At 63.5% G+C, this 57,671-nt stretch carries 50 protein-coding genes and 1 tRNA gene (2 of these 51 running past the window's edge); 42 read left to right on the top strand and 9 right to left on the bottom strand.

Going from position 1 to position 57,671, the window contains the following annotated elements:
• Positions 1–974, bottom strand: partial view of an NADPH:quinone oxidoreductase family protein gene (locus PI87_RS02350; protein WP_039596059.1) — the 5' portion only. It extends 1 nt beyond the left edge of the window; the window shows 974 of its 975 coding nt (coding positions 1–974); its start codon is at positions 972–974; the stop codon is cut by the window's left edge — 2 of its three bases fall inside, at positions 1–2.
• A gap of 222 nt (positions 975–1,196) precedes the next feature.
• On the opposite strand from PI87_RS02350, the gene surE reads away from it, so the two are divergent.
• The 4 genes from surE to rpoS are packed head-to-tail and all read left to right on the top strand — an operon-like array spanning position 1,197 to position 4,874.
• The gene (gene surE / locus PI87_RS02345) at positions 1,197–1,952 is read left to right on the top strand and encodes a 5'/3'-nucleotidase SurE (RefSeq protein WP_039596058.1); all 756 of its coding nucleotides are present in this window, start codon (positions 1,197–1,199) and stop codon (positions 1,950–1,952) included.
• 15 nt (positions 1,953–1,967) lie between these two features.
• Complete coding sequence (locus tag PI87_RS02340; RefSeq protein WP_039596057.1) at positions 1,968–2,915, top strand: protein-L-isoaspartate(D-aspartate) O-methyltransferase; 948 nt, start codon at positions 1,968–1,970, stop codon at positions 2,913–2,915.
• Between the two features lies 1 nt (position 2,916).
• Complete coding sequence (locus PI87_RS02335; RefSeq protein ID WP_052321364.1) at positions 2,917–3,732, top strand: peptidoglycan DD-metalloendopeptidase family protein; 816 nt, start codon at positions 2,917–2,919, stop codon at positions 3,730–3,732.
• An 8-nt stretch (positions 3,733–3,740) separates the two neighbouring features.
• The gene (rpoS, locus tag PI87_RS02330) at positions 3,741–4,874 is read left to right on the top strand and encodes an RNA polymerase sigma factor RpoS (RefSeq protein ID WP_039596055.1); all 1,134 of its coding nucleotides are present in this window, start codon (positions 3,741–3,743) and stop codon (positions 4,872–4,874) included.
• A 27-nt stretch (positions 4,875–4,901) separates the two neighbouring features.
• On the opposite strand, the gene PI87_RS02325 is transcribed toward rpoS, so the two are convergent.
• A complete protein-coding gene (locus PI87_RS02325; protein WP_039596054.1) occupies positions 4,902–5,768 on the bottom strand; it encodes an endonuclease/exonuclease/phosphatase family protein in 867 nt (288 codons plus the stop codon).
• A 151-nt stretch (positions 5,769–5,919) separates the two neighbouring features.
• Between PI87_RS02325 and rlmD the strand changes: the two genes are divergently transcribed.
• Positions 5,920–7,272 carry a 23S rRNA (uracil(1939)-C(5))-methyltransferase RlmD gene (gene rlmD, locus PI87_RS02320; RefSeq protein ID WP_039596053.1) on the top strand — a complete coding sequence of 451 codons (1,353 nt, stop codon included), beginning with the start codon at positions 5,920–5,922 and terminating at the stop codon, positions 7,270–7,272.
• 94 nt (positions 7,273–7,366) lie between these two features.
• Here the strand turns inward: rlmD and PI87_RS02315 are convergent, their stop codons facing one another.
• On the bottom strand, positions 7,367–8,071 hold the full coding sequence (locus PI87_RS02315) for a Bax inhibitor-1/YccA family protein (RefSeq protein WP_039596052.1): 705 nt from the start codon (positions 8,069–8,071) through the stop codon (positions 7,367–7,369).
• Between the two features lie 369 nt (positions 8,072–8,440).
• Here PI87_RS02315 and ndk point away from each other — a divergent pair, with 369 nt between their 5' ends.
• The 17 genes from ndk (at position 8,441) to PI87_RS02230 (ending at position 25,952) form a co-directional block, all read left to right on the top strand.
• Complete coding sequence (gene ndk, locus PI87_RS02310) at positions 8,441–8,866, top strand: nucleoside-diphosphate kinase (RefSeq protein WP_039596051.1); 426 nt, start codon at positions 8,441–8,443, stop codon at positions 8,864–8,866.
• Between the two features lie 43 nt (positions 8,867–8,909).
• On the top strand, positions 8,910–10,061 hold the full coding sequence (gene rlmN / locus PI87_RS02305) for a 23S rRNA (adenine(2503)-C(2))-methyltransferase RlmN (RefSeq protein ID WP_039596050.1): 1,152 nt from the start codon (positions 8,910–8,912) through the stop codon (positions 10,059–10,061).
• Positions 10,058–10,855, top strand: a complete 798-nt coding sequence (gene pilW, locus PI87_RS02300; protein WP_039596049.1) for a type IV pilus biogenesis/stability protein PilW — start codon at positions 10,058–10,060, stop codon at positions 10,853–10,855. Before rlmN ends, pilW begins: the two co-directional genes overlap by 4 nt.
• The gene (locus tag PI87_RS02295; RefSeq protein ID WP_039596048.1) at positions 10,848–11,936 is read left to right on the top strand and encodes a RodZ domain-containing protein; all 1,089 of its coding nucleotides are present in this window, start codon (positions 10,848–10,850) and stop codon (positions 11,934–11,936) included. The genes pilW and PI87_RS02295 overlap by 8 nt, the downstream gene beginning before the upstream one ends.
• A gap of 54 nt (positions 11,937–11,990) precedes the next feature.
• Entirely contained in the window at positions 11,991–13,274 is a 1,284-nt protein-coding gene (gene ispG / locus PI87_RS02290; RefSeq protein ID WP_039596438.1) for a flavodoxin-dependent (E)-4-hydroxy-3-methylbut-2-enyl-diphosphate synthase, read from the top strand.
• Positions 13,275–13,335: 61 nt separating this feature from the next.
• Positions 13,336–14,658: a histidine--tRNA ligase gene (hisS, locus tag PI87_RS02285; RefSeq protein ID WP_039596047.1), complete on the top strand. Its 1,323-nt coding sequence runs from the start codon at positions 13,336–13,338 to the stop codon at positions 14,656–14,658.
• A gap of 25 nt (positions 14,659–14,683) precedes the next feature.
• Positions 14,684–15,319 (top strand): YfgM family protein, encoded by a 636-nt coding sequence (locus PI87_RS02280; RefSeq protein WP_039596046.1) that lies wholly within the window; start codon positions 14,684–14,686, stop codon positions 15,317–15,319.
• Between the two features lie 51 nt (positions 15,320–15,370).
• Positions 15,371–16,537 (top strand): outer membrane protein assembly factor BamB, encoded by a 1,167-nt coding sequence (bamB, locus tag PI87_RS02275; RefSeq protein ID WP_039596045.1) that lies wholly within the window; start codon positions 15,371–15,373, stop codon positions 16,535–16,537.
• A 194-nt stretch (positions 16,538–16,731) separates the two neighbouring features.
• A complete protein-coding gene (der, locus tag PI87_RS02270; protein WP_039596044.1) occupies positions 16,732–18,075 on the top strand; it encodes a ribosome biogenesis GTPase Der in 1,344 nt (447 codons plus the stop codon).
• A gap of 290 nt (positions 18,076–18,365) precedes the next feature.
• The gene (gene hfq, locus PI87_RS02265) at positions 18,366–18,605 is read left to right on the top strand and encodes an RNA chaperone Hfq (protein WP_003263868.1); all 240 of its coding nucleotides are present in this window, start codon (positions 18,366–18,368) and stop codon (positions 18,603–18,605) included.
• Positions 18,606–18,680: 75 nt separating this feature from the next.
• Positions 18,681–19,934 carry a GTPase HflX gene (hflX, locus tag PI87_RS02260; protein WP_039596043.1) on the top strand — a complete coding sequence of 418 codons (1,254 nt, stop codon included), beginning with the start codon at positions 18,681–18,683 and terminating at the stop codon, positions 19,932–19,934.
• 56 nt (positions 19,935–19,990) lie between these two features.
• Positions 19,991–21,373 (top strand): FtsH protease activity modulator HflK, encoded by a 1,383-nt coding sequence (hflK, locus tag PI87_RS02255; protein ID WP_039596042.1) that lies wholly within the window; start codon positions 19,991–19,993, stop codon positions 21,371–21,373.
• A gap of 10 nt (positions 21,374–21,383) precedes the next feature.
• Complete coding sequence (gene hflC, locus PI87_RS02250; protein ID WP_039596041.1) at positions 21,384–22,301, top strand: protease modulator HflC; 918 nt, start codon at positions 21,384–21,386, stop codon at positions 22,299–22,301.
• Positions 22,302–22,379: 78 nt separating this feature from the next.
• A complete protein-coding gene (locus PI87_RS02245) occupies positions 22,380–22,580 on the top strand; it encodes a DUF2065 domain-containing protein (protein WP_039596040.1) in 201 nt (66 codons plus the stop codon).
• Between the two features lie 67 nt (positions 22,581–22,647).
• A complete protein-coding gene (locus tag PI87_RS02240) occupies positions 22,648–23,811 on the top strand; it encodes an ATP phosphoribosyltransferase regulatory subunit (protein ID WP_039596039.1) in 1,164 nt (387 codons plus the stop codon).
• Positions 23,812–23,906: 95 nt separating this feature from the next.
• The gene (locus PI87_RS02235) at positions 23,907–25,247 is read left to right on the top strand and encodes an adenylosuccinate synthase (protein ID WP_039596038.1); all 1,341 of its coding nucleotides are present in this window, start codon (positions 23,907–23,909) and stop codon (positions 25,245–25,247) included.
• A 129-nt stretch (positions 25,248–25,376) separates the two neighbouring features.
• Complete coding sequence (locus tag PI87_RS02230; RefSeq protein ID WP_039596037.1) at positions 25,377–25,952, top strand: phosphoribosyltransferase; 576 nt, start codon at positions 25,377–25,379, stop codon at positions 25,950–25,952.
• Positions 25,953–26,309: 357 nt separating this feature from the next.
• On the opposite strand, the gene PI87_RS02225 is transcribed toward PI87_RS02230, so the two are convergent.
• Positions 26,310–26,394, bottom strand: a tRNA-Leu gene (locus tag PI87_RS02225).
• A 70-nt stretch (positions 26,395–26,464) separates the two neighbouring features.
• Between PI87_RS02225 and rnr the strand changes: the two genes are divergently transcribed.
• The 3 genes from rnr to PI87_RS02210 are packed head-to-tail and all read left to right on the top strand — an operon-like array spanning position 26,465 to position 30,618.
• Positions 26,465–29,068 (top strand): ribonuclease R, encoded by a 2,604-nt coding sequence (gene rnr, locus PI87_RS02220; RefSeq protein WP_039596036.1) that lies wholly within the window; start codon positions 26,465–26,467, stop codon positions 29,066–29,068.
• A gap of 48 nt (positions 29,069–29,116) precedes the next feature.
• A complete protein-coding gene (gene rlmB, locus PI87_RS02215; protein WP_039596035.1) occupies positions 29,117–29,872 on the top strand; it encodes a 23S rRNA (guanosine(2251)-2'-O)-methyltransferase RlmB in 756 nt (251 codons plus the stop codon).
• Positions 29,869–30,618, top strand: a complete 750-nt coding sequence (locus tag PI87_RS02210) for an SIR2 family NAD-dependent protein deacylase (protein WP_039596034.1) — start codon at positions 29,869–29,871, stop codon at positions 30,616–30,618. The genes rlmB and PI87_RS02210 overlap by 4 nt, the downstream gene beginning before the upstream one ends.
• A 14-nt stretch (positions 30,619–30,632) precedes the next feature.
• On the opposite strand, the gene tal is transcribed toward PI87_RS02210, so the two are convergent.
• Positions 30,633–31,592, bottom strand: coding sequence for a transaldolase (gene tal, locus PI87_RS02205; RefSeq protein ID WP_039596033.1), 960 nt, complete (start codon positions 31,590–31,592; stop codon positions 30,633–30,635).
• A gap of 150 nt (positions 31,593–31,742) precedes the next feature.
• Here tal and rpiA point away from each other — a divergent pair, with 150 nt between their 5' ends.
• Complete coding sequence (gene rpiA, locus PI87_RS02200; RefSeq protein WP_039596437.1) at positions 31,743–32,429, top strand: ribose-5-phosphate isomerase RpiA; 687 nt, start codon at positions 31,743–31,745, stop codon at positions 32,427–32,429.
• Positions 32,430–32,516: 87 nt separating this feature from the next.
• Here the strand turns inward: rpiA and PI87_RS02195 are convergent, their stop codons facing one another.
• A complete protein-coding gene (locus tag PI87_RS02195) occupies positions 32,517–33,215 on the bottom strand; it encodes a TetR/AcrR family transcriptional regulator (protein WP_039596436.1) in 699 nt (232 codons plus the stop codon).
• A 349-nt stretch (positions 33,216–33,564) separates the two neighbouring features.
• Between PI87_RS02195 and PI87_RS02190 the strand changes: the two genes are divergently transcribed.
• The 6 genes from PI87_RS02190 to PI87_RS02165 all read left to right on the top strand — a co-directional run bounded on the left by PI87_RS02190 (position 33,565) and on the right by PI87_RS02165 (position 42,549).
• Entirely contained in the window at positions 33,565–34,845 is a 1,281-nt protein-coding gene (locus tag PI87_RS02190; protein ID WP_039596032.1) for a Zn-dependent hydrolase, read from the top strand.
• A 109-nt stretch (positions 34,846–34,954) separates the two neighbouring features.
• Complete coding sequence (locus PI87_RS02185) at positions 34,955–36,301, top strand: NAD(P)-dependent oxidoreductase (protein WP_039596031.1); 1,347 nt, start codon at positions 34,955–34,957, stop codon at positions 36,299–36,301.
• Between the two features lie 35 nt (positions 36,302–36,336).
• Complete coding sequence (gene preA, locus PI87_RS02180) at positions 36,337–37,644, top strand: NAD-dependent dihydropyrimidine dehydrogenase subunit PreA (protein WP_039596030.1); 1,308 nt, start codon at positions 36,337–36,339, stop codon at positions 37,642–37,644.
• 105 nt (positions 37,645–37,749) lie between these two features.
• The gene (locus PI87_RS02175; protein WP_039596029.1) at positions 37,750–39,249 is read left to right on the top strand and encodes an NCS1 family nucleobase:cation symporter-1; all 1,500 of its coding nucleotides are present in this window, start codon (positions 37,750–37,752) and stop codon (positions 39,247–39,249) included.
• Positions 39,250–39,280: 31 nt separating this feature from the next.
• Positions 39,281–40,759, top strand: a complete 1,479-nt coding sequence (gene hydA / locus PI87_RS02170; protein WP_039596028.1) for a dihydropyrimidinase — start codon at positions 39,281–39,283, stop codon at positions 40,757–40,759.
• Between the two features lie 245 nt (positions 40,760–41,004).
• Positions 41,005–42,549, top strand: coding sequence for a methyl-accepting chemotaxis protein (locus PI87_RS02165; protein ID WP_039596027.1), 1,545 nt, complete (start codon positions 41,005–41,007; stop codon positions 42,547–42,549).
• A 74-nt stretch (positions 42,550–42,623) separates the two neighbouring features.
• On the opposite strand, the gene PI87_RS02160 is transcribed toward PI87_RS02165, so the two are convergent.
• Together PI87_RS02160 and argA are read right to left on the bottom strand one after the other, a co-directional pair.
• A complete protein-coding gene (locus tag PI87_RS02160) occupies positions 42,624–42,896 on the bottom strand; it encodes an oxidative damage protection protein (RefSeq protein WP_039596026.1) in 273 nt (90 codons plus the stop codon).
• A gap of 107 nt (positions 42,897–43,003) precedes the next feature.
• Positions 43,004–44,359, bottom strand: a complete 1,356-nt coding sequence (gene argA, locus PI87_RS02155) for an amino-acid N-acetyltransferase (RefSeq protein ID WP_232313936.1) — start codon at positions 44,357–44,359, stop codon at positions 43,004–43,006.
• 122 nt (positions 44,360–44,481) lie between these two features.
• On the opposite strand from argA, the gene hrpA reads away from it, so the two are divergent.
• The 6 genes from hrpA to PI87_RS02125 all read left to right on the top strand — a co-directional run bounded on the left by hrpA (position 44,482) and on the right by PI87_RS02125 (position 53,164).
• Positions 44,482–48,471: an ATP-dependent RNA helicase HrpA gene (gene hrpA / locus PI87_RS02150; RefSeq protein ID WP_039596024.1), complete on the top strand. Its 3,990-nt coding sequence runs from the start codon at positions 44,482–44,484 to the stop codon at positions 48,469–48,471.
• A gap of 116 nt (positions 48,472–48,587) precedes the next feature.
• Positions 48,588–49,583: a YVTN family beta-propeller repeat protein gene (locus tag PI87_RS02145; protein ID WP_039596023.1), complete on the top strand. Its 996-nt coding sequence runs from the start codon at positions 48,588–48,590 to the stop codon at positions 49,581–49,583.
• Between the two features lie 12 nt (positions 49,584–49,595).
• Positions 49,596–50,429 carry a polysaccharide deacetylase family protein gene (locus tag PI87_RS02140; protein WP_039596022.1) on the top strand — a complete coding sequence of 278 codons (834 nt, stop codon included), beginning with the start codon at positions 49,596–49,598 and terminating at the stop codon, positions 50,427–50,429.
• A 1-nt stretch (position 50,430) separates the two neighbouring features.
• Positions 50,431–51,405 (top strand): sterol desaturase family protein, encoded by a 975-nt coding sequence (locus PI87_RS02135; protein ID WP_039596021.1) that lies wholly within the window; start codon positions 50,431–50,433, stop codon positions 51,403–51,405.
• Positions 51,406–51,468: 63 nt separating this feature from the next.
• Positions 51,469–52,326, top strand: a complete 858-nt coding sequence (locus PI87_RS02130) for an EI24 domain-containing protein (RefSeq protein ID WP_039596020.1) — start codon at positions 51,469–51,471, stop codon at positions 52,324–52,326.
• Positions 52,327–52,345: 19 nt separating this feature from the next.
• The gene (locus tag PI87_RS02125) at positions 52,346–53,164 is read left to right on the top strand and encodes a competence/damage-inducible protein A (protein ID WP_039596019.1); all 819 of its coding nucleotides are present in this window, start codon (positions 52,346–52,348) and stop codon (positions 53,162–53,164) included.
• 27 nt (positions 53,165–53,191) lie between these two features.
• On the opposite strand, the gene PI87_RS02120 is transcribed toward PI87_RS02125, so the two are convergent.
• Entirely contained in the window at positions 53,192–53,668 is a 477-nt protein-coding gene (locus PI87_RS02120) for a rhodanese-like domain-containing protein (RefSeq protein ID WP_039596018.1), read from the bottom strand.
• Between the two features lie 454 nt (positions 53,669–54,122).
• On the opposite strand from PI87_RS02120, the gene PI87_RS02110 reads away from it, so the two are divergent.
• The 4 genes from PI87_RS02110 to ntrC all read left to right on the top strand — a co-directional run.
• Entirely contained in the window at positions 54,123–55,538 is a 1,416-nt protein-coding gene (locus PI87_RS02110; RefSeq protein ID WP_039596016.1) for a 3-hydroxylaminophenol mutase, read from the top strand.
• A gap of 159 nt (positions 55,539–55,697) precedes the next feature.
• Entirely contained in the window at positions 55,698–56,219 is a 522-nt protein-coding gene (locus tag PI87_RS02105) for a hypothetical protein (RefSeq protein ID WP_039596015.1), read from the top strand.
• A gap of 7 nt (positions 56,220–56,226) precedes the next feature.
• A complete protein-coding gene (gene glnL / locus PI87_RS02100) occupies positions 56,227–57,426 on the top strand; it encodes a nitrogen regulation protein NR(II) (RefSeq protein WP_039596014.1) in 1,200 nt (399 codons plus the stop codon).
• Positions 57,427–57,503: 77 nt separating this feature from the next.
• On the top strand, positions 57,504–57,671 hold the beginning of the coding sequence (gene ntrC, locus PI87_RS02095) for a nitrogen regulation protein NR(I) (RefSeq protein ID WP_039596013.1). It continues 1,344 nt past the right edge of the window; the window shows 168 of its 1,512 coding nt (coding positions 1–168); its start codon is at positions 57,504–57,506; the stop codon falls past the right edge of the window.

Raw genomic sequence — 57,671 nt, 5'->3', positions numbered from 1 at the left:
TACGGCTGGATCACCACCTTGCCCGTCACCTTGCGCGCCGCCATGTCCAGCAGCGCTTGCGTAGTCTGCTCCAGCGGATAGCGCGCCGAAATATGCGGGCGGATCTTGCCCTCCTGCATCCAGCCAAGCATCTGCATCATGTTGGCCAGATTCGCCTTCGGCTCGCGGCGGGCGAATTCGCCCCAGAACACGCCCACCAGCGATGCGCCTTTGAGCAACGCCAGGTTCAGCGGCATCTTCGGGATTTCACCGTTGGCAAAGCCCACCACCAGATAGCGACCGCGCCAGGCGATCGAGCGGAACGCGGGCTCGGCATAAATGCCACCCACCGGGTCATAGATGACGTCCGGGCCCTTGCCGTCGGTCAGTTCCTTGATGCGCTCGCGCAGGTCTTCGGTCGAATAGTTGATCAGCGCATCGGCGCCGTGGTCCTTGCAGACAGCGAGCTTTTCATCGCTCGACGCCGCAGCAACTACGCGCGCACCGAGAGCCTTGCCGATTTCGATGGCAGCGAGCCCGACGCCACCAGCCGCGCCCAGCACCAGCATCGTCTCACCGGCCTTGAGTTGCCCACGATCGACCACCGCATGATGCGACGTACCGTAGGTGAGGGTGAATGCCGCAGCCGTATCGAACGCCATGCCCGGCGGCATCGGCATCACCACCTTGGCCGATGCCTTCACCTGCGAGGCAAACGCGCCCTGGCCGAGGAAGGCGATCACATGGTCGCCCACCTTCACGTGCGACACGCCTTCGCCCACCGCATTGACCACGCCCGCCACTTCCGAGCCCGGCGTGAACGGCAGTTCCGGCTTGAACTGGTACTTGTTCTGGATGATCAGCACGTCGGGAAAATTCACCCCCGCGGCCTTCACGTCGATGACGACTTCACCGGCGCCAGGCGACAGGTCCGGCAGCGTTTCAATCACCAGCGATTCGGGCGGGCCCCAGGTCTTGCAGACGACGGCTTTCATCTTGTGTCTCCTGATCGGTCTTGCGTTGGATTGTTGGCCATCTCGCATGCTTCGTGCGCGATTTCGTCAGGCAGTGTAACCGAATAAAAGCACGGTCGTTCGATTCGATCGTGGGCGATTTTGTGGGCGATGAGATGGGCGGTTTGTCGAGCGATTTTTGTAAGCGTGTACAACGCGCTGGTGAGCACGATTCGTTAACGTTGCTCGGTTACAATCCGCGCCATGCATATTCTTATCGCCAACGACGACGGATACCTCGCACCGGGCCTCGCCGCGCTTCACCGTGCACTCAGTCCGCTGGGGCGCGTGACGGTGGTGGCGCCCGAGCAGAACCACAGCGGCGCATCCAACTCACTCACGCTGCAGCGTCCGCTGTCGGTGTTTGAAGCTACCGATGGTGCCCAGAAGGGTTTCCGCTTCGTCAATGGCACGCCGACGGACTGCGTACACATCGCCCTGACCGGCATGATCGAGGAGAAACCTGACCTGGTGGTCTCCGGTATCAATCAGGGTCAGAACATGGGCGAAGACGTGCTGTATTCCGGCACCGTCGCCGCCGCCATCGAGGGTTATCTGTTCGGCATTCCGTCGATTGCGTTTTCGCAAGTCGACAAGGGCTGGACGCACCTGGACGCCGCCGAGCGCGTCGTCCGCGAGGTGGTGGAGCGTTACCTGTCCGATCCGCTCGAGGGGCAGATGCTCCTCAATGTGAATATTCCGAATCTGCCGTATGGCGAACTGGCTGGCTGGCGTGCCACGCGCCTGGGCAAGCGGCACCAGTCGCAGCCGGTGATCCGCCAGGCCAATCCGCGCGGCGAGCCGATCTTCTGGGTCGGCGCTGCCGGCGATGCCAAGGACGCCAGCGAAGGCACCGATTTCCATGCGGTCGCGCACAGCTTCGTCTCGCTGACGCCGCTGCAGCTCGATCTGACCGACACGGCGCAACTGCGCACTGTGCGCCGTTGGCAGACCCCATGATCGCCACGGCAGCCCATGTCTGAACGTTCGCGCGGCCAGCGCTTTCCCCTGACGCTCGATGCGGTGGTCGAGCGCAAGCCCGTGGAGCGCCAGCGCGAGACGCGCATTTCGTCCGGTGTGAGTGCCGTGTCGAAGCCAACGCCTGCACGCGTGGCGTCGGTCGAGCGCGTGCAGCCTGCGTCGGCACCCGCACCTGCGCCGCAGCGTGTGGCCGGTGTCGATGCTGCGGTCGGTGCCGTCGCGGCGAGCGCCGTACAGGCGCGTACGGCTGCGGCGCATGCTGCTGCGGGGGGGATGGCGTCAGACCGCGCGCGTCAGGCATTGGTCGGCCGTGTACAAGCGGCAGGCGTGAGCGACAAGCGTGTGCTTGCCGCGATCGGCACGGTGCCGCGCCATTTGTTCGTTGACGCCGGCCTGGCCTCGCAGGCCTATGAAGATTCCGCGCTGCCAATCGGTCATCAGCAAACGATCTCGAAGCCTTCGGTGGTCGGTCGGATGATTGAATTGCTGCTGCGCGAGCGCCCCGCGCGTGCACAAAACTTGCCGCTTGCGCGCGTGCTCGAAATTGGAACCGGTTGCGGCTACCAGGCCGCCGTGCTGTCGCAGGTGGCCGACGAGGTGTATTCGATCGAACGCATCCGTCCGCTGCACGAGAAAGCCAAAGCGAACTTGCGGCCACTCCGCGTGCCAAACATCCGTCTGCACTATGGCGACGGCATGTTGGGGCTGCCGAAGGCGGCGCCGTTTGATGCCATCATCCTGGCCGCGGCTGGGATGGAGGTGCCGCAGGCGCTGCTCGACCAGTTGACCATTGGCGGTCGGCTGATCGCCCCGGTGGCGACCGATCGTAGTAGCGGCCCGGCGCAACAGCTCGTGCTGATCGAGCGCCGTAGCCGCTTCCAGTTTCACAGTACCGCGCTTGAAGGCGTTTTCTTTGTCCCTTTAAAATCAGGAACTGTTTAGCATGTTCATTTCCCGGAGTTCCATGAACCCTCCAAGCCCCGCACGCGCCGGCCGGCTTGCCGTGGCGATGGTGTCGGCCGCATTCCTGGCGGCTTGCGCATCCTCCGGCAACCAGGCGCCCGTTCTCGACCGCACCTCGCGTGCCGGTACCACCTCCACCGCCTCGCAAGAGCCGCCGCCCCCTGGCTACTATCGAGTCAAGCGCGGCGATACGCTGTACAGCATCGCCTTGCGCAACGGCCAGGCGCCGCGTGATCTCGTGGCGTGGAACAACATCCCCAATGCGAATCAGATCGAAGTTGATCAGCTGATACGTGTGGTGCCGCCCAACGCCGATGTCAGCAGCAGCGGTGCGGTTGTCACGCCGGTCCGCCCGGGCAACACGAGCGCGCAACCGGTTGATTCCACGTCGACCGCGGCTTCGTCGGGCGCCTCTGCCGGGGCAAGCGATAGCGCAATTGCGCTGGCTTGGCCGGCACGCGGCGCGCTGCTCAATCGCTTCGATGACAAGGCCAACAAGGGCATTGACATCGGTGGCAAACGTGGTGACGCCGTGGTCGCTGCCGACGACGGAAAAGTGATCCACGTCGGACCCTTGCGTGGGTACGGGAATCTTGTCATCATCAAGCACAACGACACGTTCCTGACCGCCTACGGCAACAACGACAAGGTTCTGGTCACCGAGCAATCCACGGTTAAGAAAGGGCAAAAGATCGCCGAAATGGGCAGTACCGATGCGGATCGCGTGAAGCTTCACTTTGAAGTGCGCCGCAACGGTAAGCCGGTCGATCCGATGCGCTACTTGCCGCCTCAATAGAGGAATGCATGCCGCGTCAGAAAGCCGCCACTCCCGCCACCCCCGCCGATGACAACATCGACGCTGCAGATGGCAAGAGCACCCAAAATGGGCGCGCGGGGCGGCGTGCGCGCGGCGCGGCGCAACCTCAGGCGGAAGAGATCGAGGTTGTCGACACGCTGATCGACGACCTGCCAGTCTCCGAGTCTGCAGATGCCAACGACGCTTCTGATAGCGCCGACGAGCCTGACGAAGACGAGGAAGACGCCGAGGAGGCTGAAGAGGCCGCACCGGAAGAGGATTTCCGCAAGGTGCTGCAGGCCGAACTGGCTGCCGATACCGTCCAGCACTATCTCAATCGCATCAGCATCAAGCCGCTGCTGACCCCGGCCGAGGAGTTGCATTTCTCGACGCTGGCCAAGGCGGGCGAGTTTGCCGCGCGGCAGGTGATGATCGAGCGCAACTTGCGCCTCGTTGTCAGCATTGCAAAGGGCTATCTGAACCGCGGCGTGCCGCTACTCGATCTGATCGAAGAGGGTAACCTCGGCCTGATGCACGCGATCGAGAAGTTCGATCCGGAGCGTGGCTTCCGTTTCTCGACCTACGCTACGTGGTGGATCCGGCAGAGCATCGAGCGCGCCATCATGAACCAGGCGCGTACGGTACGTTTGCCCGTGCACGTGATCCGCGAACTCAATCAAGTGCTGCGCGCCAAGCGCCATCTGGAAAAGAGCGGGGTGGACGGACGTGATGCGAGCCTCGAAGACATTGCACATCTGCTCGGCAAGACCACGGATGAAGTGCAGGATGTGCTCTCGCTCAATGAGCACACAACCTCTCTGGATACGCCGTTCGATCTTGATCCGGGCACCAGCCTGCTCGATTTCTTGTCGGACGAACACGGCGCCTCGCCGGATCAGGAAGTCGCGCATCGGGAGCTGTCGCAACTGATGAAGTCGTGGCTGGCGCGCTTGTCTGACAAGCATCGCTACGTGGTCGAGCGCCGTTTCGGCCTCAACCATATCGAACCCGCTACGCTCGAGGAGCTGGCCGCCGAGATGGGCCTGACGCGTGAACGCGTGCGCCAGATCCAGCAAGAGGCGCTGGTCAAGCTCAAGCGCCATTTTGCCTCGCAGGGCGTGCGCAAGGACGCGGTGCTGTAAGGCGCAGCTGTCCCGTCTCTTCGATTTCTAATCGTCGTTACACAGTTCCAGCAGCATCGGTTGATGATCCGATGCCTGCGTGGCGCTGTTTACCTCTACGCGTAGCACGCGCGCTTTCAATGGTTCGCTGATCAGCATGTAATCGCATGCGTAGGCCGGCTCGATCCAATCAGTGCGGTCGTGTACGCCGAAGGTTGGCGGCTGCGGTGTCGAGCCGTGTGCAATTTCCCATGCATCATGCAACGCCGGTTCTCGCGAAAACGGAACGGTGGCCAGGCGCTTGGGCGTGGAATCTGGCTTGCAGTTGAGGTCGCCACAGATGATTGTTGCGGTGGTTTGCACGAGTGGGCGGAACGGTCCGGTGTCCGGTTCAGGACCGAGCACGGGTGGATGAATCGCGCGGGCGCAACCTTCTGCATGAATTGCCCGCAGCGCATCGATCTGCGCCAATCGCTGGACTTCGGAGTAATACTCCAGATGTGTCGTGACGACGCGCAGTGGCCCGAATACGGCCTGCACGATCGCCTCGATGGCCATGCGTGGCATGACCGGCGTGGCATCAGGCGGGCAGGGCAGCGCGTGGCGCATGATGTGGAGCACAGGCAAGCGTGTGGCGATGGCGTTGCCGAAGCGCTGCACGTGTGCGCCGTCGTGGCGCTCCAGCGCAAAACCGCCGATGACGCTGTACTCCGAGCCGAGCGCGTCAGCGAGTTCACCCCACTGGTCGGCGCCCGGATAGCCTGGCAGGTTGCCAAAGCCGGAGGTGACTTCCTGCAGGCAGAGCACATCGAAGTCCGCCATGGCGCGTGCTTCGGCAAGTTGGCGTGCAAGGTCGACGCTCCCATCCGCGCCGCGGCCCCACTGGATGTTCCACGTAAGAATGACGGTGCCCATGCAGGTTCTCCGGTGTCTTACAATGCCGCCCTTGTCCCCAATTTACCCAGGCTCGCCCGTGTCTCAAGCTGCACCCAACGCCATGCCGTCGTCTCCTGATTCCGCAACTGCTGCGCCGGCCAAGGCCCCGCGTGGGCGAAGGAAGCCGGAGATGCCTGTGGCCGGCCCGCTGGAGATCGTCTCGCTAGACGGCGAGGCGCGCGGTATCGGTCGCTTGGCCAACGAGGATGGCACGCCGGGTAAGGTCGTCTTTGTGGAGGGCGCGCTGCCGGGCGAGCTGGTGATGTATCGCAGCCATCGTGTCAAGCCTTCGTACGAGCAGGCGAGCGTGGTGAACATTCTGCGCCAGTCCGCCTCGCGCGTGACGCCGCAGTGCGAGTTCTTTGGCGTGTGCGGTGGCTGCTCGATGCAGCATCTGGATTCGCGCGCGCAGGTCGCCATCAAGCAGCGCGTGCTGGAAGATGATCTGTGGCATCTCGCCAAACTGCGCCCGGACGTTGTATTCCGACCCATTGCCGGGCCGGATTGGGGCTACCGCTACCGTGCTCGTCTGACAGTGCGCCACGTGGCAGCCAAGGGAGGTGTGCTGGTGGGCTTCCACGAGCGCAAGAGCAGTTACGTGGTCGATATGACCTCATGCGAGGTGTTGCCGCCGCACGTGTCCGCGCTGTTGGTGCCGCTGCGGGGGCTAGTGGGGCGTCTTTCGATCTTCCAGCGCATGCCGCAGATCGAACTTGCTGTCGGCCAAGATGTGACGGTGCTGGTGCTGCGCAACCTGGAGCCGCTCACCCCGGAAGACGAGGCTGAATTGCGTGCATTCGCTGATCAGCACAACGTGCAGTTCTGGCTGCAGCCCAAGGGGCCGGACACGGTGTATCCGTTCTACCCGCTGGATCGCGCGCTGACGTACACGCTGCCTGAATTCGGCATCACCATGCCGTTCAAGCCGACGGATTTCACGCAGGTCAATCACCATATCAACCGTGTGCTGATGTCGCGGGCGCTGAAGCTGCTGGGCGCGCAACCCGGCGATCGCTTGCTCGATCTGTTCTGCGGTATCGGCAACTTCACACTGCCGATGGCCACGCGCGCCCGTGAAGTCATGGGTATCGAGGGCAGCGAGGCGTTGACTACGCGCGCGCTCGCCAATGCTCAGCACAATGGGCTGGATGCGAAGACGACGTTCGCTTGCCGCAACCTGTTCGAAGTGACGGCAGACGATATTGCCGCGCTGGGCAAGTTTGACCGCTGGCTGGTCGATCCGCCGCGCGAAGGGGCGCTGGCGGTTTCCAAGGCGCTGGCGGAACTGTCGCAGCGCGGTGGCGAAGCGGCCGATCTACTGCCCAAGCGCATCGTCTACGTATCGTGTAATCCAGCGACGCTGGCGCGCGACGCCGGCTTGCTGGTGCATGAGGCCGGTTACCGGCTGGCAGGCGCGGGCGTGGTGAACATGTTCCCGCACACGTCGCACGTCGAATCGATCGCGGTATTCGAGCGCGACTGATCCGTTATCGCGCGACTCTCACGGGCAAAGAAAAACCGGCGCACCAGGCGCCGGTTTTTTTTTCGCTGCGCTGTCGCCAGCGCGGTGCGGATGCTCAGTTACGATTGCCGCCGAAGATCCCCAGGATCGCCAGCAGGTTCGTGAAGATGTTGTAGACGTCCAGGTAGATTGCCAGCGTGGCGGTCACATAGTTGGTCTCGCCACCGTTCACGATGCGCTGCACATCAAACAGGATGTAGGCCGAGAAGATCGCGATGGCCAGCACCGAGACCGTCAGCATCATCGCGGGCATCTGCAGCCAGATATTGGCCACCGATGCAACGATCAGCACCAGCACGCCCATGAACAGCCACTTGCCCAGGCCCGAGAAGTCACGCTTGCTGACCGTGGCCACCGTCGCCATCACGCCGAAGATGATCGCCGTGCCACCGAACGCCGTCATGATGAGCGCGGCGCCGTTCGAGTAACTGCCCAGCGTGAAGCCGATCAGGCGCGACAGCATCAGCCCCATGAAGAACGTGAAGCCGAGCAGCAAAGCCACACCCAAGCCGCTGTTCTTGAAGCGCTCGATGGCGTAGAAGAAGCCAAAGGCCACCGCCATGAAGATGATGAAGCCCATCAGCGGGCGACCACCCATCAGGTTGAAGCCGGTGGTGACGCCGATCCACGCACCGAGAATGGTGGGGATCATCGAAAGCGCGAGCAGCCAATAGGTATTGCGCAGCACGCGATTGCGGACGGCCAACGCGCCGGCGGTGCCGGAAGCGCCAAAGCCGTACGAGTTGAGTTGGTTGTCCATGCGAACTCCTTGGGTGAATGACATTGCAGACAATACGACGACGCTCCGAATGTGACATCCGAAGTGCGCTTTTGCAAGTCGCATCGTCCTTACTTTGAGGAGGCAGGATGCCATGCGGTTCCAGCGATCAGACGGGAATTGCGCGTAAAAATGCCCATCAGGGGTGACTTCTTGTGCTCCCGGTAAGGCAATCCTAAGGCCCTTGTCCTTGCTGTGTCGCGGGCGGCAGGCAGAGTGATGCATGGGTCGCCTTGCGTCGCAATCGGAAGTCAAGGTGGGTTGCACCGCTTGACATCCAATCCGGCTGCTCCCCGTGTTAGAATCTAACGTTTATCTTTCACGTAACACCTTCATTTTTTGGAGTTTTTAATGGCGATCGAACGCACCCTCTCGATTATCAAACCGGACGCAGTGGCCAAGAATGTCATCGGTCAGATCTACGCCCGTTTCGAAGGCGCAGGCCTGAAGGTCGTCGCGGCCAAGATGATCCACCTGTCGCGCGGCGAAGCCGAGCAGTTCTACGCTGTGCACAAGGAGCGCCCGTTCTTCAAGGATCTGGTTGACTTCATGATCTCGGGCCCGGTGATGGTGCAGGCGCTGGAAGGCGAAAGCGCAATCGCCAAGAACCGTGACCTGATGGGTGCAACCGACCCGAAGAAGGCTGAGAAGGGCACGATCCGCGCTGACTTTGCAGACAGCATCGACGCCAACGCCGTGCACGGTTCGGACGCAGCTGAAACGGCAGCCGTGGAAGTCGCTTTCTTCTTCCCGGGCCTGAACATTTACAGCCGCTAAGCGTCAACACTAGACTGGGATTGGTAGTTTTGGGTTGCAAGTCATGAGCGATGTGGTGAATCTTCTCGATTTCGACGCACAGGGTCTTCTCGCGTACTGCGAGAGCCTGGGGGAGAAGTCGTTCCGCGCCAAGCAATTGCAGCGCTGGATTCACCAGTCGGGCGCGTCCGATTTTGGCGAGATGACTGATCTCGCCAAGTCGCTGCGCGAAAAGCTCGCGACCCGCGCCAACATCCAGGCGCCGGCGGTCATTTCCGATCACCTTTCGTCGGACGGCACGCGCAAGTGGCTGGTCGATGTGGGGCAGGGTAATGCCGTCGAGACGGTCTACATCCCCGAAGAGACGCGCGGCACGCTGTGCGTGTCGTCTCAGGCGGGATGTGCCGTCAACTGCCGGTTCTGTTCGACCGGCAAACAGGGTTTCTCGCGCAATCTCGGCGTGGGCGAGATCATTGGTCAGCTCTGGATGGCCGAATTCGCCATGCGCCAGCAGCTCGGTCGCGGCCCCAAGGACGACCGCGTCATTACCAACGTGGTGATGATGGGCATGGGTGAACCGCTGCTGAATTACGACGCTGTGGTGCCGGCTTTGCGTCTGATGCTGGACGACAACGCGTATGGTCTGTCGCGCCGTCGTGTGACGGTGTCCACTTCCGGCGTGGTGCCGATGATGGATCGTCTCGCGCGTGATGTGCCCGTGGCATTGGCTGTGTCGCTGCATGCGTCCAACGATGCGCTGCGCGATGTGCTCGTGCCACTGAACAAGAAGTACCCGCTGGCCGAGCTGATGGCAGCCTGCCGCCGCTATCTCGAGTTCGCGCCGCGCGATTTCATCACTTTCGAATATTGCATGCTGGATGGCGTCAATGACACCGTCGAGCACGCCCGTGAACTGCTGCGCGTCGTGGCCGACGTGCCGTGCAAGTTCAACCTGATCCCGTTCAACCCGTTCCCCGAGTCCGGGTTGAAGCGCTCAAACAACGAGCAGATCCGCCGTTTCTCGCAAGTGCTGCTGGACGCCGGCATCGTCACCACCATCCGCAAGACGCGCGGTGATGACATCGATGCAGCCTGCGGCCAGTTGGCTGGCGAGGTCAAGGATCGCACGCGCCTGGCCGAGCGCGGCAAGTTTGGCAAGATCGTCGAGATCCCCGTGGTCGGGGCCGACTCCACTCACCGTATGGGTACCGCATGAAGCGTTGGTCGACTGCTGTCAGTCTGGTCTTCACGCTGGCAGCCGCCGGGTGCGCATTGCCGCCGCCGGCTCAGACACAGACACGAGAAGTTACGACAGCCCCCGATCAAAAGGCCGACACCGGCCGCCGGGCTGCGATCCGATTGCAGCTCGCGACGCAGTACCTGGAAGCTGGCCAGGCCGCAACGGCGCTTGAGGAAATCAAGAACGCCATCACGATCGACCCGAACGTGCCGGGTGCGTATCACATCCGTGCGCTGGCTTACATGAGCCTGGGGCAACGCGAGCAGGCCGACGACAGTTTTCGCAGCGCACTGGCGGCAACGCCGCAAGATGGCGATCTGCTGAACAATTACGGCTGGTTCCTGTGCTCGCAGGGTGGCAAGCCTGATCAAGGCATGACAATGCTGCGTCAGGCCATTGAGGCGCCGGCAGCCGGCAGCCCGGCCAAGCCGTGGACCAACCTGGGTGTTTGCCAGATGCGCCAGGGCGATCTGGATGGTGCAGAGAAGAGCCTGACGCGCGCCACCTACATCGACGCGAACAATCCGCTGACCAACATGACGTTGGCGCAGCTCTACTACAAGCGCCGCGAATATTCGCGCGCCATGCCGTTTGTTGAGCGTGTCAACGGTCGCGGCAATCCGACGGCCGAGAGCCTGTGGTTGGGCGCACGCATTGCGCGCCGCGTGGGCGATGTCTCGCAACAGAATGCATGGAGCGCGCAACTGCAGCGCCGTTTCCCCAATGCGCCCGAAGAGGCGGCTTTCGAACGAGGAGCGTGGGATGACTGACCGCGACGTGGCAAGCGCCGCTGACCTTTCTCAAGGTGCCGCGCCTGCCTCGGGTTCGCCCGCGGCCGCATCGCCGGAGCGCGACGATGCGCTGCGCGAGATTGCTGAACGCCTGCGTGCCGGCCGTGAGCGCCAGCGCTTGACGGTCGAAGATCTTGCCACGCGCCTGAAGGTGGCGCCGGGCAAGCTGTTGGCTGTGGAAGCTGCCGATGTGAGCGCGTTGCCTGACATGACGTTCACCAAGGGGCTGATCCGCGCCTATGCGCGTGCTTTGCAGGTGGATGTCGACGACCAGCTTGTCCGACTGAACGTGCGCGCTCAGGTCACCAATATTGGTTTGCGTCCTGAAGGTGGGCTGGGTGAGTCGTTCTCCGACAAGCCGAGCTTTGGCAAGCGTCGCGGTGGCAGCGGTTGGCTCATCGGTGCCTTGGTGGCTGTGGTTGTGGCTGGTGGTGCACTGGCTGGCATGGATCGCCTGAAGCAGTGGTTTGCCGCGCAGACGGCCGCTACGCAGGCCACCGAACCTGCCGCGAAGGAAGTCGCGCCGGCTCAACCGCAACCGGCGCCGGCCGAGGCCGTGCAAGCACCCGCCCCGGCCCAGACAGAAACGCCGGCTGCCTCGATGCCGACGCCGTTGACGCCTGTGGCACCGGTTGCTCCGGCCTCTGGTGTGGTGACCGCGCCGCTGGCGCCGCCGCCCACGCTGCCGCGTTCCGACAACAGCGCTGCACCGGCACCTGTGGCTGATGCTGTTAGCACCAAGCCCGCCGTGATCAACGTCGATGCGCCTGTCGCTGCCGTGCCAAACGCAACCACCAAGCCGGCTGAGTCGGCAACCGGTAGTGGTACGGTCTCGGTGCGTTTTTCGGGCGCGTCGTGGTTCGAGATCAAGGATAAGTCTGGTAAGACGCTTGCTAGCGGCCTGGCCAAGGAAGGTGACGCACGCGACCTGACCGGCACCCCGCCGTTCAAGGTGACCTTCGGCAATGCCGAGGCCGTCGAGTCGCTGACTGTGGGTGGCGCATCGGTCGACATCCAGAAGTACGCCCGCAATCGCGTGGCACGGGCTACGTTGCCCTGAACCGTTTTTGTTGAGCGGCGCGGCGTCTGATTGGGCGCCGTGCCTCGCCTGATCATGGAAACCTTCACGCCTCTCGATTGCGCTCCCGCTTTGCCTGGCCCGCTGCCGCGCCGGAACTCGCGTGCGGCGGAGATCCGCTGGGGTGACCGCATCGTTCACGTGGGCGGCGCTGCGCCGGTCTGCGTGCAATCGATGACGAATACCGACACGTCGGACGCCATCGGCACGGCGATCCAGGTGAAAGAGTTAGCGCGGGCCGGTTCTGAACTGGTGCGGATCACCGTTGATACGCCGGCTGCAGCTGCAGCCGTGCCCGCCATCCGTGAGCAGCTCGACCGCATGGGCGTGGACGTGCCGCTGGTCGGCGATTTTCACTACAACGGCCACAAGCTGCTGCAGGACTATCCCGAGTGCGCGCAGGCGCTGTCCAAATACCGCATCAACCCCGGCAACGTGGGGCAGGGCGCGAAGCGTGACACGCAGTTTGCGCAGATGATCGAGATCGCCTGCCGCTACGACAAACCGGTGCGCATCGGCGTGAACTGGGGCAGCCTGGACCAGGACCTGCTCGCGCGCATCATGGACGAGAACGCCCAGCGTGCAACCCCGTGGGATGCACGCACGGTGATGGTCGAGGCGTTGATCACCTCGGCGATCCAATCGGCGCAGAAGGCGGAAGAGATTGGTCTGCCGGGTAGTCAGATCATCCTGTCGTGCAAAGTGTCGGCGGTGCAGGATTTGATCGCGGTGTACCGCGAACTGGCGCGCCGCTGCAACTACGCGCTGCACCTCGGCTTGACCGAGGCAGGTATGGGTAGCAAGGGGATCGTTGCCTCGACGGCGGCACTGTCGGTGCTGCTGCAGGAAGGCATCGGCGACACGATCCGCATTTCGTTGACGCCAGAGCCCGGTGCGCCGCGCGAGAAGGAAGTGATCGTCGCGCAAGAGATCTTGCAGACCATGGGCCTGCGCAATTTCACGCCAATGGTCATTGCCTGCCCCGGTTGTGGTCGCACGACCAGCACGGTGTTCCAGGAGTTGGCAGCGCGTATCCAGTCATACCTGCGCGAGCAGATGCCGACGTGGAAAGTGACGCACCCTGGCGTTGAAGAGATGAACGTGGCCGTGATGGGGTGCATCGTCAACGGGCCGGGTGAGAGCAAGCACGCCAACATCGGCATTTCGTTGCCGGGTACGGGCGAGTCGCCGGCGGCGCCAGTGTTCGTCGACGGCGTGAAGGTGAAGACGCTGCGCGGCGAGCGCATCGCAGAAGAATTCCAGACGATCGTCGACGAGTATGTGCGCACGCATTACGGCGCGCAAACCGAGACGGCATAAGGCTTCACAGCAAGAAACGACAAGTCGGCCCACAGAATAGGCCGGCTTTTAACGTGACATCATGAGCGAACCCAAACAACAACGCGCGCAGAAGATCGCGGGCGTCAAGGGCATGAACGACCTGCTGCCCAGCGACGCCCCGCTGTGGGAGCACTTCGACAACGCCGTGCGCAGCATGCTGCGCGCCTACGGCTACCAGCAGATCCGCACGCCGATCGTCGAGCAGACACAACTGTTCGTGCGCGGCATCGGCGAGGTAACGGACATCGTCGAGAAGGAGATGTACACCTTCACCGACGCCCTGAACGGCGAGCAACTGACGATGCGCCCGGAAGGTACTGCTGCCGCTGTGCGCGCTGTGATCGAACACAACTTGCTGTATGACGGCCCGAAGCGGCTGTGGTACACGGGCCCGATGTTCCGCCACGAGCGTCCGCAGCGCGGCCGCTACCGCCAGTTCCATCAGGTGGGCGTGGAAGCGCTGGGCTTTGCCGGCCCGGACATCGATGCGGAAGTCATCCTGATGTGCCAGCGCCTGTGGGACGACCTCGGTCTGGTCGGCCTGAAGCTCGAGCTGAACTCGCTCGGCCAGGCGGACGAGCGCGCGGCGCACCGTGCCGATCTCATCAAGTACTTGGAAGGCTTCCAGGACATCCTTGACGAAGACGGCAAGCGTCGCCTGTATACCAACCCGCTGCGCGTGCTCGACACGAAGAATCCTGCGCTGCAGGAGATGGCAGCCGGCGCGCCCAAGCTGATCGACTATCTGGGCGAAGAATCGCGCGCGCACTTCGAGGGCGTGCAGAAGCTGCTCAAGGCCAACAACATCCCGTTCACGATCAACCCGCGTCTGGTGCGCGGGCTGGACTACTACAACCTCACCGTGTTCGAGTGGACGACCGACAAGCTCGGCGCGCAAGGTACGGTGGCTGGTGGCGGCCGCTATGATCCGCTGATCGAGCAGATCGGCGGCAAGCCGGCCCCAGCATGCGGTTGGGCGATGGGCGTGGAGCGCATCATCGAGTTGCTGCGTGAAGAAAAGCTGGAGCCGGAGGCGCAAGGCTGCGACGTCTACATCGTTCACCAAGGCGATGACGCACAGGTGCAGGCGCTGGTGGCCGCCGAGCGTCTGCGTGATGCAGGCCTTGACGTCATTCTTCACGCCTCGGCGGAAGGGCGCAACGGCAGCTTCAAGTCGCAGTTCAAGCGTGCCGACGCAAGTGGCGCATCCTATGCGGTTATCATTGGCGACGATGAAGTCGCCCAAGGTGTGGCGCAGATCAAGCCGCTGCGTGGCGACCCGAGCGCCGACGCCCAGCAGACCGTGCCGGCTGACCAATTGGTCGACCGTCTGATTGATGCCATGGTGGCAAACAGCGACTAACTCCCAACCTCAAGCTCTGCAAAGCATGGCCTACGATCTCGAAGAACAGGAACAACTAGAGAGCCTCAAGCACTGGTGGCGCGACAACGGCAACGTGGTGACGTGGATCGCCATCGTGGTGCTGCTGGCCGTAGCCGGTTGGTTTGGCTGGAAGAACTGGCAACGCAAGCAGGCGGGCGAAGCGTCTGTGCTGTATGAGCAGGTGCAGAAGGCTGTCGAAGGCAAGGATGCTGAGAAGATCAAGCGCGCCGCTACCGACATGGAAGACAAGTTCGGCCGCACCGCTTATGCGCAGATGACAGCACTGGCTGCTGCCAAGGCACTCTACGAGGCGAACGATGCAGCCAGCGCGAAGGCGCAGTTGCAATGGACGATCGACCACGCACGTGATGACGAATACAAAGCCCTCGCCAAGCTGCGCCTGGCGGGTCTGCTGCTCGATGAGAAAGCCTACGATCAGGGCCTCGCGCTAGTCTCCGGCGACGTTGCGCCGGCGTTCACGGCTTTGTTTGCTGACCGTCGCGGCGACCTGCTTGCGGCACAGAACAAGACCGAAGACGCGCGTACCGCCTACAAGCTGGCGCTGGAGAAGTTCGGCTCGGCAGACGCTTCGGCTCGCCAGATCGTGCAGTTCAAGCTGGATGCTCTGGGCGGCGCCTGATCGGCAACGCTTGGGTAGCACTTCAACGCATAACAAAAGGATCCCGATTTCATGATTCACGCACTTGAGCAGGGTGGTCTCGCGCGCGCAGCGCGTGTCGCGGTGCTGGCACTGGCGGCGACGGCCGTTCTGGGCGGTTGCTCGCTGTTCAGCAGCAAGAGCAAGCATGAGCCCGCCAAGCTGAAGGAAGTTCAGCAGGCGCTGGCCGTGAGCCAGGCGTGGAGCGTGAGCGTTGGCAAGAGCGGCCGCTACGTGATGCAGCCGTTCGTCTGGGGTAACAACGTCTACGTGTCGGCCGCCAACGGCGGTGTGACGGCGTTGGATGGCACAACCGGCCGCACCGTATGGCAAGGCAAGGCGGATGTCGATCTGACGTCCGGTCCGGGCAGCGACGGCACGCTTACCGCCGTGGCCGGCGAGAAGGGTACCGTCGTCGCATTTGATGAAAAGGGTGCGCAAAAGTGGAAGGCCACCGTCAACGGTGAAGTGCTGACCGCGCCGCTGGTTGGTCAGGGGCTGGTGATCGTGCGTACGACTGACGGCCGTATTCTGGGCCTGGACGGCGGCAACGGCGATCGCAAGTGGATCTACCAACGCTCGCCGTCGGCGTTGAACCTGCGCAGCAGCCTGCCGATGATTTTCGCTGGTGACAATGTCATCCTGGGTTTTGCGGGCGGCAAGCTGGGTGCACTGGCGGCTAACAACGGGGCGCTGCGCTGGGAAGCGGCGGTATCGTATCCGCGTGGCGTGTCGGAAATTGAGCGCCTGAATGACGTGACAGGTGCGCCGTCGATCGACGGCCAACAGGTTTGCGCAGCCAGCTTCCAGGGGCGCGTGGCGTGCTTCGACGTCAGCACCGGTGCTCCGCGCTGGGGCCGCGATTTCTCCTCGCCGACCGGCGTGACGCAGGATGGTGGTTCGCTGTTCGCGGCGGATGAGAAGTCGGTCGTCTATGGTTTCAATGCCCAGAATGGCGCAGACCTTTGGAAGAACGACGCGCTGTTGTGGCGTGATCTGGGCGCGCCGCTGGCATTCGGTCACGCGGTCATCGTCGGCGACGCCGAGGGCTGGCTGCACTTCCTGGCGAGCGACAGCGGTAAGTTCGTTGCCCGCGTGAAGGCGGACAGCAGCGCCATCAGCGCGGCGCCGGTAGTGGTCGGCCAGACGCTCGTCGTGCAGACGAGCGGCGGTGGCGTCTACGGCTACCTGCCGAAGTAACACCAGCCGTCGCGGGCAGATAACGCCGCGACGGCAAGCGAATCACTCGGGGCGGCAGGCGGTTGCCGGCGCCTCGAACCTGCGCCCGCGTATCCCGCGGGCGTCTTGCATCTGTTCGGTAGGCCGTGCGGGTGCCAACTGCAGTTGCAACAACCGGAATTTGCCGTGACGCCATTCGCGTGCGGTACACAAGCATGAAACCAGTCATTGCCCTCGTGGGGCGGCCGAATGTCGGCAAATCGACCCTGTTCAACCGCCTGACGCGCTCGCGCGACGCGCTGGTCGCGGACATCCCCGGCCTGACCCGCGACCGTCACTATGGTGAGGGTCGCATCGGCGAGCGTCCGTTCATCGTCATCGACACCGGCGGTTTTGAGCCCGTCGCCAAAGAAGGCATCGTCGCCGAGATGGCCAAGCAGACGCGCCAGGCCGTGGTTGAGGCCGACGTGGTTATCTTCATCGTCGATGGCCGCCTGGGGCTGGCGCCGCAGGATCGCGTGATTGCCGATTATCTGCGCAAGACCGGGCGCCGCATTCTCCTGGCCGTCAACAAGGCTGAGGGCATGCGCTACACCTCGGTCGCCTCCGATTTCTACGAGCTTGGATTGGGCGATCCAGCCGCCATTTCGGCTGCGCACGGCGATGGCGTCAACGATTTGGTGGCGGAAGCGCTCGACCTCGCATTTGCCGAGCGTCCGGAGCTTGCCGAGGCAGCCGATGCGCACGACCACGGCACGCGCATTGCTATCGTCGGCCGTCCGAACGTAGGCAAGTCGACGCTGGTGAACGCGCTGATCGGCGAGGAGCGTGTGATCGCGTTTGACATGCCGGGCACCACGCGCGACTCCATCTACGTGGATTTCGAGCGCAACGGCAAGCCCTATACGCTCATCGACACGGCGGGCCTGCGCAAGCGCGGCAAGGTGTTCGAGGCGATCGAGAAATTCTCGGTGGTCAAGACGCTGCAGTCGATTGCGGATGCCAACGTGGTGGTGCTGCTGCTCGACGCGCAGCAGGATATTTCCGACCAGGATGCGCATATCGCCGGCTTCATCGTCGAGTCGGGCCGCGCGTTGGTGGTCGGCGTGAACAAGTGGGATGGGCTCACGGGCCACGCGCGTGACCGTATCAAACACGATCTGGAGCGCAAGCTGCAGTTCCTGTCGTTCGCCAACGTGCACTACGTGTCGGCCAAGGAAAAGACGGGTATCGGCGCGCTGCTGAAGTCGGTGGACGCGGCTTACGCTGCCGCCATGGTCAAGCTGCCGACGCCCAAGCTCACCCGCGTGTTGCAGGAAGCGGTTGAGTTCCAGCAGCCGCGTCGCGCAGGCGTTTCCCGTCCGAAGCTGCGCTATGCGCACCAGGGTGGTTCCAACCCGCCGATTGTGGTGATCCACGGCAATGCGCTGTCGAACATTCCCGACACCTACCGTCGCTTCTTGGAAGGGCGTTTCCGCGAGGCTTTCCAGTTGAAGGGCACCCCGCTGCGAATCGAATTTCGTACGAACAAAAACCCGTACGCCCAATCCAACGAGTGAGCGCTGCGTAAGTCGCGCTCAACCGAGGGCACGGGCGACGCAGGGCATTCGAACGGGGGATCACCAGAAGGCTGAGCTAGCTATTTCGTATAGCGAAGTCAGCGCAGTTTTCCGTTTGCTTTCCCAGATTTCTAAGGCTAAATTCACGAAACATGGCGCCTCGTGCGCCATTGGTGTCGTTTAGATTCACCTGGCGGACTCTTTTGACGAACTTTTTTTGCGTCGCCTGCTTGAACCCGGGCTTCCCAGCCCCATAACCCATCACTAAACCTATAAATCTGGAGTGTGCCATGAGCAACAAAGGGCAATTGCTACAAGACCCGTTTCTGAATGCGCTGCGTAAGGAGCATGTGCCGGTGTCGATCTACCTCGTCAACGGCATCAAGCTGCAAGGCAATATCGAGTCGTTCGACCAGTACGTCGTGCTTCTGCGCAATACCGTTACGCAGATGGTGTACAAGCACGCAATCTCCACCGTGGTGCCGGCTCGTGCCGTGAATTTCCGCGTGGACGAAGCGTCCGACGCCTGATTCTGCCTCGCTCCCGCCGCCCTCTGCGCGGCGGGACGCACCCACCCTGGTTTCACCCCTTCTTCATTTCCCCGCTTGGCATCTCATCCCACCTCCAACCCGGAGCCGACACGCGCCATTCTGGTTGCGGTCGATTTCGGCAAACACGATTTTCAGGAAAGCCTGAGTGAACTGGCGTTGCTGGCTTCTACTGCCGGCTCCGAACCTGTGCGTGCAGTCACTGGCAAACGTTCCCGGCCGGACGCATCGCTGTTCATCGGCTCGGGCAAGGCGGAGGAGGTGAAGATCGCCGCGGACGAGGAAGACGCCGAGATCGTCATCTTCAACCACGCGCTGAGCCCTGCGCAGCAGCGTAACCTCGAGCGCTTCTTCGGCCGCCACGTGGTGGACCGGACGGGCCTCATCCTCGACATCTTCAGCCAGCGCGCGCAGAGCCACGTCGGCAAGGTGCAGGTGGAGCTTGCGCGTGTGCGCTATCAGGCGGCACGCCTGGTGCGGGCGTGGAGCCATCTGGAGCGTCAGAAGGGCGGGGTCGGCTTGCGTGGTGGCCCGGGTGAGCGCCAGCTCGAACTGGATCGCCGGATGCTGGACGAACGCGCCAAGCGCCTGTCGTCCGAGCTGGACAAGCTCCAGCGCCAGCACGATACGCAACGCCGTTCGCGCAGTCGCAACGATGCATTCTCCGTCTCGCTGGTCGGTTATACGAACGCGGGCAAGTCCACCCTGTTCAACGCGCTGACCAAGGCGCGTACCTACGCTGCCAACCAGCTGTTCGCCACGCTGGACACCACCTCCCGCCGGTTGTACCTGGAAGGCTTGGGCAACGTGGTGCTGTCGGACACGGTCGGCTTCATCCGCGATCTGCCGACGCAACTGGTGGCCGCTTTCCGCGCCACATTGGAAGAAACCGTGCACGCCGATGTGTTGCTGCACGTGGTGGACGCTGCCAGCACTGTCAAGCATGAACAGATGGAGCAGGTTGACCGCGTGCTCGATGAAATTGACGCCAGCGGCATCCCGCAGATTCTGGTGATGAACAAGATCGACGCTGCCGAGGAGCTGCGTGCGCAGGGCCCGCGTATCGAGCGTGACGAAAACGGTGCCGTGCGGCGCGTGTTCGTGTCTGCGATCGAAGGCGTCGGGCTGGATCTGCTGCGTGAGGCGCTGGTCGAAACAGCGACTCGCCTGCGCGAGAACCCGGCGTCGCATGGCGGCGACTTCGATCCGCGCTTCGATACCCGTCGGGATCACCTCTCTGTGCAACGTGACGAACTGTCGCAGAACTTGCCTGGCAGCGGCTCTTCCGCCGAAGGTGACGAAGAGGGCTGATAGAATCACCCGTTACTTCTTTTGCAGTCAGACAATCAGGACAAGCCCAACCGCTCATGCCCGAGATTTCGACCCAGTCTTCTTCCATGGCCTCGCCCCGTCCGGCGCGGGGCATGTGGCACCGCCTGCGCGTGCTGCTTTCACTGAACGATCCGCGCTGGGGTCGCGGCGATGACAACAACGCCGAGCGCGAAGACAAAGATGAGCCGAAGCGCCAAAGCAAGCCGCCCCAGGATGGTCCGCCCGATCTCGATGAGCTCTGGCGCGACTTCAACCGTCGTCTGAACAACCTGTTCGGCCGCAAGGAGGGTGGTGACGGCGGCAACGGTGGTCCGACGCCGCTGCGGCCGGGCACCGGCCGCGGTGGCTCCGGTCTCGGTGTCGGCGTGTTGTTGGCTGTGCTGGCGGGCCTGTGGCAGGCCAGCGGCTTCTTTATCGTCCAGGAAGGGCAGACCGGTGTGATCCTGCAGTTCGGTCGCTTCAAGTACTTGGCTACGCCGGGTATCAACTGGCGTCTGCCGTATCCGATCGAATCGCATGAGATCGTTAACCTGTCGGGCGTGCGTACGCTGGAAATCGGCCGCACCACGCAGATCAAGGACACGAACCTGAAAGATTCGTCGATGCTCACGCAGGACGAGAACATCGTCGACGTGCGTTTCTCGGTCCAGTACAACATTGCCGATCCGGTCAAGTACCTGTTCTTCAACCGCACGGACCGTGGTGGTGACGAAGAGCTCGTGACGCAAGCCGCTGAGACCTCGGTGCGCGAGATCGTCGGCCGCAACAAGATGGACTCCGTGCTGTACGAAGGGCGCGATGCTGTCGGCCGTAACCTGGCTGAATCGATCCAGCGCATTTTGACGGCGTACAACACTGGCATCCGCATTCTCAGTGTGAACGTGCAGAGCGTGCAGCCGCCCGAGCAGGTGCAGGCCGCATTCGACGACGTGACCAAGGCGGGCCAGGATCGCGAGCGCGCGATTTCCGAAGGTCAGGCCTACGCCAATGACGTGGTGCCGCGTGCCAAGGGTACGGCTGCGCGCTTGGTTGAAGAGGCGCAAGGTTACAAGGCGCGTGTCACGGCACGTGCAGAAGGTGACGCGGCCCGTTTCGCCTCGGTGCAGCGCGAGTACGCGAAGGCGCCGCAGGTGACGCGCGACCGTATCTATCTGGAGACCATGCAGGACATCTACGCCAACGCAAACAAGGTGCTGGTCGATCAGAGCGGCAATGGCAGTCTGCTGTATCTGCCGCTGGACAAGCTGATCGCGCAGACGCAGGGCGATACGTCTCGCCCTGCGCCCACGCCCGGCGCTTCGCCGCAGGACAGCGGGTCGGCGCAAGGCGCACCCACGCCCTCCAACCCGTCGTCGATGAGTGACGCCGACTCGCGTTCGCGCGAGGCGCTGCGTAACCGTGACCGCGATTCCCGCTAAAGGAGGGCATATGAATCGTCTGATTTCCGCCCTCGTGGCGCTGGTAATTGCCCTGGCGGTGTTCTCGTCGGTGGTGTTCGTGGTGGATCAGCGGCAGTACGCCGTGGTGTTCGCCTTTGGTGAGATCAAACAGGTCATCAAAGAGCCGGGGCTGCACTTCAAGTTGCCGCCGCCGCTGCAGAACGTGGTGTTCATGGACAAGCGCCTGCAGACCATTGATGTGGCCGGCGCAGACCGCTTCATCACGGCCGAGAAGAAGAACCTGCTGGTCGACTGGTTCGTGAAGTGGAAGATTGCCGATCCGCGTCTGTTCTACGTGAGCTTCAAGGGCGACAACCGCCTCGCGCAGGACAGCATGACGCAGAAAATCAACTCCATTGCCCGCGATGAGTTTGCACGCCGCACTGTCTCCGATGTGGTTTCCACTGACCGTGAGGCCGCGATGCAGAGCATCCTCAAGGGCGTGCAGGAGTACGGCAAGTCGGTTGGTGTGGACATCATCGACGTGCGTCTGAAGCGCGTGGACCTGCTGGCCAGCGTGACCGAATCGGTCTACCGCCGTATGGAAGCCGAGCGCAAGCGCGTGGCCAACGAGCTGCGTTCGACCGGCGCCGCCGAAGGTGAAAAGATCCGCGCTGATGCCGACCGCCAACGCGAAGTCGTGCTGGCCGATGCCTACCGCGATGCGCAGAAGATCAAAGGTGAGGGCGATGCCCGTGCCGCTGATATCTACGCCGACGCGTTTGGCCGCGACCCGCAGTTCGCCGCGTTCTGGCGCAGCATGGAGGCCTATCGCGCCTCGTTCCGCGACCGCAAGGATGTGATGGTGTTGCAGCCGAATAGCGATTTCTTCAAGTACATGCGCAGCCCGAACGGTGGCGGCTCGGCCGCAGCGCCAGCAGCTACCCAGACGGGGCGCCATCGCTAGTACAATGCGTCGTTGATCGTATTTGAGGCGGACAGACCCCGGCTTGCCGGGGTTTTGTTCGTTCGCCACTCGCATCTCATGGAAGAGTCACTCCCCACCGTTTTGCTGGCTGCGTGCGCGCTGGTGCTCGTGTTCGAGGGCATCCTGCCGTTTGTCGCCCCGCAGGCCTGGCGCCGTGCCTTCCAGGCGCTGATCGAGCTGCCCGATGAAAAGCTGCGCGTGATCGGCCTGGTGTCGATGGCGGTGGGGCTGATCCTGCTGCGTCTGCTGCATCACTGAGCCACCGCTCCACTTTTCCTCAGCTTTCCGAATTTCCGCTGTCCCTCGATTTCTGACCGAGACCGCCATGCCGACCAATTGGCTGCTGCCTGAATCCATTGCCGACGTGCTGCCTTCCGAGGCGCGCAAGATTGAAGAGTTGCGCCGCCGCATGCTCGACCTGTTCCGTACCTATGGCTACGAACTGGTCATGCCGCCGATGCTGGAGTACATCGAATCGCTGCTCTCCGGCACTGGCCACGATCTGGATCTGAAGACCTTCAAGCTAGTCGATCAGCTCTCCGGCCGCACCATTGGCCTGCGTGCCGACATCACCCCGCAGGTCGCCCGCATTGACGCCCACCTGCTCAATCGGGCTGGCGTGACGCGCCTGTGCTACGCAGGTTCGGTGTTGCACACGCGACCGAGTGGTTTCCACGTCACGCGCGAGCCGCTGCAGATTGGCGCCGAAATCTACGGCCACGCCGGTCTGGAAGCCGATCTGGAAATCCAGGACCTCATGCTGGCCGCGCTATCGGCGGCAGGCTTGGCCGATGTGCGCCTCGATCTGTGTCACGTTGGCGTGCTGGCCGCGTTGCTGGAGCAGGCGCCGGTCGCGTTGAGCGTCCAGGACGAATTGTTTGCGGCGCTGGCGTCCAAGGACGTGCCGGCGCTTCGTGTGTTGACGGCTGATCTGCCCACGACCCAGCGCGATGCGATTAACCTGCTGCCGTCGTTGTATGGCGGTGTCGATGTGCTTGCCCGTGCCCGCGCGCAACTGCCGGCGCTGCCAGCTATCGGCCGTGCGCTGGACGACCTTTCCAGCCTGGCCGAACGTGCAGGCGGCGCCGCAGTCAACATCGACCTTGCCGACTTGCGTGGCTATCACTACCACAGTGGTGTGATGTTTACGGCCTACGTGGCGGGCGTACCCAATGCCGTGGCGCGCGGCGGCCGGTACGACAAGGTCGGTGAGGCCTTCGGTCGTGCCCGCCCGGCGACTGGCTTCTCGCTGGACCTGCGCGAGGTGGCCGGCATATCACCGGTGGAGGCACGCGCTGCCGCCATCCACGCACCGTGGTCGGGTGACGCCAAGCTGCGCGAGGCGATTGCCGCCCTGCGCGCTGCCGGCGAGATCGTCATCCAATCGTTGCCAGGCCACCCGGAAGATCTCGAAGAATTCGCCTACGACCGCCAGCTCGTGGAAGAGGGCGGAAGCTGGATCGTCAAGCCACGCAAGGCTTTGGCCTGAGCGTGTTGCATAACGTTCTGTAAATACCCGGTAATTTCAGGGAAGACCCTGATAACAAGGGTAGAATACGTTTTTAACCCATCTGCAAATTCAACATGTCCGCACCAGCAGTGAGCCAAGGACGCAATGTCGTCGTCATCGGCACCCAGTGGGGTGACGAAGGTAAAGGGAAAATCGTCGATTGGCTGACCGATCACGCGCAAGGCGTGGTTCGTTTCCAGGGCGGACATAACGCAGGCCATACCCTCATCATCGGCGGCAAAAAGACGATCCTGCGTCTGATCCCGTCGGGCATCATGCGCGACGGCGTCGCGTGCTACATCGGCAACGGTGTGGTGCTCTCGCCCGAGGCACTGTTCAAGGAAATCGACGAGCTGGAATCGGCCGGCGTGCAGGTGCAGAATCGCCTGCGTATCTCGGAAGCCGCCACGCTCATCCTCCCGTACCACGTTGCCATCGACAAGGCGCGCGAACTCAAGCGCGGCGCCGCCAAGATCGGCACCACTGGCCGCGGTATTGGCCCGGCGTACGAAGACAAGGTGGCTCGCCGCGCGCTGCGCGTGCAAGACCTGTTCGACCCGGCGTATTTTGCCGAGCGCCTGCGTGAGAACCTGGACTTCCACAACTTCGTCCTGACGCAGTACCTGAACCATCCTGCGCTGGATTTCCAGCAAGTGCTGGACGAGATGCTGCCGTACGGCGAGCGTCTCGCACCGATGGTGACGGACGTGTCGGCCGAACTGTTTGCCGTGAACGCCGCGGGCAAGAACCTGATGTTCGAGGGCGCGCAAGGTACGCTGCTTGACATCGACCACGGCACTTATCCGTTCGTGACGTCGAGCAACTGCGTGGCCGGCAACGCCGCAGCAGGTGCGGGCGTGGGCCCGGGTCAACTGCACTACATCCTGGGTATCACCAAGGCATACTGCACGCGCGTGGGCTCCGGCCCGTTCCCGAGCGAGCTGTACGACGCGGACAATCCCGCGCGTCAGGACCCGACCGGCGTGCGTCTGGCCAACGTTGGTAAGGAGTTTGGTTCGGTCACGGGTCGTCCGCGCCGCACCGGCTGGTTGGATGCCGCTGCACTGCGTCGCGCGATCCAGATCAACGGTGTGTCGGGCCTGTGCATCACCAAGCTCGACGTGCTCGATGGCCTGGAAACCATCAAGCTGTGCGTCGGCTACAAGCTCGACGGCAAGGAAGTCGACATCCTGCCGCGTGGCTCTGACGCCGTGGCGCGCTGCCAGCCGATCTACGAAGAATTCCCGGGCTGGAACACGTCGACCTTCGGCCTGAAGGAGTGGGACGCGCTGCCCGAGACCGCGCAGGCGTATCTCAAGCGTGTGGAGGAAGTGGCCGGTATTCCGATCGCTATGATCTCGACCGGTCCCGACCGAGATGAGACCATCCTGCTGCGTCATCCGTACAAGGGCTGACGCGTAGCAGACCACGCAGTTGACTTGCTCGCCCGGTGATTCGCCGGGCGAATTTGTATTCAGCAGCGCTTTTTACAGAACAAGACAGCGGCAACCCACGCCGCATTCATGATCAAGACGAGGAACACCATGAACCAGCCGATCAACGATGACTCGCACCTGTGGGTGTCCTGGGATGACTATCACAGCCTGATCGAGCGCCTGGCGCTGGTTGTGCATGAGTCGGGCTGGAAGTTCGACAAGATTCTGTGCCTGGCGCGCGGCGGTCTGCGCGTCGGTGATCAGCTCTCGCGCATCTACGATTTGCCGCTGGCGATTCTGGCGACCAGCAGCTATCGCGAAGCTGCCGGTACGCAACAGGGTGATCTCGATATCGCGCAGTACATCACCATGACGCGTGGCGAGTTGTCGGGTCGTGTGCTGTTGGTTGATGATCTGGTGGATTCGGGCATTACGCTGGAGCGAGTAGGGCGCCACCTGAAGGAGCGCTATCCCGCCGTCACCGACGTGCGTACCGCTGTGCTGTGGCACAAGGGGTGCTCGAAGATCAAGCCAGACTACGCCGTGCAGTTCCTGCCGACCAACCCGTGGATCCACCAGCCGTTCGAGGAGTACGACACGCTGCGTCCGCACAATCTCTCGGCGTGGATCAAGCGCGGTAAGGCGCGTGCAGCCGGCAACGGCGAAGCCCCGGCAGCAGTTTGATTCGTTGGTGGATTGCGTCGAAGCAAGAGGGCGGTGGCGTGTGCGGCTTGCGCCGTGCGTGCCACTTCGGTAACCTCACGTGACGGGTCGCAATACGGGCCCGAAACCCGCGTACGGACTGGCTTTGCGGTTCCTCTGCGCGGATGATCGAAGCGCGGCGTGTCTTGATGGATGCGTCGGGCATCGAGCCCACCCAGCGCTTGGGATGTGCGAGCCGGTGATCCTGGCCCAGCCCCGGTGCGATAGTCGAGACACAATGCCTGTCGTCCTTCGCGGAATGTCGCGTCAACAACGGATCAATAATCCGGTCGCAGAAAAGAAAAACGGCGCAACTTGCGTTGCGCCGTTCCTAAACTCTGGTGCCCAGGAGAGGACTCGAACCTCCACGGAGTTACCCGCTAGTACCTGAAACTAGTGCGTCTACCAATTCCGCCACCTGGGCAGGTGTGCGTGTACCGAAGCTGTGATTATTACGTTATCCAGCGAACTTGTCAATACTCTAGAAGAAAAAATTGAATCAGCCGACTTATCCGATCCCGAGCCGCGAGGAAATCCTTGGCGTGCTGCGCACTTCGGGGTCTCCGCTGTCTGCCACCGATATCGCCAAGGCGCTGTCGGTCACCCGTAAAGAGCACGACGGCTTCATCAAGCGTCTGACCGCCATGGAGCGGGATGGTCAGATCGAACTCAACCGCAAGGGGCGCTACGAACTGGCGCACCAACCTAACTTCATCGAAGGCCGCGTGATCGGCCACCGCGATGGCTTCGGCTTCTTCGTCCGCGATGACGGCGAGCCCGACATCTTCCTGCCCGAGCGCGAGATGCAGAAGGCCATGCACGGCGACCGCGCCTTGGTGCGTGCCGTCGGATACGACCGCCGCGGGCGCTCGGAAGGCCAGATCGTCGAGATCCTGCAGCGTGCCAACAAACGCATCATCGGCCGCCTGCTCTCGGAGAGCGGCACGCTGGTGGTGGCGCCCGAAGACAAGCGCCTGGGTCGCGACATCCTGATTGCGCCCAAGGGGCAGGGCAAGGCCAAGGTTGGCCAGGTGGTGAGCGTGGAGATCCTGGAGTATCCGGATCGCTACGTGCAGCCGATCGGCCGCGTGGTCGAAGTGCTGGGCGAGATCGACGACCCTGGCATGGAGATCGAGATTGCCGTGCGCAAGTACGGTGTGCCGCATGAGTTCTCCCAGCCGACGCAGCGCGAGGCCGAGGCGTTGCCGGATGCCGTGCGTGATGCCGATCTGGCGGGCCGCATCGATTTGCGCGATGTGCCGCTCGTCACCATCGACGGTGAAGACGCACGCGACTTCGACGACGCGGTGTATGCCGAGCCCGTGAAGATCGGGCGTAGTAAAGGCTGGCGTCTGATCGTGGCGATTGCCGACGTGTCGCATTACGTCAGGCCGGGGCATCCGCTCGATGCAGATGCGATTGACCGTGCCACCTCGGTTTACTTCCCGCGCCGCGTGATCCCGATGCTGCCGGAGAAGCTCTCCAACGGCCTGTGCTCGCTGAATCCGGAAGTGGATCGCCTGTGCATGGTCTGCGACGCCGTCATCAGCGCGAAGGGCGAGATCAAGGCCTACCAGTTCTATCCGGCCGTTATGCATTCGAAGGCGCGCCTGACCTACAACGAGGTCTGGTCGATTCTGTCGAATGTGAAGGGCCCGGAGGCTGCCAAGCGCGCGCCGCTGGTGCCGCATCTGCAAGACCTGTACGAGCTGTACCAGACATTGCTGAAGGCGCGCCGCGAGCGTGGCGCGATCGACTTCGATACCACCGAGACGTACATCGTCTGCAATGCGCAAGGCAAGATCGAGCAGATCCTGCCGCGCACGCGCAACGATGCACACCGGTTGATTGAGGAGTGCATGTTGACGGCCAACGTCTGCGCGGCCGAGATGTTGGAGAAGTACAAGCATCCGGCGCTGTACCGCGTGCATGCGGGCCCGACGGAAGAAAAGCTGCAGGCGCTGCGCGCTTTCCTGAAGACCAGCGGCCTGACGCTGGGCGGCGGCGACAAGCCGCAGGCGTCCGACTACGCGGAGGTGATGGAAAAGATCGCCGCGCGCCCTGATGCACCGATGCTGCAGACCATGCTGCTGCGCTCGATGCAGCAGGCGGTCTACAGCCCGGACAACATCGGCCACTTCGGTCTGGCGTATCCGGCGTATGCACACTTCACCAGCCCGATCCGCCGCTACCCGGACTTGCTGGTCCATCGCTCCATCAAGGCGATCCTGCATCACACGCGCTATGTGCCGGCGCTGGCGCCGGGCGTGCAGCTGAACAGCGCGCTGTCGCCCAAGGCACGCCGTTTGCAGGCGGAAGCCGAAAAGGGCGTGCCGGCAGCCATCGTCAACAAGGCCAAGGTCGAGGCGATCTGGCATGAGCTGGGCGTGCATTGCTCGGCCAACGAGCGTCGTGCCGACGAAGCCTCGCGTGACGTCGAGGCCTGGCTCAAGTGCTACTTCATGCGCGACAAGCTCGGCAACGAGTTCTCGGGCACCGTCAGCGCGGTCACCTCGTTCGGCATCTTCGTGCAGCTCGACGAGTTGTATGTGGAAGGTCTGGTGCACGTGACCGAACTCGGCAGCGACTACTTCCAGTACGACGAAGCCCGCAACGAACTGCGCGGCGAGCGCACCGGCATCCGCTACCGTCTGACCGACCGTGTGCGCGTGCAGTTGCTGCGTGTGGATCTGGATGCGCGCAAGATGGATTTCCGTCTGATTCAGGAGCCGTCGGCCAAGGCGTTGCGCCCGACCAAGGTGACGGGTGCACCGGAAGCCACAGCGGGTCGTCAGCCGGCCGTGGCCACATCTGCACCGCCGGTTGGCCGCAAGAAGCCCCGCCAACTGGCCGCGCTGTTGGGTGGTACCGCCAAGCCCGAGGAGTCGTTCGACGAGACGCTCGATCGCGTTTTCGAAGAGCAGCCGGTGTTTGAGCCGGGCTCGCGCGCTCAACCGCCGGGCCATGCGCACGGTAAGCCGGCCCGCAAGAAGCAGGCAACGCGCGCGCCTAAGCCAAAGGGCGGTGCGAAGACCACGGCACGCAAGACGATGGGCAAGGCGCCGACCAAGGCGCCGCGCAAGCCCAAGGGCCGGTAAAGCCTGGAAAACCGCTGAGGAGCGAGGGCAGACGGGTACAATCGCGCCATGTCCAAGTCCAAGCTCCTCATCGGCTTCCATGCCGTTACCGCCCGACTGCGCCACGACGCGAAGTCGATCGACGAAATCTATTTCGAGGCTAACCGCCGCGACCGCCGCATGCAGGATTTCCTGAAAGCGGCGGAAGCAGCGGGCGTGCGCCTGATTCCGGCTGACAACAACCGCCTGCACGGCATTGCCGGCACCGATCGCCACCAGGGCGTGGTCGCCAAGGCAGAGTCGCTGTCGCTGGCGCTCAACCTGGATGAGCTGCTCGACAGCATCGAGGGCACGCCGTTGTTGCTGGTGCTCGACGGTGTGACCGATCCGCACAACCTGGGCGCCTGCCTGCGTGTGGCCGATGCGGCCGGTGCGCATGCGGTGATTGCTCCCAAGGATCGCAGCGTCGGTATCAACACCACGGTTGCCAAGGTGGCGAGTGGCGCCGCCGAGACCGTTCCCTACATCACCGTGACCAACCTGGCGCGCACGCTGCGCGAGCTGCAGGAGCGTGGCGTATGGGTGATCGGCACGGCGGACGAAGCCGAGCAGGATCTCTATCAGGCCGACTTCAAGGGCCCGATCGCCATCGTGATGGGCGCCGAAGGCGAAGGCATGCGCCGCCTCACGCGTGAGACGTGCGACGGGCTGGTCAGCATTCCGATGGCGGGCAGCGTGGAAAGCCTGAACGTGTCGGTGGCCAGCGGCGTGTGCCTGTTCGAGGCCGTGCGCCAGCGCGCCGCGGCGCCAGCCAAGAAGGGATGAGCACCGAACCGACGGCCGCATCCGATGCGGCTGCGTTTGCCCAGGCGCACGCCTGGATCGACGCCGCCGAGCGCATCATGGTGCTCACCGGTGCGGGTGTCTCGGCAGAATCCGGTGTGCCGACCTTCCGTGATGCGCTGACCGGCCTCTGGTCGCGCTTCAACCCGGAAGACATGGCCACCGAGGCCGCATACCGCAAGCACCCGCGCATGGTGTGGGACTGGTATCTGGAGCGTCGCGAGCGCGTGCTGCAAGCCCAGCCGAATCCGGCGCACGTTGCCATTGCCGCGCTGGCCAAGCGCAAGACGGTGACGCTGGTCACGCAGAACGTCGATGGCTTGCATCAGCGTGCCGGCAGTGAAGGCGTGATTGAATTGCACGGCAACCTGTTCGTCGACAAGTGGCTTGGCGGTTGCGGCAAATGTGATGTTGCGACGGCCGAGCCGGGCCGGCCGCCGCGTTGTGCGACATGCGGCGCAATGCTGCGTCCGGGTGTGGTGTGGTTTGGCGAGCAGCTTCCGCTGGTAGCGAATTACCGGGCCGAAGAAGCGGCCAACACGTGTGACGTATGCCTAGTGGTGGGCACGTCCGGCATGGTGTATCCAGCGGCCGGGTTGCCGGGTCTGGCGAAGGACCACGGCGCCAAGGTGATCGTCGTGAATCCGGAGCCGAGTGCGCTGGACACGACGGCGGATCTGGTGATCCACCAGCCGGCGGGCGTGTGCTTGCCCGCCATGCTGGGGTAGGGCACTACCCTTTCTTACGCTGCCACGCGCAGCGGCTCAATCAACGCTTCGAGCTTGACCGCATCCGCCGCAAACAGGCGGATGCCTTCGGCCAGCTTTTCCGTGGCCATGGCGTCGGCGTTCATGTGCCAGCGGAACGATTTCTCATCAGCGGGCAGGCGCACGATGTTGGCGGCATTGGCGTTGTCCGGCGACAGCTTGCGCTCGACGGGCGCGTCCGATTGCTGCAGTTGGGCGAGCAAATCCGGGCTGATGGTCAGCAGGTCGCAACCGGCCAGTTCGACGATCTGCGAGGTATTGCGGAAGCTCGCGCCCATCACCTCGGTCGTGTAGTCGAACTTCTTGTAGTAGTTGTAGATGCGCAGGACAGACTGCACGCCCGGGTCGCTCGCGCCGCCTTGCGCGACCGGGTCCCAGTTGGCGCCGGCGTCCTTCTTGTACCAGTCGTAGATGCGGCCGACGAAGGGCGAGATGAGCTGCACGCCCGCTTCCGCGCACGCCACGGCCTGGGCCAGTGAGAACAACAGCGTCATGTTGCAGCGGATGCCTTCGGCGCGAAGCTGGTCCGCCGCACGAATGCCTTCCCACGTCGATGCGATCTTGATCAGCACACGCTCGCGCGCTACGCCGCGCGCCTCGTATAGCGAGATCAGATGCTTGGCCTTGGCGACCGTCGCCTCGGTGTCGAACGACAGGCGCGCATCGACTTCAGTCGACACGCGGCCCGGGATGATCGACAGGATCTCGCAGCCGAAGGCCACGAGCACGGCATCGATGATGTCTTCCACACTGTCGCTGCGCGCATCGCGCACGGCCTGCTCCAGCAGCGGGCGGTACTCGGCCTTCTGCACGGCCTTCAGGATGAGCGACGGGTTGGTGGTCGCATCGTGTGGCGCATAGGCGCGCATGGCCTGGAAATCGCCCGTGTCGGCGACGACGGTGGTGAACTGCTTGAGTTGATCGAGCTGAGTCATAAAGCGAGTCCGGAATGCGTTCCAGCATTGCGCTGGAGGGTGAAGGATGAATCGATTGTACTCCGCAGGTTTGCCTCGGCTAGCCGGAGGAGGGCCGTTATGTTGATCCGGTACACTACTGGGTTTTCCGATCCCGACCGAGTGTTTGCGATGACGCAGGATGAACTGAAGGCGCTGGTGGCGCAGGCCGCCGCAGATTACGTATTGGCCAACGTGCCCGAGGGCGCCGTGCTGGGCGTCGGCACCGGCTCGACCGCCAACCTGTTCATCGACGCGATGGCGCCGCACAAAGCACGTTTTGCCGGTGCAGTGTCGAGCTCGGAAGCCTCGACGCGCCGCCTGCAGGGCCACGGCTTCACGGTGCTCGATCTGAACGAAGTCGACGCGATTCCCGTGTACGTGGACGGCGCCGACGAGATCGACGCTTCGGGCGCCATGATCAAGGGCGGCGGCGGTGCGCTCACGCGCGAGAAGATCGTTGCCTCGGTGGCCAACGTCTTCGTCTGCATTGCCGACGGCAGCAAGCTGGTCGAAACGATGGGCGTGTTCCCGCTGCCGGTGGAAGTGGTGCCGATGGCACGTGCCGCCGTCGCACGCCAACTCGCTGCGCTGGGCGGTCAGCCGCGCCTGCGCATGACCAAGGAAGGCCAGATCTACAAGACCGACAACGGCAACGTGATCCTGGATGTGGTGGGCCTGCGGATTGCCGATCCGAAGGGGTTGGAAACGGTGGTCAACGACATTCCAGGCGTGGTGACGGTTGGCCTGTTTGCCAAGCGCGGCGCGAACGTGTTGCTGCTGGGCACGGAAACGGGTGTGCAGCGTCGCGATTTCTAAACGCGACGCCGACCACCGTCGGACGTAAAAAAGATGCCGTTCAGTTCACGCTGAACGGCATTTTTGTTTGGCGGCCGCTCTGGCCCCTCAACGTTTGTCGGATGGCCTGTCCGACACCGCGCCGCAGGCGCGCAGCACGAGTTGCACGACTTCCTCCGTCCGTTCGGCAAAGGCTTTTTGCGTGAGCGCGCGCTTGCCCGAGAGCGCCCGGATCTGCGCTTCGAAGTCGGCATAGTGCTGCGTGGTCGACCAGATCAGGTACATCAGCGTCTGTGCATCGATGGGCGCGAGCAGGCCGCGTGCGATCCAGCTATCGATCACCCGCACGCGCGTGTCAAACCACGGTTTGACGCGCTCGGTGAGGATGTCCTGCATGTGCTCCGCGCCGTGGATGATCTCGTTGGCCCAGACCTTGGAGCCCAGCGGCCGGCGGCGTGACAACTCCATCTTCGCGCGTACGTAACCGCCGATGGCTTCGGCCGGATCGTCACTGTCTTCAAACGAATTGGCGGCGCGGTGCCAGTCCTCAAACAGGTCTTCGAGCACGCGCGTGTACAGCGCCAGCTTGGTCGGGAAGTAGTAGTGCAGGTTGGCTTTCGGCAGGCCGGCGCGCTCGGCAATCATGGCCGTGCTGGCACCTTCGAGGCCACGCTCCGCAAACACCGCCTCCGCGCAGGCCAGCAGGTGCGCTTCGTTCGACGCGCGGATATGCGCCTTGCGCCGCCGCATTGGCGCGGCAGTTTCCGTGGGCTCTGACGGGGTGGCTGCTGCTGGGTCGTCTCGCATGATCGTCTTGTGCGGCGTGGGTGCCTTGCTGCGCCTCATTCTAGTCGCTGGACGACAGCGCGACACCTCTTGTCGACACCGTCGCATCCGCCATGCTGCATCGCAATGGCACGCTTCTCGCTTTGAAAGCCTGTCTGCGAAAGACATTGATTTGGCTGGAATCGTCGTCTACAACCTGTCCAATCGGACAGGATTGGATTGGCGGGCAAGACCTCCAAAACATCGTCCGCGACAGACCAGGCCGCATGCACTGCCAGCGTGCGGAGATGCCCCAAAACATGGCCGCCGATGCACCGCATGCGTGTGCTTGGGCTGGCTGATATGGCAGCCCCCAAAGGAGCGACACACGATGCCTGCAGCATCCGAAACGTTGGACATGGCCCAACTCGACACGTCAATGCGGGTCGACGGCAAGCGGTTGTGGGACAGCCTGATGTCGATGGCAAAGATCGGCGCAACGCCCAAGGGCGGCGTGTGCCGACTTGCGCTGACCGATCTCGACAAGCAGGGCCGCGACCTGATCGTGAGCTGGGCCAAGGAGGCGGGCTGCACGGTCACGGTCGACCAGATGGGCAACGTCTTCATGCGACGCGCGGGGCGCAACCCGGACGCACTGCCCGTCATGACCGGCTCGCACGCCGACTCGCAACCGACCGGCGGCCGCTTCGACGGCATCTACGGCGTGCTCGGCGGGCTGGAGGTGATCCGTAGCCTGAACGATCACGGTATCGAGACCGAGCACCCGATCGAAGTCGTGATCTGGACCAACGAAGAGGGCTCGCGCTTTGCTCCTGCCATGGTGGCCTCGGGCGTGTTTGCGGGCGTCTTTACGCTGGAGTACGGCTTGTCGCGCAAGGATGTCGACGGCAAGACCATCGGTGACGAACTCAAGCGCATCGGCTATGCCGGCGATGTACCGTGCGGCGGCCGCAAGCTGCATGCGGCATTCGAGCTGCATATCGAGCAAGGGCCGATTCTCGAGGCCGAGCAGAAGACCATCGGCGTGGTGACGGATGCACAGGGGCAGCGTTGGTACGAGATCACGCTGACAGGCCAGGAGGCGCACGCGGGCCCAACGCCGATGCCGCGTCGCCGCGATGCGCTGCTGGGCGCCGCGCGTGTGGTTGATCTGGTCAATCGCATCGGCTTGGACCACGCGCCGTTTGCCTGCGCGACGGTCGGCATGATGCAGGTGCACCCGAACTCGCGCAACGTGATTCCGGGGCGCGTGTTCTTCACTGTCGATTTCCGGCATCCGGACGATGCCGTGCTTGCAAAGATGGACGCTGCATTGCGCGAGGGTGTCGCAAAGATCGCCGATGGCATCGGGCTGGAAACGCAGCTTGAGCAGATTTTCTACTACGAGCCCGTCAAGTTCGACGCTGCGTGCGTGGCGTCAGTCCGCGCAGCGACCGAGCGCTTTGGCTATTCGCATCGCGACATGGTGTCTGGTGCGGGCCACGATGCGTGCTACCTGTCGCAGGTGGCACCCACGTCGATGGTGTTCGTGCCGTGCATCGGCGGCATCAGCCACAACGAGATCGAAGACGCCACGCCCGAGTGGATCGAGGCGGGCGCGAATGTGCTGCTGCACGCGATGCTGTCGCGTGCGTGCGAGCCCGCCTCATAGCCACACCTGTAGTTCGCTTTCGCAGCACCCCAAAAGAAACGCCGTCCCGACCTCGCCCACGTGAGGCCGGCGGGCACGGCCGTGTCCTCACACTGACGAAGGAGTCTTCATGGCCGTCAAGGAAACCGGTGATATTGCCGCACATCGTCTGTCGCGCGATCAGTTGTCGTGCGAGTTTGCCGACATTGCGCCGTTGCTCGACCCTACCGCCGCAGCGGCCGCCGCCAGCCGCTGCCACTACTGCTATGACGCGCCGTGCGTGCAAGCGTGCCCCACGCAGATCGACATCCCCAGCTTCATCCGCAAGATCGGCAACGGCAACCTGAAGGGCGCGGCGATGGACATCCTGTCGGCCAACCCGCTCGGCGGGATGTGCGCGCGGGTGTGTCCGACCGAGATCCTGTGCGAGGGCGCATGCGTGCGCAACGACCAGGACGCCCAGCCGGTGGCCATCGGCGCGCTGCAGCGCCATGCCACCGATTGGGCGATGGCCAAGGGCGTGACTTTGTTCAGGCGTGCGCCCGACACCGGTCGTCATGTCGCTGTGGTTGGTGCCGGGCCAGCGGGGTTGGCGTGTGCGCATCGCCTGGCACTCGCAGGGCACCGCGTTACGTTGTTCGATGCGCATGCCAAGGCGGGTGGCCTGAATGAATACGGCATCGCCGCCTACAAGACGGTCGACGACTTTGCCCAGCGCGAAGTGCAGTGGCTGCTCTCGGTGGGCGGAATCGAGCTGAAGACCGGCGTGGTCTTGGGCGGCGACGTCTCGCTCGACGCGTTGCGCAAGCAGCACGATGCGGTGTTTCTGGCGATCGGCTTGGGGGGCGTGCGCGCCCTGGCGCTGGAGGGCGAGGACCTCTCGGGCGTGATGAACGCGGTCGATTTCATCGAACAGGTGCGCCAGGCCGAAGCGCTGGAGGCCGTGCCGGTTGGCCGGCGCGTGGTGGTGATTGGCGGCGGCAACACAGCGGTGGACGCCGCCGTGCAAAGCCGCAAGCTGGGCGCAACGAGCGTGACGATGGTCTATCGCCGCGGCGTTGAATCGATGAGCGCCACCTGGGCGGAGCGCGAGTTTGCGCAAAAAAACGGCGTCACGCTCGTCACGCACGCGAAACCCGTACGGCTGATCGGCCGCGATGGGCAGATCACGGGTGTGGAGTTTGAGCGCACGTCGGGTGAGGCTGTGGAGCGTTTCACGATCGACGCAGACATGGTGCTCAAGGCCATCGGCCAGACGCTGGTGCCGATCGGTATCGATGGCGAATTGCTGACGGTCGATGGCGCTCGTATCGCTGTCGACGCAGGCGGGCGCACGACGCTGCTCGATGTCTGGGCGGGTGGTGATTGCGCGGCCACTGGTGGCATCGACCTGACGGTGCAGGCCGTGCAGGACGGCAAGGTGGCCGCCGCATCCATCGATGCCTACCTGGCAAGCTTGACGGTCATGGCGGCCTGATCCGCCCCTCACACACCACATTCCCGGAGCCGAACATGGCCGACTTGCGCTGCACGATTGCCAGTATCAAATCGCCGAACCCCTTCTGGCTGGCCTCTGCGCCGCCCACGGACAAGGCCTACAACGTCAACCGCGCGTTTGAGGCGGGCTGGGGCGGCGTGGTGTGGAAGACGCTGGGGCTCGATCCGCATGTGGTCAATGTCAGCTCGCGCTACGGCGCGGTGCAATGGAATGGCCAGCGCATCGCGGGGTTGAACAACATCGAGCTGATCACCGATCGGCCGCTGGATGTGAACCTGCGTGAGATCGCGCAAGTCAAGCGCGACTGGCCGGACCGCGCGCTGATCGTTTCGCTGATGGTGCCGTGCAACGAGCAGGACTGGAAATGGATCCTGCCGATGGTGGAAGACACCGGTGCCGACGCCGTTGAACTGAACTTCGGCTGCCCGCACGGCATGAGCGAGCGGGGGATGGGCGCGGCGGTCGGGCAGGTACCGGAGTACGTGGAGATGGTCACGCGCTGGGTGAAGGAGGCGACCAAGCTGCCGTGTCTGGTCAAGCTCACCCCCAACATCACCGACATCCGACTGGGCTCGCGCGCGGCGTACAAGGGCGGGGCGGATGGCGTGTCGCTCATCAACACCATCAATTCGATCGTGGCGGTGGATCTGGACCAGATGGCCCCGATGCCCACCGTGGACGGCAAGGGCACGCATGGCGGTTATTGCGGCCCGGCCGTCAAGCCGATCGCGCTGAACATGGTGGCCGAGATCGCGCGCGATGCCCAGACGCCCAATCTGCCGATCTCGGGTATCGGCGGGATCTCCAACTGGCGCGACGCGGCGGAGTTCATCGTGCTGGGCGCAGGCAGCGTGCAGGTGTGCACGGCGGCCATGCACTACGGGTTCCGCATCGTGCAGGACATGGCCGACGGCCTGGCCAACTGGATGGACGAGAAGGGCTACGCCACGTTGGACGATTTTCGCGGCCGGGCGGTCCCCAACGTGACCGACTGGAAGTACCTGAACCTGAAATACGACATCAAGGCCCGCATTGATCAGGACCGCTGCATCCAGTGCGGCCTGTGCCATATCGCCTGCGAAGACACCTCGCACCAGGCCATCACGCGCGAGAAGGACGGCAAGCGGCACTTCGAGGTGGTCGATGCCGAATGCGTCGGGTGCAATTTATGCATGCATGTGTGCCCCGTCGAGCAATGCATCACGATGGAGCGTGTGGACGCCGGCGACTACGCAAACTGGACCACACACCCGAACAACCCGGCAAGCGCTGGTGCACAGGCGCCCGAAGCCAGTGCGCAGGTGCCGGCCAAGGCAGCCTGATTGGGTTGTGCGGTGCCGGATGGGCTTGTGCAGACCGGTTTTGATTCCTACAAATGAGCCTGACGCGCGCCGCAGAGCGCGCCAACTATCCGTGGAGGTCTTTCAATGAAGCAGGCAGCGCAACCCGCCGAGCCGCTAGCGGCCAGTAGCAGTCTTTACAACGACGACCTGGCGCCCACGGGTCTAGCCCAGCGCACCTGGAAGTGGTACCACTTCGCAGCGCTGTGGGTCGGCATGGTGATGAACATCGCCTCGTACATGCTGGCTGCCGGGCTGACGGAACAGGGCATGTCGCCGTGGCAGGCGGTGGTGACGGTGCTGCTGGGCAATGCCATCGTGCTGGTGCCGATGCTGCTGATCGGCCATGCCGGTGCCAAGCACGGAATTCCGTATGCGGTGCTGGTGCGTACCTCGTTCGGTACGCAGGGCGCGAAGCTGCCGGCACTGCTGCGCGCCATCGTCGCGTGCGGCTGGTATGGCATCCAGACCTGGCTGGGCGGCAGTGCGATCTACACGCTGGCCAATATCCTGACCGGCAACGCGCTGCATGGCGCGCCGCTGCCGTTTCTGGACATCTCGTTCGGCCAGCTTGCGTGCTTCCTGCTGTTCTGGGCGCTGCAGCTCTACTTCATCCTGCACGGCACCGATTCGATCCGCTGGCTGGAGAGCTGGTCCGCCCCGATCAAGATCGTGATGTGCATCGTGCTGGTGTGGTGGGCGACGTCGCAGGCGGGCGGTGTTGGGTCGATGCTGTCGGCACCGTCGCAGTTCGTGGCGGGCGGCAAGAAAGAAGGCCTGTTCTGGGTGACGTTCTGGCCCAGCTTGACGGCAATGGTGGGCTTTTGGGCGACGCTGGCGCTGAACATTCCCGACTTCACGCGCTTTGCCAAATCCCAACGTGACCAGATTGTCGGCCAGTCGATCGGGTTGCCGATTCCGATGGCGCTGCTGTCGGTCATCTCGGTGGTGGTGACCTCCGCCACCGTGGTCATCTACGGCAAGGCCATCTGGGACCCGATCGACCTGACCAGCCGGATGACCGGCATCGGCGTAGGCATTGCGCTGGTGATCCTGACGCTGGACACCATGTGCTGCAACCTTGCCGCCAACCTGGTCGGTCCCGCGTATGACTTTTCCAGCCTGTGGCCGAAGGGCATCTCGTACAAGACGGGTGGCCTGATGACCGCCACCATCGCCATCGTGATGATGCCGTGGAAGATTCTCGCCACGTCCGAGGGCTACATCTTCACGTGGCTGGTCGGCTATTCCGCGCTGCTGGGGCCGGTGGCCGGCATCATGATGGTCGACTACTTCTTCATCCGCGGCACGCGCCTGAACGCACACGAGCTGTTCGAGGAGAACGGCGAATACGCCTACACCGGCGGCTGGAACATCGGCGCGGTGGTGGCGCTGGCCGTGGGCGTGTTGCCCAATCTGCCGGGCTTTCTGCATACCGCCTTCCCGAGTGCATTCCCGAACGTGCCGGCGTTCTTCAACACGCTCTACACGTATGCGTGGTTCGTCGGCCTGGTGCTGGCAGCTATTGTCTACAGCGCGTGGATGAGGCTGCGCGGCAGCCCGAGCGCGAGTGTGGCGAGCGCCTGAGCACGCTTACAACCCATAAGGAGACTGCGACATGACGACCCTGATCCGTGGCGGCACGGTCATCGATGCGGACCGCACCTGGCGTGCGGACGTGCTTTGCGCGAGCCTGGAGGATGGCGGCACCATCCTCCAGGTGGCGGCACAGATCGACGCGCCCGTCGGCGCCACGATCGTCGACGCGCATGGGCAGTACGTCATGCCCGGCGGCATCGACCCGCACACGCACATGGAGCTGCCCTTCATGGGCACCACGGCCAGCGACGACTTCTTCACCGGCACGGCGGCGGGGCTGTCGGGCGGCACGACCAGCATCATCGACTTCGTGATCCCCAGCCCGCGCCAGCCGCTGATGGACGCCTTCAACGAATGGCGTGGCTGGGCCGAGAAAGCTGCGGCGGACTATGGCTTTCACGTCGCCGTCACCTGGTGGGATGAATCCGTGCATCGCGATATGGGTACGCTCGTGCACGAGCACGGCGTCTCCAGCTTCAAGCACTTCATGGCCTACAAGAACGCGATCATGGCCGACGACGAGATCCTCGTGAACAGCTTCTCGCGTTCATTGGAACTCGGTGCCTTGCCGACCGTGCATGCGGAGAACGGTGAGCTGGTCTTCCAGCTTCAGCGTCAGTTGCTCGCACGCGGCATCACGGGGCCGGAGGCGCATCCGTTGTCGCGTCCGCCCGAGGTGGAGGGCGAGGCGGCCAACCGTGCGATCCGCATCGCGCAGGTGCTGGGTGTGCCGGTGTACATCGTGCACGTATCGGCCAAGGATGCCGTGGATGTGATCGCCCGCGCGCGCAACGAAGGCCTGCGCGTGTTCGGCGAGGTGCTACCGGGCCACCTTGTGATTGACGAGGCGGTGTACCGCGACCCCGACTGGACGCGCGCCGCCGCCCACGTCATGAGCCCGCCGTTTCGCACGGCCGAGCATCGCGAAGCATTGTGGCGCGGCCTGCAGGCCGGCCAACTGCACACCACGGGCACCGATCACTGCACGTTCTGCGCCTCGCAAAAGGCCATGGGGCGGGAAGACTTCACCAAGATTCCCAACGGGTGTGGTGGTATCGAAGACCGCCTCGCCATCCTCTGGCATCACGGCGTCAATGCCGGGCGCATCACCCCCAACGAGTTCGTGCGCATCACGTCGACCAACGCGGCGCAGATCTTCAACCTGTATCCACGCAAGGGCGCTGTGCAGCCCGGCGCGGATGCAGACTTGGTGGTGTGGGACCCAGTGGCCACCAAGACGATTTCGGTGAAGACGCATCACCAGAAGGTGGATTTCAACATCTTCGAAGGGATGACGGTGCGCGGGGTTGCCACGCACACGCTCACGCGCGGCGCACTGGTCTGGGCCGATGGAGACCTGCGCGCGGTGCGTGGTGCCGGGCAATACCTGAAGCGTCCACCGGCGGCCGCGTACTACGATGCCGTTCGGCTGGCCAATGCGCGCCGCACACCGCATGCGGTGGAGCGACCCCGGGAGGAGATGGCCAGCGCCAAGTAATTTGCCGTATGGAGCAAGAGGCACAGAAAAGCCGCTCGGATGTTCGAGCGGCTCTTCCATTTGCGACGAGTGCATCACTCTTTACGCGAGTTGATCGTTTGCGATGTGCATGTTGTTGAAAACAGGATTAAGTCATGCGTTAAGTGGCCGATAAGACGGGCACGGTGGCTTGCATGCCATCTGCACTGACCGCCTTCCCTGAAGGCGTGCGATGCTGCCAGAGCAGTTGTCTTACCCGGAACATCATGAAACTCGCAATCAAACTTCCCCTGGCGTTTGCAGCCGCGCTGCTGCTGATGTTTGCCGGGGCCATCTACGGCATTGCTTCCCTCAATCACTCGATCGTCGAATACAACACGACTGTGCAGGCACGCGTGGCCGACGAACGTGCGGTGACGAACATGCTCGTCACCTTCAAGAGCCAGGTGCAGGAGTGGAAAGACACCCTGCTGCGCGGTGAAGACCCGAACAAGCTGGACAAATACTGGGGCGCGTTCCTCCAAGGCGAGCAGACCGTGGCCGACCAGGCGAAGGCGCTGCAGGCGTCGTTGCCAGCTGGCAAGAGCCGGGATCTGATCGCCCAGTTCGCAGCCGCACATACGGAGATGGGAAAGGGCTATCGCAAGGGGCACGACATGTTTGTGGCCGCGTCGTTTGACCCGACGGTGGGCGACAAGGTTGTGGCCGGTGTGGACCGCGAACCAGCACGTTTGCTGGACGAAGCTGCTAGGGAGATTGCTGCAGAGAGCAAGGCCGTGTCGGCCAAGACCGCCGAGGCCGCGCATACCGCCTTGCTGGTCAGCGTGGTGCTGATGCTGGCGGCATTCGGGTTGGGGTTGGGCGGCGCGTTCCTGTTCAGCCGCTCGATCACGCGGCCGCTGTCGCGTGCGGTGGATGTTGCCAGCGCTGTCTCGCACGGGGACTTGGCCAATGTCTTTGAGGCACGCGGCACGGATGAGATCGCGCAACTGCTGATCGCCCTGCGAGATATGCAGCGCAGCCTTGCCAACGTGGTGAGCGAAGTGCGCCACAACGCCGAGGGTGTGGCTTCTGCCAGTTCGCAGATCGCGTCGGGCAACCTGAACCTCTCGTCGCGTACGGAAGAGCAGGCGGCTTCGCTGGAAGAGACCGCGGCCAACATGGGCGAGCTGACCTCCACCGTACGCCGCAACTCGGAGAGCGCCGTGCAGGCCTCCACGCTGGCCGGCCACGCGTCGGATACGGCAGCGCGTGGCGGTCAGGTGATGAGCGATGTGGTGCAGACGATGCAGGGCATCTCGGAGAGTTCCAGCAAGGTTGGCGAGATCATTGGGGTGATCGACAGCATTGCGTTCCAGACCAACATCCTGGCGCTGAACGCTGCGGTGGAAGCCGCGCGTGCCGGCGAACAGGGGCGTGGTTTTGCCGTGGTGGCGGGTGAGGTGCGTACGCTGGCACAACGCAGCGCCTCTGCGGCCAAGGAGATCAAGGGGCTGATCGGTCAATCGACCGAGCGCGTGGAGGCAGGGGCGAAGCTGGTGCAGGAAGCTGGCGGCATCATCGACGACATCGTTGCCTCGGTGCATCGCGTGACGCAGATCGTGTCGGAGATCTCGTCCGCGTCGGCAGAGCAGAGCACGGGTATCGAGCAGGTGAACATCGCCGTTGGCCAGATCGAGGAGGTGACGCAGCAGAACGCCGCGCTGGTGGAGGAGGCTTCGGCTGCCGCGCAGGCGATGGCGGATCAGGCCGACGCGCTGCGCCGCGCGGTCGCCATCTTCAAGCTGGATGGTGCGGCGATGCCGGCATAGCCAGGGCTAGCACACAGAAGCAAAAAAAGCCGTTCAGCGCAAACTGAACGGCTTTTTTGTTGGGGGCCGGCAGCTTAGGCTGACGGCGGCACGTAGCCCGAAGCCTCGTCGGCGCCTTCGCCAAAGAAGTACTTCTCAGTCTGCTTGAGCAGGTATTGACGTGCGCGCGAATCCGCCATGTTCAGGCGGTTTTCGTTGATCAGCATGGTCTGGTGCTTGAGCCAGCCTGCCCATGCTTCCTTTGAGACGCTTTGCCAGATCTTCTTGCCCAGTTCGCCGGGCAGGGGCGGGAAGTCGAGGCCTTCGGCTTCCTTGTCGAGCTTGATGCAGTGGACCATGCGGGCCATGGGGTTTCCTCTTGTGTGGCGGGAACGCCGCTCTTGCGCGGCGCCGGTGCCGGTATTGTAAAGGCCGCGCGCTGTCGGGCTTTGATTCCACGACGGCGCCCGGGGATTTACAGCTTTTTCATCAGCACCATCGAGCGCCGCTGCCAGTTGTACAGCTTGCGACGGTCCTCCGGCAGGTCGTCCACGTTGGCACGCACGAAGCCGCGCTTGAGGAACCAGTGCTCCGTACGCGTGGTGAGAACGAACAGCTGCTTGAGGCCCAACGCACGGGCGCGAACCTCCGTGTGTTTGAGCAGGCGTTCGCCGTCGCCGGTGCCCTGGCTGTCGGGGGAGACGATCAGGCAGGCCATTTCAGCCATGCCGTCCTTCGGGTACGGATACAGCGCCACGCAGCCAAAGATGATGCCGTCGTGCTCGATGACCGAGAAGTTGGCGATGTCGCGCTCCAGCAGCCGGCGCTCGCGCGGTACCAGCGTGCCGTCGGCTTCCAGTGGTTCGATGAGCGAGACGATGCCGCCGACGTCATCCAGCGTGGCGTCGCGCAGGTATTCCAGATCGGTATGCGACACCATGGTGCCCACGCCGTCGTGCAGGAACAGCTCCAGCAGGATGCTGCCGTCCAGCGCAAACGGAATCACGTGTGCCCGGCGCACGCCACCGCGCATCGCCTTGACGATGTGCTGCAGGTAATAGGCCGTGTCGTGCGACAGGCTGCCGTCGCGCAGGCGCTCGATGGCCGTTTCCATCGACAGGTCCTGCTGCAGCTTGCCCACGCGGTCCATGATGCCCGGCAGCTCGGTGATGAAGATCAGCTTGTCGGCCTTGAGCGCCGTGGCGGTGTTGGCGGCCACGTCTTCCATCGACAGGTTGAACGCCTGGCCTGTGGGCGAGAAGCCCAGCGGCGAGAGCAGCACGATCTTGCGGTTGGACAGCGAATGCTGGATCGAATCCGCATCGATCTTGCGTACCAGCCCCGTGTGCTGGAAATCCACGCCGTTGACGATGCCGACCGGCCGCGCCGTCACGAAGTTGCCCGAGACCACCGACATGCGTGCGCCGGCCATCGGCGTATTGGGCAGGCCCTGGCTGAAGGCGGCTTCGATGTCCAGGCGCAGTTCGCCTGAGGCTTCCTTGGCAGATTCCAGCGCAGCAGCGTCCGTCACACGCACGCCATCCACGAACTGGGTTTGCACGTTGCGCAGCGCTAGCTGCTCTTCCACCTGCGGGCGCGAGCCGTGCACCAGCACGATGCGCATGCCCATGGCGTGCAGCAGGGCGATGTCATTGACCAGCCAGCCAAGCATGTCGGCCTTGACCAGCTCGCCGCCAAAGCCGATCACGAAGGTCTTGTCGCGGAAGGCGTGAATGTAGGGCGCCACCTCGCGCAGCCAGTCCACGAACTGCCGCTGTTCGGGTGTGGGCGGGATCGGGGCGACGTCGACGGGGGCAGGCGTGTGCGCCACCAGCGAAACGCCGGGGGCGGGGGCGGAGGAACGAGCGGTCACGGGCAGATGGGGAGTGTGGCGCAAGGCATTGACCAATGGCGGCCGATGCAGGAAAGATGCGCGGATTATAATCCCGCCCGATGTCAGATTCCCATGCCCAGCCGCGCTCTGCGGCACCCTCCCAACGCCAGAAGAACGACGCCGCCCAACCAGGACGCAAGCCCGGTGGCAGCGGCCGTCCTCCGCGTCGCCAGAAACCCACGCCGGAAGAACTCGCCGCCGCCCTGGAGGCTCGCCGCGCACGCGCCAACCGCGTCCCGCCGATCACGTTTCCTGAAGCGCTGCCTGTTTCGGCTCGCCGCGACGAGATCGCCGAGGCCATCGCCGCCAACCAGGTGGTGATCGTCTCGGGCGAGACCGGCTCGGGCAAGACCACGCAGTTGCCGAAGATCTGCCTGTCGATCGGGCGGGGCATCGGCGCGGGCGGCACCGGGCTGATCGGCCACACACAGCCGCGGCGGATTGCCGCCACGTCCACGGCCAAGCGCATCGCACAGGAGATCGGCACGCCGGTCGGCGAGCACGTGGGTTTCCAGGTGCGCTTCAACGACACGCTGTCGGCGGGCGCGTCAGTCAAGCTGATGACCGACGGCATCTTGCTGGCTGAGACGCAGAACGATCCGCTGCTGCGCGCCTACGACACGATCATCATCGACGAGGCGCACGAACGCAGCCTCAACATCGATTTCCTGCTGGGCTACCTGAAACAGCTCCTGCCGCGCCGGCCGGACCTGAAGTTGATCATCACCTCGGCGACCATCGACGCGCAGCGCTTTGCCGAGCACTTCGCCGGGCCGAAGGGGCCGGCGCCGGTCATTGAAGTCAGCGGTCGGCTGTATCCGGTCGAGGTGCGCTACCGCCCCGTCCAGCGCGACGAGAAAGACAAGGAGCGCGATCTCTACGAAGCGCTAGTCGATGCGGTGGACGAACTCGCCCGTGAAGGTTCTGGCGATGTGCTGATCTTTCTGCCGGGCGAACGCGAGATTCGCGAGGCGGCTGAGGCGTTGCGCAAGCACCATCCGGCGCATACTGAAATCCTGCCGCTGTTTGCGCGCCTGTCTGTGCAGGAGCAGGAGCGTGTGTTCCGGCCGTCCAACGCGCGGCGCATTGTGCTGGCAACCAACGTGGCTGAAACCTCGCTCACGGTGCCGGGCATCCGGTACGTGGTCGATACAGGGCTGGCGCGCGTCAAGCGCTATTCGTATCGCAACAAGGTCGAGCAACTGCAGATCGAGCCGGTGTCGCAGGCCGCCGCCAACCAGCGTGCGGGCCGTTGCGGCCGGGTGGCCGATGGCGTGTGCATTCGCCTGTATGAAGAGTCGGATTTCATCGCGCGGCCGCGTTTTACCGATCCGGAAATCCTGCGGTCGTCGCTGGCGGCGGTCATCCTGCGCATGAAGGCGCTGCGGCTGACCGATGTCGAGCAATTCCCCTTCATCGAGCCGCCGTTGGGCCGCGCGATTGCTGATGGCTACCAATTGCTGCAGGAGCTAGGCGCCGTCGACGACGAGAATGCGCTGACGCCGCTGGGCAAGCAGGTCGCCCGCTTGCCGCTGGACCCGCGTGTGGCGCGGATGATCTTGGCCGGGCGCGACCATCAGTGCCTGCGCGAAATGCTCATCATCGCGAGCGCGCTATCCGTGCAGGACCCGCGCGATCGCCCGCAGGAGCTGCAGCAGCAAGCCGATCAGGCCCACCGGCAGTTTGCCGACGAAAAGTCGGAATTCCTCGGCTGGGTGAAGCTGTGGAAGTGGTTTGAAGAGGCCGTCGCGCACAAGAAGTCGAACAAGCAGTTGCAGGACCAGTGCCGATCGCACTTCCTGTCGCACCTGCGGTTGCGTGAATGGCGTGACGTGTATTCGCAACTGCATACCACCGTGGCGGAGCAGGGCTGGAAGCTCAATGAATCCGATCCGACGTATGAGCAGCTGCATCTGGCGCTGCTGACGGGGTTGCTCGGCAACATCGGCGTGCGCATAGAGGAGGCCGACGGCAAGGGCCGCGAATACCTTGGCGCACGCGGTATCAAGTTCTTCCTGTGGCCGGGCTCGGTCATCGCGCGCAAGGCGGGCAAGTGGGTTGTGGGCGGCGAGCTGATCGAGACCAGCCGCCTGTTCGGCCGCACGCTGGCGCGCATCGAGCCGGAATGGGTGGAGAAGGTCGGCGCGCACCTGCTGAAGGTGTCGTGGAGTGATCCGCACTGGGAGAAGAAAGCCGGCCAGGTGATGGCTTTCGAGCGTGGCACGCTGTATGGCTTGCCGATCTATCAGCAGCGCCGCGTGCATTTCGGGCCGATGCAGCCGAAGGAGGCGCGCGAGATGTTCATCCGCCGCGCGCTGGTTGACGGTGAATTCGAAACGCGCTTGCCATTCTTCACGCACAACCAGCGTCTGGTGCGCGAGATCGAAAACCTCGAGCACAAGTCCCGCCGGCAAGACGTGCTGGTGGACGACGAACTGATCTACGCGTTCTACGACAGCCAGGTTCCGGCCGACATTCACAACACTGTCTCGTTCGAGCGCTGGTATGCGGAGGCCGCCAGTGCAGGTGGCAAAGGCGGCCAGAAGCTGCTGTACCTGAATCGCGACGACCTGATGCGGCACGAGGCGGCCGGCATCACGACCGATCTGTTCCCCAAGATGCTGCCGATTGCCGGCATCGACATGGGGCTGACGTACCACTTCGAGCCCGGCAGCCCACGCGATGGCGTGACGCTCACGGTGCCGCTGTACGCGCTCAACCAAGTGCCCGCGCAGCGCGCCGAATGGCTGGTGCCGGGCATGCTCAAGGAGAAGGTGCACCTGCTCCTGAAGAGCCTGCCGCAGAAGCTGCGTCGCCATTGCGTGCCATTGCCGGACTATGCCGCAGGCTTCGTCACGCGCGTGCGGCTGGGCGACGGCGACCTGCTCGACCGCCTGATCGCCGACGTGCGCGAGCAGACGAGCACAGCGCTCAAGCGCGCCGACTTCAAGCTCGAAACGCTGCCTGCGCATCACTTCATGAACTTCAAGGTGATCGACGAGCATGGTCGGCAGCTCGACATGGGGCGCAATCTGGCCCAGTTGCGCGCTGAGCTGGGCGGACGTGCGCAGCAGACGTTCCAATCGATCGCCGCCCAGGATGCGGCCGTGGCCGGCGCGCTGAGCGAAGGTGCTGGCGCCAAGCCGGGCAAAGGCGGCAAGTCGGAAGCACCGGCCAACGCCGCGCTGTACTCCGGCCTGACCACTTGGAATTTCGGTGAGTTGCCGGAGCTGCTGGAAGTCCGAAAGGGCAGTCAAACGCTGTTCGGCTATCCGGCACTCGTCGACGCGGGCGACCACTGCGATGTGGAAGTCTTCGACGACCCGGCCGAAGCCACCCGCATTCACCGCCTGGGCCTGCGCCGGCTGTTTGCGATCCAACTGCGCGAGCCGTTGAAGTACCTGGAAAAGAACATCCCGGGCCTGTCGCAGATGGCGATCCAGTTCATGAACCTGGGCACGCAGGACGAACTGCGCGACCAGATCCTGGATGCCACGCTGGAACGCGCCTGCCTGCAGGACCCGCTCCCCACCGACGACGCCAGTTTCGGCGCCCGCAAGGATGAAAGCCGCGCGCGCCTGACGCTGCTGGCGCAGGAGATTGCGCGGCTGGTCGGCGCCATCCTGGCGGAATACGCGCAGATGCCGCGCAAGCTGCAGATCGCCAAGCCATTTGCCGCCGCCTATGCGGATATCGACGCGCAGCTGAAAACGCTGATGCACAAGCGCTTCATTGAGGCGACGCCGTATGCGCAGCTGACGCATTTCCCGCGTTATCTGAAGGGCATCGCGCTGCGCATCGACAAGCTCAAGGCCGACCCCACGCGCGACACGCAGCGCATGCAGGAGATGGCGCCGCTCATCCAGCAGTACCAGCGCGCGGAAAAGGCGCTGCGCGTGCAGGGGCAGGGTGGCAATGACCCGCGCATGGAGGAATTCCGCTGGATGCTGGAGGAGTTGCGTATCGCCCTGTTTGCCCAGGAGTTGCGCACGCCGGTGCCGATGTCGGTCAAGCGGCTGCAGAAGGTGTGGGAATCGATGCAGCGATAGCCCGTTGTGCTTTGCGGGGTGCCGTGAAAGTTCCCACTTTCTTTTTTTGATTTGTGTCAGCGATGCAATAACAGCAACCGTTAAAATGGCTGGCTAAGTTGCTGAATCTTCTCGTTATGTCTGCCTCGCGCGCCTCGTTTGCCTCCCGTTGGTTTTCCACGCTTGTCCTGTCGGCCGCTGCCCTGATGGCGGCGCACGCGGCGCGTGCTGAAGTCGTCACTGTGCTCAACTCGGGCGATGCCAGCGTCTCTTTGATCGATAAAGACACCCGCAAGGTGCTGGAGACGTTCCCGATCGGCAAGGAGCCGCACCACCTGATCGCCACGCCGGACGAAAAATCGTTGATCGTCGCCAACGCGGTCGGCAACGATCTGGTCTTCCTGGACCCCGTCACGGGCAAGATCCAGCAGCGCGTGCCACGTATCGACGATCCGTACCAGATCGGCTTCTCGCCCGACCAGAAGTGGTTCCTGACCACCGGCAACCGTCTGGACCGTGTTGATATCTACCGCTGGGACGGCCACGCGCTGACCATCGCCAAGCAAATCCCGGCGGCCAAGACGCCCAGCCATATCGCCTTTACGGCAGACAGCAAGATTGCCTTTATCACGCTGCAGGATTCGAACGAGGTGATGGCCATCGATCTGCCCACGCAGACCGTGATGTGGCGCATGACCATTGGCTCCGCACCGGCTGGTGTCTGGGTGACGAACGATCAGAAATATCTGCTGGTTGGCATGACCGGCGCCGATTACGTTGAGGTGATCGACTGGCGCAACCGCACTAGCGTCAAGCGCATCCAGACCGGCAAGGGCGCGCACAATTTCCGTGCGCTGGGCGACAAGCGCCACCTGTTCCTGTCCAACCGCGTGTCGGGCACGATCAGCATCATCGATCAGCAGACGCTGACCAAGGTGGGTGACATCACCGGTTTGCCGCCGGGTCCGGATGACATGGAACTGACCGCCGACGGTAAGCAGCTCTGGGTGACCTGCCGCTGGGCCAAGCGCGTGGCGATCGTCGATGTGGCGAGCCGCAAGGTGGTGGAAGAGATCAAGGTCGGGCGCTCGCCGCACGGCATCTACTTCCGCTCGCGCGCTCCGCTCCTCTAAAGCGTGACGATCATGAAAACTGGCCTGTCGATGCTTCATGGTGTGGCCAAAGCGGCAGCCGCTACCGTGGCGCTTGGGCTGTGTGCGCTGGCCACGGCCGCGCCTGGTGGCGTCAATGCGGGTGCTTGCAAGGGCACCGTCTACCTGACGTTCGATACCGGCAGCATGAGCCAGGCACAGTTGATTGCCGATACGCTGCGTCGCCATCGCATCCACGCCACGTTCTTCCTCGCCAACGAGAAGACCATCCACGGCGACAGCACGCTGGATGACGGCTGGGCACCGTACTGGAAATCGCTGGCAGCCGATGGCCACGCCTTCGGTACGCACACGTTTGACCACGTCTACTACAAGGGCGAAGCTGGTGCCGGCAAGGTGCGCTTCCGCCCGCAGTTTGGCGAGCAGGGCGGTCGCAACGTCGTCTGGGGCGAGCCTGAATTCTGTGCCGAACTCAAACACAGCGCTGAGCGTTTCAAGGCCATGACCGGCCAGTCGATGGATCCGCTGTGGCGTGCGCCGGGCGGTCATCTCTCGGCGACGACCGAGGCGTGGGCCAAACAATGCGGGTTTGCCCACGTGGCTTGGGCACCCGCCGGCTTCCTCGGCGACGAGTTGCCGTCCGAGCGCTATCCGAACGACGCGCTGCTGCAAAAAGCGCTGTCCAACCTGCGCGATGGCGACATCACCATGGCGCACCTGGGTATCTGGTCGCGCAAGGACCCGTGGGCGCCCGCTGATCTGGAGCCGTTGATCGCCGGCCTGGAGCGCAAGGGGTTCTGCTTCGCCACGCTGCGTGACCATCCGCAGTACAAGGCTTGGTTTGCCACTCACCCGGCGGCCCGCTGACATGTTTGACTGGATCGCCGACGCCTTCACGCAAGCGCAGGATGTGCTGTTCCAGCACATCGTGATGCCGCTTACCTATGCCATTGGCTTGGGTGGCTACGTTGAAGATGCGTATCCCGGCACCGAATGGTTGTTGATGGGGCTCGTGCAGATTGCCGTGCTGCTGCTGATCTTCCGCCCGCTGGAGCGCTGGCGTCCAGTGGAGCCGATGCACGATCGCAAGGCCGTGCGCGCCGACATCTTCTACACGCTGTTCCATCGCCTTGGTTTTTTCCCGCTGCTGATGTTCTTCACGCTGCAGCCGCTGATCGATGACCTGGATGGCAAGCTGCGTTTCTGGGGCTGGGCGCACTTGAACGTGGAGGATTGGTGGCCGGGTGTCACGTCGGTCGCCATCGTCAGTTTTCTGATCTATCTGGTGCTGTTCGACCTGCTCGACTACTGGTACCACCGCCTGTCGCACAAATTCAACTGGTGGTGGAGCCTGCATTCTCTGCACCACAGCCAGCAGCAGATGACGCTGTGGTCGGACGACCGTAACCACATCCTCGACGATGTGCTGCGCGGTACGGTGTTTGCCATCGCCGCATTGGCGATTGGTGTGGAGCCGTCGCAGTACGTGCTGCTGGTCGCCGTCTCGCAATTGCTGCAGAGCCTGCAGCACGCCAATGTGCGGCTGCATTTCGGCTGGCTGGGCGAGCGGCTGCTGATCTCACCGCGCTTCCACCGGCTGCACCATGCCATCGGCCTCGGGCATGAAGTGCCGGGCAAGCCGGGCGTGCTGGGCGGCTGCAATTTCGGCGTGCTGTTCCCGTGGTGGGACATGCTGTTTGGCACAGCCGTCTTCTCGCCCGAGTACCACGCCACCGGCATCCGCGATCAGCTTCCCGCGCCGCAGGGCCGCTCGCGCGATTACGGGCGCGGCGTACTGCGCCAGCAGTGGCTGGGCTTCAAGCGTCTGATTGGCCGCGCCTGAGGGCCACGCTGGGCGGCCTTGGGCTGTGCTAGGCTGTCCGCTCCCTGATTTCCCGATTCCCGCATGAACGACCTGATTCGCTCATTTGGCCGCGCGCTGCTTTCGCAACTGCATCCGCGCATGCTGTTCCTGACGGTGCTGCCGTTTGTTGTGGCGCTGGCTGTGTGGGGTGCTGTCCTGTACTTCGGCTGGGATGCGATGAACGGCATGGCGAGGGACGCCGTGGAAAGCTGGACGTTCATGGGCTGGATCAAGAGCGGCCTCAACGCCATCGGCATGACGGGTTTGTGGTCGGCCATCGCGCCGCTGCTGGTTATCACGCTGCTGGTGCCGGTGATTGTCGTGTCGATCCTCGTTTTTGTGAGTGTGACAGCGGTGCCGCCCGTCATGCGTTTTCTGGATCGCAGCTACCCGCAGCTTGAGCGTCGCAAGGGCGGTTCGGTGGTGGGCAGCGTGATGCATGCGCTGCTGTGCACGCTGGTGTTCATTCTGGTGGCGATCGTCACGTTGCCACTGTGGCTGATCCCGCCGTTTTTCGCGCTGATTCCCCCGTTGCTGTGGGGCTGGCTGACCTACCGTCTGATGACCTACGACGCGCTGGCCGATCACGCCACGCCGGAAGAGCGCCGCGCGATCATGCAGCGCTACCGGTTGCCGTTGCTGGGCATCGGCATTGCGGTCGGCATGCTGGGCTCGGCGCCGACGCTGCTGTGGGTATCGTCGGTGGTGACGATCGTGCTGTTCCCGATCATCGCCATTGCCGTCATTTGGCTGTATGTGCTGATCTTCATTTTCTCGGCGCTGTGGTTCGGCCATTTCTGCCTGCGTGCGCTCACGCGCCTGCGTGCCGAAGCGCCGCCCGCGCGCATGGTCGAAGCGTCCATCATCGACGTCATCCCCATCGAATTGCCCCGCGAGTAAGCGAGTAACAAGGACTGACATGGCCTTTGGCATGATCATCATCGGCGACGAGATCCTCTCCGGCCGCCGCGAAGACAAGCACCTGCGCAAGCTGATCGAAGTGCTGGGTGAGCGTGGCCTGGCGCTGGAATGGGCCGAGTACGTCGGCGATCAGCCGGCGCGCATCACCAGCGTGCTCAAGCGCACGCTCGCCAGCGACGACGTGGTGTTCTGCACCGGCGGCATCGGCGCCACGCCCGATGACCACACGCGTCAGTGCGCAGCCGCCGCGCTGGGCGTGCCGTTGGTGCTGCAGCCGGAAGCGCGCGAACTGATTGCACAGCGCATCGCCGATACCGCTGCGGGTGATCCGGTCAAGGCAGATTTGTCCACGCCCGAGAACCAGCACCGCTTCAAGATGGGCGAGTTCCCGCAGGGCGCGCGCATCATCCCGAACAGCTACAACCGCATCCCTGGGTTCTCTGTGGCGCATCACCATTTCATGCCGGGCTTTCCGGTGATGGCGTGGCCGATGATGGCGTGGGTGCTCGACACCTACTACGCCGATCAATTCCACCGTGCCCCACGTGAGGAGCGTTCGTTTCTGGTGTTCGGCCTGCCGGAGTCAAGGCTGACGCCGCTGATGGAGCGCATCGAAGCCGAGTTCGACGGTGTGAAGGTCTTCAGCCTGCCCAGCGTGGGTGATGCGGCACGCGGTGAGCGCTATGCCCGCTCGCACATCGACCTGGGGGTGAAGGGTGCGCCCGAGGCCGTGGCGCGCGCCTATGCGGTGCTGCGCGAAGGTGCGCTGGCGCTGGGTGGCGAGATTATTGAAACGGACGCCGCAACGGCGTCCTGAGCGTCTTGATGCGTGCTGTGGGCGGCCTTATGCGCCGTGCCACGGCAACCCGCGGAAGCACCAGCCTTCCACCGTCTTGCGATGGCCTTCGCTGTCCTTGGCGCCTTCAAAGCCTTCCAGCACATCCATCGCCAGCGTGTAGCCGGCCTGTGCGGCAGCCACGGCGGCGTGCTTGGAACGCGCAGCGCTGCGGCACAGGAACAGCACTGGCACATCCTTTGGTACGGCTGCTTCGAGCGCGCTGAGGAAGTTCGGGTTGCGCACGCCGCCCGGGTACTGGTTCCACTCCACATGCGTGAACTGGTCAGGCGCTACGTCCGGCGTGCCAACCCAGTCGAGTTCAGCACGCGTGCGCACGTCCACCAGGTGCGCCTGCGGATCGGCGGCGAGCAGGGCTGCGGCTTCTTGCGGCGACAGGGCGCCGAAATACTGGAGTTGGTCGGCCTCGCGGCGGGCGGTAGCCGCTTCCAGCAGGGACTCGCGGGTGAGTGTGGTGGCAGTCATGGCAATCGATGGAAGGTAAAACAATCATTTTAGCGTTGCCGTCACACGAAACGGGTGGAATTCACCGGAACGGTGCGGTCACCATCTTGGCGCACAAAAACGGTGCCAAGGTGGTTTCTATGCACCGTTCGTGTGCATTGACTATCCTGCCTGGACAGCGTGGCGCCAGTACGGGGCAATTCCAGCCCAGGTGCCTGCACCTGCTTCTCGATGCCGTCGCACCGTGTCAGGCATGGTTTGGCGCGGCGCTGCACTATTTGCGGGAGCGTATGCCCGTCATCGGGTCGACACTGGCATGCTTTCTGCTAAGATTCCCGCGGTCTTTTCCAAGGCGTTTGGCGGTGCTGAACGTCCTTGGCGAGAAGAAGATGTTTCGGGGGTGAGGGCGGTCGCAGCGATCCGTCACACAACCGGCTCACAATACTTTGCGTTATTGCGCTACCAGGAGAATGGCATGTCCCAAAGCATTGCAGACGTGATGAAGCTCGTGAAGGAAAACGACGTCAAGTTCGTCGATTTCCGCTTCACCGATACCAAGGGTAAAGAGCAGCACGTCTCGGTTCCCGTGTCGCATTTCGACGAAGACAAGTTCGAAAGCGGCCACGCATTCGACGGTTCGTCGATCGCCGGCTGGAAGGGCATCGAAGCATCGGACATGCTGCTGGTTCCGGATGCAAACACCGCCCACGTCGACCCGTTCTACGAAGAGCCGACCCTGGTGCTGACCTGCGACGTGGTTGAGCCGTCGGACGGCAAGGGCTACGACCGCGACCCGCGCTCGATCGCCAAGCGCGCTGAAGCCTACCTGAAGAGCACCGGCCTGGGCGACACCGCCTTCTTCGGTCCGGAACCCGAATTCTTCATCTTCGACGGCGTGACCTGGAACATCGACATGCAGGGTTGCTTCGTGAAGATCCATTCCGAAGAAGCCCCGTGGTCGTCGGGCAAGGAATTCGAACACGGCAACTCGGGCCACCGTCCGGGCAAGAAGGGCGGCTACTTCCCGGTTGCCCCGATCGACACGTTCCAAGACATGCGCTCGGAAATGTGCCTGATTCTCGAATCGCTGGGCATTCCGGTTGAAGTGCACCACCACGAAGTGGCAGGCCAGGGCCAGAACGAAATCGGCACGCGCTTCAGCACGCTGGTGCAACGCGCCGACTGGACGCAACTGCAAAAGTACGTGATCCAGAACGTCGCGCACACCTACGGCAAGACCGCCACGTTCATGCCGAAGCCGGTCGTGGGCGACAACGGTTCGGGCATGCACGTTCACCAGTCGATCTGGAAGGACGGCCAAAACCTGTTCGCAGGCAACGGCTATGCCGGTCTGTCGGAATTCGCGCTGTACTACATCGGCGGCATCATCAAGCACGCTCGCGCGCTGAACGCCATCACCAACCCGGGTACGAACTCGTACAAGCGTCTGGTGCCGGGCTTCGAAGCACCGGTCAAGCTGGCTTACTCGGCTCGTAACCGTTCGGCTTCGATCCGTATTCCGTACGTTGCGAACCCGAAGGGCCGCCGGATTGAGACGCGCTTCCCGGATCCGCTGATGAACCCGTACCTGGGCTTCTCGGCACTGATGATGGCCGGTCTGGATGGCGTGCAGAACAAGATCCACCCGGGCGAAGCTGCCGACAAGAACCTGTACGACCTGCCGCCGGAAGAAGACGCAAAGATCCCGACCGTGTGTAACAGCCTGGATCAAGCCCTCGAGTACCTGGACAAGGATCGCGAGTTCCTGACCCGTGGTGGTGTGTTCTCCAACGCCATGCTCGACGCCTACATCGAGCTGAAGATGGAAGAAGTCACGCGCTTCCGCATGACCACGCACCCGCTCGAGTTCGAGATGTACTACTCGCTGTAATGTGCGAGCGCCCCGGTCGATGTGTCGGGGCGAAGAGACGGTTGTGAGGGGAAGGGCGGCGAAGGTCGCCCTTCCTTTTTGCGGGGCGGGGTTTTGTGGCTAGAATGATCGTCCGCCGGATTTCGGCGCCCGATCGACGTTTCAGCTAGGTCCCATCACATGTTCCGTCCTTCTTCACGCATCGCATCCGGACTGCTTTCCGCCGTGGCAGCGGTTGCCGCGTTGTCCGTGCAGGTGCCCGCGCACGCGGATGATGTCTATCTGTGCAGCGGCCCGAACGGCGTGCCGGAATATCGCAACAGCGGCAACACGAAGGGCTGCAAGAAGCTGACGCTGCCCGATGTGGTGACCGTGCCTGGTACGCGCAGCCCGCGCAGCGCAGGAGCAGCACCGGCGCCGGCGCAGAACAATGCGGGCGGTGCTTTCCCGCGCGTGGACGGCGCCACGCAGAAGGCCCGTGACGGTGAGCGCCGCCAAGTGCTGGAAACCGAGTTGGCAGACGAGGAGCGCAAGCTCCAGGCGTTGAAGGCCGAGTACAACAACGGCCAGCCCGAGCGCCAGGGCAATGAACGTAACTATCAGAAGTATCTCGACCGCACCGCGCAGTTGAAGAGCGACATTGAGCGCAGCCAAGCCAATGTCGATTCCATCCGCCGGGAGTTGGGCAACCTCAAGGAGTAGCCGAGTGATGCGTCGACTGATCCGCAAAGCGGCACGCCGCGATGACCAGGAACAGACGACGCCACCCGCGCCGTCAGTCTTCGCTGGTCAGGACATTTCCGCTGGCGACAGCATCGATGGGCCGCCGCCCATTCCGTTTTCTCATGGAGCACCGCCGTCGTACCCCGGGCTCGATGCTGTGCCCAATCCCATCCTCTTCGTCCGCCATCCGGCGCTGACGATCTTCTACGCCAACCCCGCCGCTGAAGCCGTGCTGGCGGTGTCCCGTCGGCAACTGGTGGGCATGTCGCTGCACGAGTTGTTTGCCGATCCGTCCGAACTGGCGGAGATGATCGCCACCGTGGCGGGCCGCCAGTTCGATGCCAAGCGGCGCGATGTCTCGCTCGATCGTCCCGGTCATGAGCCGCTGCATGCGCATGCGGTGGTCGGTGCTGTCGACTTTGCGCCCGGCTCCGTGCTGCTGGAGCTACTTCCCAACGAGCAGAAGATCCGCAGCGAGCGCGAAGAGCGTCTGCTGGACCTGACCTCCGCCAACAAGGAGCTGATCCGCAACCTGGCGCATGAGATCAAGAACCCGCTCGGCGGCATTCGCGGCGCAGCGCAGTTGCTGGAGTTCGAGTTGCCCGAGCGCTCGCTGCGGGAGTACACCCAGGTCATCATCAAGGAGTCCGACCGACTGCAGACGCTGGTGGACCGCCTGCTGGAGCCGCACCGGCACCCGCACATCGTGGGCGATGTGAACATCCACGAGGTACTGGAACGGGTGCGCTCGGTGGTGTTGGCGGAGTTTCCGCAGGGGTTGCGCATCGTGCGCGATTACGACGCCAGCCTGCCCGAGTTCCGTGGCGACAAGGAGCAGCTCATCCAGGCGGTGCTCAACATCGTCCACAACGCGGCGCATGCGCTGGGGCACCGCATTGCACAAGGTGACGGCGAGATTGTGTTGCGCACGCGTGTCGCGCGACAAGTCACGATTGCAAAACGTCTTTACAAGCTGGCATTGGACTTGCATGTGGTGGACAACGGTCCTGGGATTCCGGACGACATCCGCGAGCGCATCTTCTTCCCGCTGGTGTCCGGGCGGGAGGGGGGGAGCGGACTGGGCCTGACACTCGCGCAGACGTTCGTGCAACAGCACGATGGTCTGATCGAGTGTGAGAGCAGGCCGGGGCAGACCGATTTCCGCATTCTTGTGCCGCTGCACTGACGCTTTGTCGGCGCACGCAGCGCACAAGGACCCAGGCCGCAGTGTCGAGATACGAAGTCAAGCAGACGAACCAACACATGAAGCCAATCTGGATAGTCGACGACGATCAATCCATCCGCTGGGTCCTTGAAAAAGCACTGGCGCGCGAGAGCTTGCTGTCGCGCAGTTTCACCAACGCGCGCGATGCACTCAACGCGTTGGATGAAGAAACGCCGCAGGTGCTGATTTCAGACGTGCGCATGCCG

Origin of the sequence: Ralstonia sp. A12, assembly GCF_000801955.1 — a bacterium.
In the GTDB taxonomy this organism is placed as follows: Bacteria; Pseudomonadota; Gammaproteobacteria; order Burkholderiales; family Burkholderiaceae; genus Ralstonia.
The sequence above is the reverse complement of the archived record's forward strand: the minus strand, read 5'-3'. Positions and strand labels throughout refer to the sequence as shown.

Excerpts from the sequence above, each read along its gene's own strand:
- surE (WP_039596058.1), top strand. The coding sequence starts at position 1,197 with ATGCATATTCTTATCGCCAACGACGACGGATACCTCGCACCGGGCCTC.
- PI87_RS02340 (WP_039596057.1), top strand. The coding sequence starts at position 1,968 with ATGTCTGAACGTTCGCGCGGCCAGCGCTTTCCCCTGACGCTCGATGCG.
- PI87_RS02335 (WP_052321364.1), top strand. The coding sequence starts at position 2,917 with ATGTTCATTTCCCGGAGTTCCATGAACCCTCCAAGCCCCGCACGCGCC.
- rpoS (WP_039596055.1), top strand. The coding sequence starts at position 3,741 with ATGCCGCGTCAGAAAGCCGCCACTCCCGCCACCCCCGCCGATGACAAC.
- PI87_RS02325 (WP_039596054.1), bottom strand. The coding sequence starts at position 5,768 with ATGGGCACCGTCATTCTTACGTGGAACATCCAGTGGGGCCGCGGCGCG.
- rlmD (WP_039596053.1), top strand. The coding sequence starts at position 5,920 with ATGCCTGTGGCCGGCCCGCTGGAGATCGTCTCGCTAGACGGCGAGGCG.
- PI87_RS02315 (WP_039596052.1), bottom strand. The coding sequence starts at position 8,071 with ATGGACAACCAACTCAACTCGTACGGCTTTGGCGCTTCCGGCACCGCC.
- ndk (WP_039596051.1), top strand. The coding sequence starts at position 8,441 with ATGGCGATCGAACGCACCCTCTCGATTATCAAACCGGACGCAGTGGCC.
- rlmN (WP_039596050.1), top strand. The coding sequence starts at position 8,910 with ATGAGCGATGTGGTGAATCTTCTCGATTTCGACGCACAGGGTCTTCTC.
- pilW (WP_039596049.1), top strand. The coding sequence starts at position 10,058 with ATGAAGCGTTGGTCGACTGCTGTCAGTCTGGTCTTCACGCTGGCAGCC.
- PI87_RS02295 (WP_039596048.1), top strand. The coding sequence starts at position 10,848 with ATGACTGACCGCGACGTGGCAAGCGCCGCTGACCTTTCTCAAGGTGCC.
- ispG (WP_039596438.1), top strand. The coding sequence starts at position 11,991 with ATGGAAACCTTCACGCCTCTCGATTGCGCTCCCGCTTTGCCTGGCCCG.
- hisS (WP_039596047.1), top strand. The coding sequence starts at position 13,336 with ATGAGCGAACCCAAACAACAACGCGCGCAGAAGATCGCGGGCGTCAAG.
- PI87_RS02280 (WP_039596046.1), top strand. The coding sequence starts at position 14,684 with ATGGCCTACGATCTCGAAGAACAGGAACAACTAGAGAGCCTCAAGCAC.
- bamB (WP_039596045.1), top strand. The coding sequence starts at position 15,371 with ATGATTCACGCACTTGAGCAGGGTGGTCTCGCGCGCGCAGCGCGTGTC.
- der (WP_039596044.1), top strand. The coding sequence starts at position 16,732 with ATGAAACCAGTCATTGCCCTCGTGGGGCGGCCGAATGTCGGCAAATCG.
- hfq (WP_003263868.1), top strand. The coding sequence starts at position 18,366 with ATGAGCAACAAAGGGCAATTGCTACAAGACCCGTTTCTGAATGCGCTG.
- hflK (WP_039596042.1), top strand. The coding sequence starts at position 19,991 with ATGCCCGAGATTTCGACCCAGTCTTCTTCCATGGCCTCGCCCCGTCCG.
- hflC (WP_039596041.1), top strand. The coding sequence starts at position 21,384 with ATGAATCGTCTGATTTCCGCCCTCGTGGCGCTGGTAATTGCCCTGGCG.
- PI87_RS02245 (WP_039596040.1), top strand. The coding sequence starts at position 22,380 with ATGGAAGAGTCACTCCCCACCGTTTTGCTGGCTGCGTGCGCGCTGGTG.
- PI87_RS02240 (WP_039596039.1), top strand. The coding sequence starts at position 22,648 with ATGCCGACCAATTGGCTGCTGCCTGAATCCATTGCCGACGTGCTGCCT.
- PI87_RS02235 (WP_039596038.1), top strand. The coding sequence starts at position 23,907 with ATGTCCGCACCAGCAGTGAGCCAAGGACGCAATGTCGTCGTCATCGGC.
- PI87_RS02230 (WP_039596037.1), top strand. The coding sequence starts at position 25,377 with ATGAACCAGCCGATCAACGATGACTCGCACCTGTGGGTGTCCTGGGAT.
- rlmB (WP_039596035.1), top strand. The coding sequence starts at position 29,117 with ATGTCCAAGTCCAAGCTCCTCATCGGCTTCCATGCCGTTACCGCCCGA.
- PI87_RS02210 (WP_039596034.1), top strand. The coding sequence starts at position 29,869 with ATGAGCACCGAACCGACGGCCGCATCCGATGCGGCTGCGTTTGCCCAG.
- tal (WP_039596033.1), bottom strand. The coding sequence starts at position 31,592 with ATGACTCAGCTCGATCAACTCAAGCAGTTCACCACCGTCGTCGCCGAC.
- rpiA (WP_039596437.1), top strand. The coding sequence starts at position 31,743 with ATGACGCAGGATGAACTGAAGGCGCTGGTGGCGCAGGCCGCCGCAGAT.
- PI87_RS02195 (WP_039596436.1), bottom strand. The coding sequence starts at position 33,215 with ATGCGAGACGACCCAGCAGCAGCCACCCCGTCAGAGCCCACGGAAACT.
- PI87_RS02190 (WP_039596032.1), top strand. The coding sequence starts at position 33,565 with ATGCCTGCAGCATCCGAAACGTTGGACATGGCCCAACTCGACACGTCA.
- PI87_RS02185 (WP_039596031.1), top strand. The coding sequence starts at position 34,955 with ATGGCCGTCAAGGAAACCGGTGATATTGCCGCACATCGTCTGTCGCGC.
- preA (WP_039596030.1), top strand. The coding sequence starts at position 36,337 with ATGGCCGACTTGCGCTGCACGATTGCCAGTATCAAATCGCCGAACCCC.
- PI87_RS02175 (WP_039596029.1), top strand. The coding sequence starts at position 37,750 with ATGAAGCAGGCAGCGCAACCCGCCGAGCCGCTAGCGGCCAGTAGCAGT.
- hydA (WP_039596028.1), top strand. The coding sequence starts at position 39,281 with ATGACGACCCTGATCCGTGGCGGCACGGTCATCGATGCGGACCGCACC.
- PI87_RS02165 (WP_039596027.1), top strand. The coding sequence starts at position 41,005 with ATGAAACTCGCAATCAAACTTCCCCTGGCGTTTGCAGCCGCGCTGCTG.
- PI87_RS02160 (WP_039596026.1), bottom strand. The coding sequence starts at position 42,896 with ATGGCCCGCATGGTCCACTGCATCAAGCTCGACAAGGAAGCCGAAGGC.
- hrpA (WP_039596024.1), top strand. The coding sequence starts at position 44,482 with ATGTCAGATTCCCATGCCCAGCCGCGCTCTGCGGCACCCTCCCAACGC.
- PI87_RS02145 (WP_039596023.1), top strand. The coding sequence starts at position 48,588 with ATGTCTGCCTCGCGCGCCTCGTTTGCCTCCCGTTGGTTTTCCACGCTT.
- PI87_RS02140 (WP_039596022.1), top strand. The coding sequence starts at position 49,596 with ATGAAAACTGGCCTGTCGATGCTTCATGGTGTGGCCAAAGCGGCAGCC.
- PI87_RS02135 (WP_039596021.1), top strand. The coding sequence starts at position 50,431 with ATGTTTGACTGGATCGCCGACGCCTTCACGCAAGCGCAGGATGTGCTG.
- PI87_RS02130 (WP_039596020.1), top strand. The coding sequence starts at position 51,469 with ATGAACGACCTGATTCGCTCATTTGGCCGCGCGCTGCTTTCGCAACTG.
- PI87_RS02125 (WP_039596019.1), top strand. The coding sequence starts at position 52,346 with ATGGCCTTTGGCATGATCATCATCGGCGACGAGATCCTCTCCGGCCGC.
- PI87_RS02120 (WP_039596018.1), bottom strand. The coding sequence starts at position 53,668 with ATGACTGCCACCACACTCACCCGCGAGTCCCTGCTGGAAGCGGCTACC.
- PI87_RS02110 (WP_039596016.1), top strand. The coding sequence starts at position 54,123 with ATGTCCCAAAGCATTGCAGACGTGATGAAGCTCGTGAAGGAAAACGAC.
- PI87_RS02105 (WP_039596015.1), top strand. The coding sequence starts at position 55,698 with ATGTTCCGTCCTTCTTCACGCATCGCATCCGGACTGCTTTCCGCCGTG.
- glnL (WP_039596014.1), top strand. The coding sequence starts at position 56,227 with ATGCGTCGACTGATCCGCAAAGCGGCACGCCGCGATGACCAGGAACAG.